Origin of the sequence: Microcoleus sp. S36a_B3 (genome assembly GCF_036700745.1) — a bacterium.
GTDB lineage: Bacteria > Cyanobacteriota > Cyanobacteriia > Cyanobacteriales > Microcoleaceae > Microcoleus.
The window spans coordinates 403,701-454,811 of sequence record NZ_JAUBPN010000002.1 but is presented as its reverse complement, the minus strand read 5'-3'; the positions used below and the strand labels follow the sequence as shown (position 1 = coordinate 454,811).

Sequence of the window (51,111 nt, the reverse complement as noted above, 5' to 3'; positions counted from 1 at the left end):
AATGACTAATGACTAATGACTAATGACTAATGACTAATGACTAATGACTAATGACTAATGACTAATGACTAATGACTTCTTAAGCAATAGCATCCGCACCGACAAGTGTCTCGAATTGCGCTAATAGCGTTCCATCAGCATTGTTTGCAACTCCAAAAATTTTAGGTAACTGACCTGTTTCAACGAGAACTTGTCTCACTTCTCCGTTAGATATATCAGCTAGATTTTTGTTATTTAGAATAGCATTAATGGCAGCGATACCGACACCTTGACCAACTACGGCGTTGAATTCAACAATTCTGCCGACAGAACAGGCAAACCCTTCAAATCCAGAGCACGGACTGACAACTGCCAGGTTAGGAATGTTTTTCATTAATGCGTGGCGGATGCCAATATTGAAGGTAGGCTGTTTAAAACTCAGACTTTTTAACCACCCTAAACTGTTGGCTTTTTCCCCCATACCGGGGATGCCTCCGCGTACATCAAAATGATAGCTAAATGTTGCCAGTGCTTGATTAGCCGGTACGCCACCTAACAGCATTTGTGCGCCCGTTAAAGGTTCTACAACTCCTGTCACATTGCCTGCGTGTCTGATATACAGTTCTGAGGCAGAAGTAACAGAAGTAGCCCCCAAACTCCTCAGCCAAGTTGCTACGAATAACATCTCTTTTTGCATATTAGCCGTCGGTTTGCTACCGCTTTTAGCTAAGGCTTCTGCTTCGCTGCTGGTGACTGCAAATAATAGCGCGTTCCACGAAAGTCTGCTATTGGGAAGTATTGCGATATTTCCCTCGTCTAAAATTACGCCGGTTTCAGGAAAAGATAGCTTTGTTCCTCTAAAGGAGTGGTAAGCTACAGACAGCGCGGGCGATCGCACGTCGATGTAATCGTTGCCCGCCCACAGAGTTTTGAGATTTCCTCTACTGTCGAGCATTTCCTGTCGGAGTTCTTCTGCTAGTTTGACATCCTTGCCTGCAGCGTACAGCAAAAATTTTTGACTCTCAGAATCGGCGAGGTTTGTGAAGCGTTTTAGATAAATGTAATCGAGTTCTTTGAGTCTTCTTGTACTGAGTCCTTGGGTTTCAAAAACGAGGGTGACTGGAAGTTCGGAGTTTGGCAGACCAAAGGTTTCAAATCCCTTTAGCTTTTTCGCGCCGGCAGCTTGAGCTAATTCGCCATTGACAGTGGCATCAATAAATTGCTTTCCTGCATAAACTATGCCTTTAGATGTGGTTATGCTGGCAATTCTTTGGCGTTGTTTATTGACTGATTGAATTTCTACTTTGCTGAGGAGATCGACGCCTGCTTGTGACAGCATTTCTTGCAGTGCTGCGCTGGCTTTGCGGGGATCAAGCGCGATCGCACTGACACCGGATTTTTGCAGAAACTCTTGATAGATTGTCGCCGGTGAACCAAAGGTATCTAACTTTAAAGATTGTCGCAGTTCTTGAGCTAGCTGACATCTATCTAAATAAGCAAGGCCGCCTCTGACTAAATGCCCGCCAATTCCTTCTTGCAAGTTTGCTTTAGACATCAGCAAAACCCGCGGATAACGCTTTGTCCGGCGGCGGTATTCTCGGGCTGCTGAGATAACGGCTAGAACTCCCGGAACTTCATCCCCAAAGCCGATGACATCGTAAAAACGCAGATCCATGACCATTATTTAATAACCTCTCCTGATTTTCATTGTTTTGAGCTGTTTTTCAAGGTTTGCTATCAAACTATCTGTCTGTTCCAAATAAGTCCGCATCTTTCCTAATTTTTTTGATAAATATTCATACATTCCCGGACGCGGAAACCGGGTTTTTCGAGAAAATTATCGGTTGAGGGCGATCGGGCGTGGAAAAATCAGATTGGCGATCGCCCGCAGAGTACCTCTGTGTCGCACTCTTGACTGCAATCAGCTTATATTATCAGGATCTATCCCCAACTCTCGCAATCGTTCAGCTAGTCGATCGGCGCGCTGCGATTCCTGTTGTGCGCGCTGCGATTCCTGTTGTGCGCGTTGCGCCGATTCTTTCACCTGTTCTTCTGGAGTAAAATAACGTTTTCCATCAGCATCGTACCAATACAACCACTCCCTTGTCACCCCAGAATAATTGCCCCTTTCACAGCCAATTCCCAAACCTATCTCTGGCATCCAAACAGGATTTCCTGACTGTAACTCGTACTTGCCATTGACTAGCTTGTGTACTTCCAAATGAGGTTTGCGACGGCGGCGAGAAGAGTAAATAACATAGTAAAGTATGCCTAAACTTTGATATTCTTCCAATTTGGCGGTATATTCCTTGCGATAAGTTGGGGAAACAACTTCGAGGACAAAAGTTGGCATCACTTTTTCCTCCCACACCGCGTAACTGGGACGCAATTCTTCGTCATAAAACCGTTGCACCCCTAAACTCAAGAAAGCATCTGGCACAATCGGAGGTTTTTCCGGGTGATGGTAAAGACCCATATCTATACCAAAAAACCAGTCCATGCGTTCTGCCCAAAGTATGAGCAATATTGCTTTTAGCAATCCTGGGATTAATTCTTGCAGTTCGTTATCCACTGGTGTTTCATCTGAGTCTGGTAGTTCGTCGGCTGAGGGCCAGTGCGTCGGAAAGTTGTAATTTAACATGGCGGGTTTCCTCAAAACTCATTAATATTATAGCGTTTAGTTGTTTGGCTATAATTTTGTATTTCCTAAAGATTTTAACGAACCGCGAAGACGCAAAGGACGCGAAGGAAGATAGATTAAATTGTGTTTGCTGGCAGTTTTATTGTTTGTCATTGCGAGGAACGAAGCAATCCTAAGTGTTGGCGATTGCTTCGTTCTTTGCAATGACAGTTGAAGCTGTCGGACACAATCTAAGCTAGTTAATTTGAAATATTTTGGTAAAGTATTCGGCTGAGAGTTGCGCGATCGACTATACTAAGCTAATCATTCGGTTCTAATGGGGAGCAGCCATTAGAGGAAACGGGGAAAGTTCGGTGTAAGTCCGGCGCTGTCCCGCAACTGTAATGAAAGCTATGTCGCTTTCTGAGTCAGGATGCCCGCCGATGTGTTTGTTTACATAGTCTCATCTGCGAGGTTCAGCGTGAAGGCCAGAAATCGGAAATTAGTCAGCCTGGGATTGATGGCTGGCTTGAGTTGTTATATTGTCCTCGGTTCGGCAACGCCCGCCGCAGCTATGCACATTTCGGAAGGTTTTTTGCCGGTGCAATGGGCGGCGTTTTGGTGGATTGTGGCGTTACCTTTTTTTCTAGTTGGTTTGCGATCGATCGCCCGCATTACCAAAGAACACCCGGAACTTAAATTACTGTTAGCTTTGGCGGGCGCGTTTACTTTTGTGCTTTCTGCTTTAAAAATTCCCTCGGTAACGGGGAGTTGTTCTCACCCGACGGGTACTGGTTTGGGGGCGATTTTATTCGGCCCTTCGGTGATGGCTGTACTCGGCGCTTTAGTGCTGCTTTTTCAAGCGATTTTGTTGGCCCACGGCGGCTTGACTACCCTGGGAGCAAATATGTTTTCGATGGCAATTGTTGGCCCTTTTGCTGCGTATTTTATCTATCATTTGCTGATGCGAACTGGTAGTCAGCGGGCGGCAATTTTTTGTGCTGCGGCTTTGGCGGATTTGCTGACTTATGTGGTGACTTCGATTCAATTAGCATTGGCTTTTCCCGCAGCAAGCGGCGGTTTTGTAGCTTCGTTTCTCAAGTTTGCTAGCATTTTTGCAATTACTCAAGTTCCTCTGGCTATTAGTGAGGGATTGCTGACTGTATTGGTTTGGAATTGGCTGCATTCCTACGGGAAGCCGGAGTTGGAAACTTTGAAGTTATTGAGACAGGAGTCATAAAGTCGTGAATCAAAAACCTACAAATCAGCAAGCTACTTCGCGGGAAAATTGGCTGTTGGCTGGTGCAGTGATTATTCTGGCTGTGATTCCCCTAGCATTTGTTCGGGGTGAATACGGCGGTTCCGATGACCAAGCTAAGAAAGCAATTACCGAAATTCAACCGGATTATAAACCTTGGTTTAATCACTTAGTTGAGCCTGCTAGCGGAGAAATTGCTAGTCTATTGTTTGCGTCTCAAGCGGCGATGGGGGCTGGCGTAATTGGCTACGTTATTGGGTTATATAAAGGCCGATCGCAATCTCGGCAAAATTCCGATCGCAAAACCTTGGAATGAACCATCAAATTGATAGTCTGGCTTATACAAATCGCTTGCGCGGTTTGCCGCCATCTCACAAACTATCATTTGCGATCGCCCTTTTAATCCTGTCTCTAGTTTCCCATGTAGCGGTGCAGTTGTCGATCGCCCTATGGTTGACAATCTGGATCGTCGTTTATGCGGGAATTCCGGCGAAACTATATCTGCGGTTGCTGTCGCTACCGCTGATGTTTTTGCTGACGAGTTTGCCTGCTTTGGCGATGGGTGCGGTTGGGGGCGATCGACTCCCAGAAATTCAGTGGGATATTTGGCAAGGTTGGGGAATTAGCATCGGCACTTTTTATTTCTATGTGAGCCGCACTGGAATATACCAAGTGAGCTTGCTGTTTGCCCGCGCTTTCGCATCCACAAGCTGTATGTACTTCATCCTGTTGACAGTACCATTTACCGAAATTTTGCAGATTCTGAGACAATTACGCTGTCCAGAGTTAGTCACAGAACTGTTATTACTAATGTACCGCTTTATTTTTAGCTTATTGGCGATCGCCGACGAACTTTGGACAGCCCAAAACTCCCGCTGTGGCTACCGCACTTGGAAGCGGGGAATGCACAGTTTAGGCATTTTAATCGGTCAATTGCTGCTGCGAACTTTAGAAAACTACCGTCAAGTTTCCCTGACTTTAGCCTCGCGCGGCTTCAACGGAGAACTCCGCGTTTGGAACTCCTACCCTTACAAACCCTCCCGCAGATATACATTTGAAGCCGTATTTGGCGGCACGGTTTTAACTTTGTTAAGTGTAGTATTTCAAAGTTGAGAAGAAATTAGGAAATGAGGACACGGCACTGCCGTCTCCTCTATATTATTCCGGTGCAACCGGAATTGATATGAATTCCCTGCCCGACTGAAGATATGACTTTTATGAACATAATTAATGATTTTTATGAATTGACTCCCCAATAAACCTGTTGAATAATTGTACTCAACACTTATCTTGTGGAAATCCTATGATAAATAAACGCATCCTCAAAAGAATAGTTTTTTCATTACTAGCATCATTAACCCTACTGTTAGTCACAGTGACTCATGCCACAGCCCAACAGCTACCGTTTTACTGGGATAACATCAATGTTGCGATCGACGTTCAGACAAACGGAGATATGTTAGTTACTGAAACGCAAAAATATGTATTCACAGCAGCCTACAACAATGAACGGTATCGCTATATTCCTTTAGATAAAGTCGATGAAATTAAAGATGTGACAGTTGCCGAAAACAATCGCATAATTCCTAGTAGCACTGGAACAGAAAACAATCAACTTTGCATTCGTTGGGAACATGAATTAAAACCGCCAGATACACATACTTTTATCATCAAATATCGAGTTGTAGGTGGATTGCAGTTAGATGGTGAGAATACTCTCGTTTATTGGAAAGCCATTGCAGCGGGTCGGAAAGCGCCAGTTAATACTGGAAAAGTTACGGTAAATTTACCAGATGCTTTGTCAGGGAAAGTTCTCTCGTTTACGAATTTCGGTGCAGCAGCGGTTCCCCGTCAAGTAGATCCGAAAACCTTTGAATTTGTGGCAAGTCAGGCTATTCTACCGGAACAAGAATTAGAAGTGCACATTGCATTTCCCCAGGCAATTCTGAATATACCTCAACCTGGTTGGCAACAAACTGGCAACCAATCTCAATCTTCTTCGGGAGGAGGAAACCCTTTCGTAGACTTCTTTCTAATGATTTTCTTATTCATAGCAATGATGACATCGCCGATATGGATAGGTGTGCTTTACTTAATTTTAGTAATGATTTACGTCTATTTTATAACATTCTGTTTTAGATGTAAAAAATTCATGCTAGACACTAATAGACAAGTAATCTCTACAGCTACGCCAAGGAATAAAGGGAAGGATAAAGTTATCCGTCACTGTGAAAATTGCGGTTATCACCATGAAAAAATAGTTGTGACGACTTACGTAGATCCGAGTAGTGGCGGCGGTGGCGGTGGTGGCGGTGGTGGTGGTGGCGGTGGCGGTGGTGGCGGTGGCGGTGGTGGCGGTGGCGGTGGCGGTTAATATCAACGGAACTTACGCATTACAACCAAAGAAACCGGGTTTTTACTGAATCTGTTGACTGTAGCGAAGTATTGTCGCAAAAAACCCGGTTTCTGACTATTTTTATGGACTGCTCATGATTATTTTAGGGTAGGGAAACGGCATTGCCATATCTGAATTTGCTTTGTTTTGAGATACACCGATCGCACTCCCTACAAAATCCTATTCCCAATATGACCTTTATGAACTCAATTTATCGTTACCAGGCTCTGCCTGGGAATGCGTATAGCTGGGCGATCGAGTTTTCTTAACTTCTATTTTTGTGGAAGTTTTGCTAGCAAATTTGTATGAAGATATTAACTTTGATGTTATACCTAATCCGGCTTAAATACCTAGACGAATTAGGCTTGTCTAAGAGCGGTTTTAACCGCCCACTCTTATTAATCGATCGCCCGTGAATTCCTCGCCCTGACTAACAAACCGTGTTTCGGAGCAAAAATCATCGCCAACACAAACAGCAGCGTTTGCAAAACAACAATACATCCACCCGTCGCCCCATCTATGTGATAGCTGATATAAGTTCCCATGACGCTAGAAAATACCCCACTCGCCATCGCAATCAACATCATCCGGTCAAAATTATCGCTCAATAAATAGGCGGTTGCTCCCGGAGTCACCAACATTGCTACTACTAAAACAATCCCAACAGTTTGAAGTCCAGCCACTGCGGTGAGCGATAGCAAAGATAGCAGCACGTAATAGAGAAATGTGATATTTAAACCGATCGATCGCGCGTGAGTCGAATCAAAACAAAACAAAATTAAATCTTTGCGTAAAACTGCCAGCGTCACTAAGGTGATGACACTAATAATTACAGTTTGAACAATATCTGAATCGGAAATGCCTAAGACATTGCCAAATAAGATATGCGTCAAGTCGATCGAACTTCTGACTTTAGAAACTAACACTAAACCAAGGGCAAAAAATCCAGTAAACACTAAACCGATTACCGTATCTTCTTTGATGCGAGTTTTCGCTTTGATAAAGCCGATCGCAATTACCGAGCCCACACCAAACACAAACGCCCCCACCGCCAAAGGAATATTCAGCACATAAGCAATCACAACCCCCGGCATCACCGCATGGGAAACCGCATCACCCATCAATGCCCATCCTTTCAAAGTCATGTAGCACGAAAGCGCCGAACAAACAAGCCCGACCAAAGCACTGATTAAAATTGCTTTTAGCATAAACTCATGCTGCAACGGCGCGGCAAACCACTGAATTAAATCCATTATTTTTTCTCCAAATCGACTTGAGTTAACTGAGATCGGACACCACAATCAATAATCCTATAGGGGCGGATTCGCGATCGGGCATTAAACGTGCAAACCCACCAAAAAATCCTTTGTTGACATTGCTACAATATCTCAGGTTGACCGACTTTTTGCAGACGAAAAATCGCCAACGGAACCTCCAAAAGTTCGCGAAAGATTTTCCTCTGTAAACACATCAGAGGTATTACCATAGGCGAGAATACTGCGATTAATTAACACTACTTGGTCGCAAAACGTGGTAATAGACTCTAGATCGTGAGTTGAAACGAGAATTGTATGTCCTGTTTGACGCAGTTCCATCAACAAATCAATCATCAATTTCTCAGTTTTGATATCGACTCCAGCAAAGGGTTCATCCAGTAGCAAAACCGTTGCCTGTTGCGCCAGAGCCCGCGCAAAAAAGGTGCGTTTCTTTTGTCCGCCGGATAACTCTCCGATTTGCCGATCGCGCATCGGCCACATTTCCACCCTTTCCAAGCTTTCTCGCACCACTTGTTTGTCCATCGATCCAGGAATCCGCAACAGATTCATGTACCCGTAGCGCCCCATCATCACCACATCGCGAACATTCACCGGAAAATTCCAATCTACCTCTTCCGACTGAGGCACATAGGCAACCAAATTGCGTTTTTGCACTTGACGAATCGGCAACCCATTAATTAAAATGCGTCCGGTGTTTGGCTTCACAAATCCCATAATCGCCTTGAACATCGTCGATTTTCCCGCGCCATTCATCCCAACCAAACCGCAAATCGTCCCCGCCTTGAGTTGCAGCGAGGCGCTGTGCAAGGCTACTTTGCCGTGATAGGCAACTGTCACATTTTCAAGATTGATGCCGATTTCATTCATCTTTTTTATTTTCCTTAAGTAACTTTACTTAATTAAACGTAAGATACAGATGGCTAAAAAGCTTGCTGTATGAGAATTCTTCCTTCTTCCGACGGACATCTGACTGATGACGTTGGACGGAAAGTTCGGGGGGACAGCATTAATAACTAATGACTAATGACTAATGACTAATGACTTCTTCCTTCTTCCTTACTTTCCCTGTAACCCTTTTATCAAAGTATTGACATTGTATTCAAGTAACTTAAGATAGGTTGATGCTGGGCCTTCCGCTGGAGAGAGGGAATCGACATAAAACACCCCGGCAAATTTTGCGCCTGTTTCCTTGGCTACCTGAAGCTGTCCTTGGTTGCTGACGGTACTCTCACAGAATACAGCAGGTATTTGATTTGCTTTGACTGTATTAATCACCCGTTCGACTTGTTTCGGTGTGGATTGCTGTTCGGCGTTGACAGGCCAAATATAAACTTCTTTCAAACCGTAATCGTTGGCAATGTAAGAAAAAGCGCCTTCACAACTTACTATGTAGCGTTTGTCCGGGGGAATTGCTGAAATAGCTTGTTTGAGTTTTTCGTCGATCGCCCGAATTTGTTCACTGTATTTTGCCGCATTTGCGTCATAGGTTGCAGCATTAGCCGGATCGATATTTCCTAAAGCCTTGCGAATATTATCAACATAAATCAAAGCATTTTTGGGGGACATCCAAGCATGGGGATTTGGTTTACCTTGATAGGCATCTTCCGAAATATTAACTGGTTGGACTCCCTCGCTCAAAGTAATGTGAGGAACCTTGGGAAAACTGTTATAAAATCGAGTAGCCCAGCGTTCTAAGCTCAAGCCATTGTCTAAAATCACATCGGCTTTTTGCCCTCGTGTTAAGTCGCTGGGCGTGACTTCGTAGCCGTGAATTTCCGCCCCTGGCTTGGTAATGGATTCAACAGTTGCCTTGTCACCGGCGACGTTCTGAGCCATGTCTGCCAGCACTGTGAAGGTGGTGAGAATGACTTTTTTATCTTTGTTTCTCAAATCGGTGGCGGTTGGGCCTGAAGCTGGATTTTGGTTGGTTTGAGGCTGGGTCGTCTGAGTGTTGCACCCGCTGAGACAAACTGCTAGCAACAGCCCGAATCCTAGGAGATGATGTTTTTTACTAGGGGGAGAGTCCGGGAGGGGGAGAGGGAAATTTAGGGTAATTTGACGGTTTTTCCGCATATATTCAAAAATTCCAAGTGAACTTCGCTACAGTTTGCTGCTGACGGTACGATCGCCCGCCGCTATTTTTCATAATCGTTTCATTTTTGACTTTACCACAAAATCACAAAGAATGAAAGGATTATGAAAAAGGAATGAATGCGGGCCCGTGCAGCATCAGTCTTGTGTCAAAGAACTCAAATAGTGCTAGTATCTCGCCTGGTCGATCGGCTGTGATGGCGAAGGGCGATCGAACGTTTGGGGGAAAGTTGGGTGAAAATCCGGCGCTGTCCGCCGACTGTAATGGGACGATCGTATGGTTAGTTAGATTGAGATTTTTTTGACCGCAGATATCAGCAGATAAACACAAATGAACGCTGATGGATTTTTGTGATTTTGATGTCAATTTGTTGCAAAAGTTTGCTTTTTTGGCAGTTCAGTGTTATGAACAGGTATGCAAGGGCTGGGAAGAATTTTAACCCTCCCGGAAATCCTTAAATTAATCTAACTTTCTCAATGTCGAAGCAAAAATCAATCTCTATTTCTAAAGTGACTCGCTACCAAAATGCGGCGCTGAATTACTATTTGGGGTTGACGGATTCGCCGTATCTTCATTACGGTTATTGGAAATCTCTACCTGTGCCCGCTGAGGATCTCACTATCGGGCGGCTGCGTTTTGCTCAGCAAGCTTACACAGATAAACTTTTGGATTTTATTCCTAAACAAATTAAGACTGTGTTGGATGTTGGGTGCGGGATTGGCGGAAATGCGGCTTATTTGCTCGATCGCGCTTTTGCAGTGGAAGGGCTAGCACCAGATCCGTTTCAACAACAGCGCTTTCTTAAGTGTACGGGCGATCGGGCAGTTTTTCACCTCACTAAATTTGAAGATTTTCAAGCCACCCATTCCTACGATTTGGTTCTCTTAAGCGAAAGTAGCCAATATATGTCTGCTGTCGATATAGCCAAAGGTGCGGCGGCTGTACTCAATCCTGGAGGCTATCTGCTGCTGGCGGATATGATGCGCTCTAATCCTAATTATACAGAAGGAATGTTTTCTAATTGTCATGTTGTCAAAGAACTTAATGCTGCTTTGTTGCAAGCTGGGTTCACGTTAGTAAAAACTGAGGATATTTCGACTCATATTTTACCGACTATTGATTTGTATGTCGATAGTTTTCGCAGGTATGGACTCAACACAATGATCTATGTTGCGGATTTGATTTCGATTGCGGTTCCGCCCATCCACAAATTCCTGCGCTGGATATTTCGCCGCTGGTTTAAGAAATTGGTGGTTGAAGGATTGGAAGCGAGTAAACTTTTTGAAGAGCATCTTTGTTATGAAATTCAACTTTGGCAGTTGACAGTTGACAGTTGACAGTTGTTATCAGTTATTGGTTATTTGTTATTTGTTAGTGGCAAGCAATAACTAATGACTGATGACTGATGACTATAGCAATCCTAAATGATTCACAAAATTTGTAGGTAGTGTCAAAAATGCCTACCCTCGATCGGGGAAATCGAGCGGGGTATTGTCCCTACAATAAATTATACAAATGATGTGAGGATTGCTACTATAACAAATAATATCCAATCCGGTAGCATCGGAATGATTCAGATATATATTCTCTCCCTCTGTGTACTCTGTGTACTAATAAGGTTAAATCATTCCGATGCAAGCAGAAACGATATAACAAATAACTGATAACTGATAACCAATAACTGATCACAAATAACTGATCACAAATAACTGATAACAAATAACAAATAACAAATAACAAATAACAAATAACAAATAACCAATAATAAATAACCAATAACAAATAACCAATGACTAATTCCTCACTCCCAATTCTCGAATTCGAGCGCACTTTCTACTCCTATCCCTGCGGTTCGCGAGTAGTAATTCAGGACTTAAGCCTCAAAGTCCCCGCCGGGAAGCGCTGCGGGCTGATCGGTCAAAATGGCTGCGGCAAAACCACCTTTTTCCTGCTAGCAAATGGTTTGTACCAACCGCAACAGGGAATAATTCGCTGGGAAGGTGAACCCTTTCGCTACGATCGCAAATCTCTCACGCAACTGCGCCAACAAATCGGACTCGTCTTTCAAAATCCCGAACACCAATTAGTAGCTTCCACGGTAGAAGAAGATATATCTTACGGATTGTACAATTTGGGTTTGTCAGAACCGGATATTGCGAGAATGGTGCAAGAGGCGATCGAGCAATTCGATCTAAGCGAACTCGCCCGCGAACCAATTCACAATCTCAGTTTAGGACAAAAAAAGCGCGTTTCCATCGCCGATATCATGGTACTCAAACCGAAACTGCTGCTGTTAGATGAACCTACGGCTTATCTCGATCCGCGCCACACTAACCAACTCATCGGTTTGCTGCAACAAATTCATGCAGCCGGAACCACTATCCTTTTAGCAAGTCACGACCTCGATTTTATCTACCGCTGGGCTGATTGGGTGTTTGTGATGGATCGCGGTAAATTGATTCTAGAAGGAACACCGGAAGCTGTTTTTGCTCAGCGGGATGTCTTGGAACAGTTGCAGCTTGGCGTACCACTGGCGATCGAGCTGATGGAGCAAATAAGGGCGATATTTGAGAAAGACGGTAGCTCACAAATCCCCGCTTTCGAGGAATTGCAACAACAAATTTTAGACACGCGCCGACGGCTTTAAAAATTAAGCAGTTGTGTCATCAGTATGGACTGATCATCCCGTGCATATCGGAATTGATCTTATGCCCCTTTTGATGACGTTACAGACTGTACAATTGGCTGGGAGGGGGAATGTTGAATCAGTCGCATCAATAGGCGCAACCCTTCATTAACTGCGCCAGAATCTGGAAAAATTGTTGCAACATCAGGATCTAGTTGGACTGTTAGGGTGGATTGTTTGCGTCCTTGACCGCGGGCTACAACAGAGAGTTGAGTAAAGTCATATTCGGGGCGCAAATCATCATCCATTTCAGAGGTCTGACTCATAAGCTTTACGTTCTTTGCGGGTAACGGGACGAGCGCTGATTAGGCGCGTGATGCCTGCACGGTCAGTGTAAGCGACAACTAACAATCGTCCTTTGGCTGATTCTCCCATGATAATGAAACGTTGCTCTTGAAAGGAGTGTTCTGGATCACCAAAGGTTAAAAATAACGGATCGTCAAACACAGAAGTGGCTTCATCGAAAGAAACACTATGCTTGGCAAGGTTGCTTCTGGCTTTTTCCTCGTCCCAATCAAACAACATGGGTTCAATTTACAACGTCTGCTTTTTCAGATTATACCAGCATATGTGTCGTCCGACTGCATAAACTACGCCATGCTTCAGCCTTACTGACCAAACGGGGAGAGCGCACTATGCCCGAAAGGCGATTAACTGCGTCTTCCAAAACTCAAAGAATAACAAAATCCCGATCGCCCTGCCGGTGAGAAAAAGTGACAGACTTTTGTAAAGGTTTGTAAGTTGGGAAGTCGATCGAGAGGAAAGGGCGATCGCACTTGCAACCTTCATTTCCTGTTATTTGGTGAGGAGATGAAGAAGTGACGAGGTGCGATCGCTACTCTAATAACTAGCAGTTTGGCTTACCACTAACTTCTCGGCGGTCGGTGTGCATGGGCATTGTTAGGCCGCGATGACTAATGCTGCAAGAACTCATAAACACGGCGCATTCTTAGGAATCGAACAATAGATTAGGACGATTTGTATTCGGGAATGCCCCCAATAGCAATGGCGACCACTGTTGCCAGAGCTAGCTAAGAAAAGCCATCTATAGGCGATTTCATTAATCGCTTAATAGTTTTAGAATTTTCCCAATCCGTACCTAGCGAACCATCAACATCAAGTGGATCTCCCGGATTATGCTTATTCCAGAGGCTTTGGAAGGCTTTAATTCCTAAACTGCGAAGATCGGTCCCTCCCGCAACAAAATCATAATGAGGAGGATCGACAGGTCCAAAATGTCTCCATCCTTGATCTTCGAGGAAAGGTTTCCAAGTCAAGGGTTCATTTATGTCTAACGCTAGGCCACTTTCATGGTTGCTGGTTCCGGGTCGAGCAACAGGATTAGGATTGCACCCACCGAGATGCTTCAGGCGGAACAGTAGGAACTGTTGGGCAAAAGTTCGATACCCAGAATTAATGCTAAGTGTTATGCCGCGCTTATCGATCGCTGCTTTCAATTTTGCTTTAGCGGTAGGTCCCCCTACAAAAGGAACTGCCGCCGCCGCCCTACTGAGAGACACATTGAGATCGTCAATTCTTATGAGTTTACCGGGAGCAACTACATCGAACTCCGCCAGAATCTGATCATTGAGACCCTTAATGATTGGGGTAGAGGGACAAAGACGAAGATTAATTTCTTTGAACAATACCATGATATTTACTCACAAAAAATAATGATTTTGGTTTTTTAGAACTTACTCAGGATCTCGTTCAATCTTTAGCAAGCCCAAAGATTCTAAGACGAAAACACCTGCTACACCATCAGGTGCAAATCCCTGACTGTCTTCAAAATCGATCACTGCTTGTTCGACTTCTTGACCAAAAAGACCATCAATTTGTCCACTATAAAAGTCAAGTTCTTGTAACTTCTGTTGTAGCTTTTCTACATCTGTACCCGTACAGCCTACGTATAAGTTAGGCATCAATTCATTCATTGAATTTGACATGGTTTTGTTCCTCAATTTGATATACCTATACAGTATTAATTCCACCCGGCAAACTTCTGAAACCAACCTGCTCGATCTAATACGTCTTTACCGTAATCACCTCCTGCCGTGACCGAATCAACATCAATTGCTCGATCGAGAGCACGTAAAACGGCTCCAAGTCCGGCATTATAGCTGGCGAGAGTTGCCTTCAGTAGCTGCCTTCCAGTCAACCCTTCACGTTTTTGAACAGCCCTATTATCAGCGAGAAGATCGCAACCATAACGAATATTGGCTCTCGGGTCTTTCCAGTTACCAGTTCTAGCGAAATCATGAGCACCATCATCAATTTGCATCAGCCCACGACCATGCCCAGCATCCCCTGTACCTGCTGCTCCTGGTGGGCTAAGAATTATCCCCCAAAGGGATTCACGCGATCCCACACCGCCAATTACCGAAGGTTGAATGTCAAAGTCTTCAGCCGCTTCCATGATTAAGGTTTCATAACCACGGCTTCTAATCTCATCAAGTTGAGAGATAATTTCACCTTTGGCATAAGATGTTGTGAAAACAAGTCCATCAGGCATCGTAAGTACGTCATAGTAGACATTTGCAGTTTCCTTGCCAATCACACCTCTTAAACTACCGTGATTACCCCCTGGTAGATGAATGTCCTTAAAGCGGATTACACCTTCATTAGATAGATCCAGTCGCTTTTTTTCAGCAAGGTCAAGAAATTTGAAGAGTGTATCTGCATCAAGCAAGTCTGAGGAGCCACTAATTTTCAAAAAGTCTTTCTTGAGCTTGCTAAAGCGTTCTATAGGCAAGTTAGTCATGATTGCAAGCGCATTTCTTTGTTCTTCACTTAGCCCATCACCGATTCCTTCAATTCGTATTGACATACATTTTCCTCAATTTTGAGACTACTGATTCATATTCACTAGAAGCATTTATTTTACATAGCCTTACAGCCGTGCTTTAACGGCTTGTCGAAGGTCTTTTAGCCGAGCTTCTCCCATGCCTGGACAAATTGTATCGACTCGATCGCGGTGTCCAATAATACGGGGAAGACTCTTAGGGGAAGGTTCTCTATCCTTATCAATTGGTGTAGAGACTAAAGTCGTTGGATCAGTAATCCCAATTTTTTTACATAGCTGGGTACACAATGCAACGGTAGAGTCAAATTGCTCATCTGTGATATTGCTTCCCGACAGATGGAAAGACCCTTCCATTGCAATTCCAAAACCATCATTAAATACATCATGTGCACCTTTTTTGCTGTTGGGACGGCCTTCATAGATACGACCACTAGGCATGATCACATAATGATAGCCAATGTCACTAAAGTTTTGGGGAGACTTCATTTCTGATGCTTGAATATCTCTCATTCTTTGTTCTTCAGTGGCTTGACTCGCTGTAACAAACAAAGTTGGAAAGACAGTATGATGTATGGTGATACGTTTCGGACTAGGAAGATCAGCTAAGGAATTGTTCGGTGGTTTTGCTCCCCAAACCCTTCGAGAAATGATTTTTATCTCGCCGCTTTCCAGACGAAGCGTAATTTCTGCGCGATCCTGATCCGACGCAATGACCTCAATCTTGCGATCGCCTGTTTGATTAAAAATCAAGGTAATTTCCCATTTACCTCCTTGGACGCGAGGACGTGCCACTTCAAAGTTGTCATCAACTAAGATTAACAACTCATCTCCGTCGTCTACGTTAGTGGTAGTTCCCTTTAAAACAAAGGGTTCGGATGTGTTGGCTTTTGGGGGAAACTCAGTAATTCTTACAGACATAATAAACTCCTGTGAACTTATAGCAGGTCGAACAGTTGATGTTTAAAATCAGCCCTACTCTCAACTCATAAAGATGTTTGAAGGTAAAGAAAGTATGCTTTCTTAGAAATTAGAGCTTGAGTAACCGATTTCAATCTAAGTTAATCATGATTTCAGAACTATGGGTCACAAGTTACGCCCAAACAGATGCTCAAGCGGTCTAACTTATAATTGCGTCGCAGATGCAGTAAAAGACTCTTCCTAGTCGGTTTATTCCGCACACCAGCGGTTTATTGAACAGTCTTAACAACTTGTTCTCTGACGTAACTTAAAGAATAAACTACCCCGATCGCCCTGCCGGTGAGAAAAAGTGACAAGCTTTTGTACGGCTGAAATCATCAGTTTTGAATAGCCGGAACACCTTCTGATCTGCCTTAACTCAAAGAATAAACCACCCCGATCGCCCTGCCGGTGAGAAAAAGTGACATAGTTGTGTAAACTTACGTAAATTCACTCAATCGATTTGAGATTTGACATCTGAGATTGTGCAATTAACCTCATCCCAAATCCGGCTTAAATATCCCTCTTACTTCTTAGTCCGCATTGGTGGACTTTGTTTGTGTAAACCTGGTTTCAACCGCCGAATATAAAAGGGACTACGTTGCGGTTAATTAAGTAAATTTGTTTTATATCCTGAAAAGCAACCCCCACTCAGAATAATCGGTAAATCTACTGAATTAATTAATCAAAATAACAACTATGACAGCAGAAGAAGCGATCGCCCTAATCGACCATCTGTTACAATCTCTTAAGAAAAAGCAAAAACTCAATGACATTCAATCCCTCGTATTTCTGGAAACTTGGGAAGGACACTCTTATCAAGAGATAGCCGATCGCTTACTTTACGAACCTGACTATATAAAACACGTCGGTTCGCATTTGTGGCGAAATCTCTCTCAAATCATCGGCGAAAAAGTCTCAAAGCAAAATCTGCAAGCAGTCTTGCGCCGCTACCAGCATGGCCGCGCATCAGATAACTGCATCCAAGACTGGGGAGAAGCGATCGATGTTTCCGAATTTTACAACCGACAACAGGAACTCGAAACATTAGAAACTTGGATTAGCGGCAATTCTACTCGTCTGATCGGTATTTTTGGACTTGGCGGTATCGGCAAAACTTCTCTGTCTGTCAAATTCGCTCAGCAAATTCAATCTCAGTTTGAATTCGCGATTTGGCGGAGTTTGCAGCAAGCACCAACCTTAGATGTTATCCTCAGCAATATTTTGCCGATATTAACTAATTCAGAACACACAAACAATCACTCTATTGATGCTCTCATGGAACAGTTGCGGCAAAAACGCTGTTTGTTAATTTTCGACAATCTGGAGTCGATTTTGCAAGGTGGAAATCGCAGCGGACAATATCAACAAGGCTATGAAGATTACCGACAGTTGTTGGCGCGCATTGCTGACGAACCGCACCGAAGTTGTCTGATTTTAACCGGAAGAGAACAACCGGGCGGGTTTGCTGTGCGATCGGGCGAAAATTTACCCGTGCGATCGCTCAAACTATTCGGAGTTTCACCGCCAGTATGCCAGCAACTCCTCGCGGCCAAAGGATTAAAGGCAACGCTATTGCAGTGTCAAGATATTGTCAACTACTTTGGCGGCAATCCCCTCGCCCTCAAACTTGCTGCAACGACGATTAAAACACTTTTTGGCGGTGATATTCACGCATTTTTAGTGCAAGGAAATACTGTTTTTAGCGATTTGTGGGATTTGCTCGATCGCCAGTTCGATCGCTTGTCTCCCCTGCAACAAAAAATTATGTACTGGATCGCCATTAATCAAGAAGGAGCGACCCCTGCGAAGTTAAAAACGGAAATTTTGCCCAAAGTTTCGGGAAGGCACCTGATGGAAGCATTGGAGGCGCTGGCTGAACGATCGCTCATCGAAGATCGGCGATCGCTCAATGATACCGCATCAACAAGTTTAATGCTACAGCCTGCGATCGTCGAGTATGTCAGAGAACGCTCGATCCAAACTGCTGAGCAATAAACGATCGCAAACAAACTTAACTCATGAAAACTCATGTTTTAATTGAATCCCAAACCCAAGACTAGATCGGCGACTCATAAATTCAACTGATTTTGTATCCTTTAATAGAACGTCTATTAACCCATTTTGAAACTGCAATTTCAACTCAAACAGCATCTCGGCAATATTTTAGCTTGGTTGCGCGATCGAAAAGCAAACCCGACAGATTATACTGCGGTTAATCTGCTGAATTTATCCAGTCAGAAACCGGGCTTTTTACGAAAATACTGCGTTGTGGCCCGCAGATTCGGTATAAAAACCCGGTTTCTTTGTCGGAGTGCGATCGCGAACTGATTAAGTGCGATCGTACCAACTTTGCAGCGCCAACCGGTGAACTTCGCGCCAGCTAATGTTTTTCACTCGCGCAATTTCCGCACAATCTTCGTATTCCGGCTGCACGTTAACAATCGTTTGTCCAGACTTAGCAACTTTTATTTGCACTTCGCCGTACTCTGTTGTAACTTTCTGGATTTCTCGATCCAAAATCGTTCTTTGTTGAGTCGAGATTCTAATTCCCAAAGTAGTAGTTTCGCGAAAGATCGCAGCTTCGCAAGCATCCTGAAATTCGGGATGACAAATCGCAGTTAACAAAACCCCCAGCCGCGACTTTTTCATCACAATTGGCGCAGTAAAAACATCCAGAGCTCCGCAGGCAAACAAAGCATCAAAAACATAGCCGATCGCCTGCGGACTCAAATCATCAATTTGCGTTTCCAAAACACAAATTGTTTCCTGCGAATTGGTAATTGGTAATTGGGAATCGGGAATAGGGAATAGGGAATTAGTAGCCGTCTTTCTCCCACTCTCCCACTCTCCCCCTCTCCCCCTCTCCGCCTCTTCCTTCTCCCCAATCCAGAGGCGCAAAATATTAGGAATTGCCAGATTTCGAGAACCCGCACCCAATCCGATCGCCTGAAGCTGCATCGGCGGCGGCGGGCCAAAAGCAGCAGCGAAAGTACAGGCGATCGCAGTTCCCGTAGGAGTGCACAATTCGCGATCGATCCCGTTGCTATAAACCGGCACTCGGTGCGTTTCCCACAACCGCATCACAGCAGGCGTGGGTACAGCCAACCTACCGTGGGCGGCCTTCACCGTACCCCCACCAGTCGGCATCGGCGAAAAGTAAAACTCGTCAATATCCAACCAATCCAAACCCAAACAAGTACCGACAATATCAATAATTGCATCCGTAGCCCCCACCTCGTGAAAGTGAACCTCGCTTGGGGGGATACCATGTACTGCAGCCTCTGCATCTGCTAATTTGCCAAATACGGCCAAACTCCAAGCTTCCACGCGCGGAGGCAATTTTGCAGAGATAATAATCTGCTCAATTTCTGGCAAATGGCGCTGATGACTGTGGCTAATTTCGGCATCTGCTTCGCCGTGACTGTGAGAATGTTCTTCCCCGTGATGGTGGTGGTGGCGGTTGTCGAAAGTCGGCGATTCAGTTTCCGAGGGATCGAGGGCGGAGTCAGCAGCCGGATTGTTTGATTTTAAGGGCAAATCGGCAGCTATATCGACATAAAATTTAGTTGCTTGTTGAGTGTTCCGCTGGACTAATTCCGCCCGCAATTGGTACTCTGTCGAAATGCCGAGTAAGTTGAGTTTTTCGATTAGGTAGTCTAAGGGAACGCCCGCGTGGAGTAGGGCTCCGATACACATATCGCCAGCAATGCCGGTGGGACAGTCAAAATAAGCTATTTTATTCACTATTAGCAATTAATTTTCAACATTGATTGTTTTAGCACATTTGTCGATAGCCCACTTAGCCTACAAAATCTTAACATGGCAATTATTTACGGACTGCATCCAGTTGCACCCCAAAAAGACAGGATCGAGAAGATTGCAAAAGCTCTTAAAGATGGAGCAGTGATGCTTTATCCCACAGATACAGTTTACGCGATCGGCTGCGATCTCAACTCCAAATCAGCCGTAGAACGAGTCAGGCGGATCAAGCAACTATCCAATGATAAGCCTTTAACGTTCCTGTGTTCTTCACTGTCAAATATCACCGAGTATGCGAGTGTCACGGATGAAGCATATCGAATTATCAAGCGGTTAATCCCCGGCCCTTACACATTTGTGCTACCAGCTACCAAGTTAGTGCCCAAATTGGTAATGAGTCCAAAACGCAAAACCACAGGTATTCGTGTTCCCGACCACCCGCTTTGTTTTGCACTTGTGGAAGCCTTGGGAAATCCAATTATTTCCACATCCGCTCACATTACCACTGATGAAGAAGGTACAGCAGCAGTGCCGTCTGGAAAAGAAGAAAGCTTTGGCAAAGCTGAACTTTTTGATTGTTTTTTAAAGTTAGTAGATATCATTGTCGATGATGATTCCGATCCCGGTCATCACATTTCTACCATTCTCGATTTAACAGCAAGTGAACCAATTGTTGTTCGTCGCGGCTTGGGATGGGAAGCAGCCGCTGGTTGGGTAAAAGATTAAAATTTGAGGGGGCGGCTTAAGTGCAAAAATCGCACAAAACCCGCCCCAAATTTTTAACTCATCCACTCGTGTGATATCGTTTCCGATTGCATCGGTATTGTTCAAATATTCAAATATTCAAATATTCAAATGTCCAAACAGTCAACAGCCAACAGTTATTTCTGATTGCATTGATCTTGTCCAAATGTCCAAATATTTAAACAGTCAACAGTCAACAGTCAACAATTATTTCTGAATTCAACCGGAATTGATATCAAGCCTCAACCTTAACTCCTTTCCAAAAAGCAACATATCCTGCAATATTCTTAGCAGCATCTTTTGGAGTAGGATAGTACCAAGCAGCATCTTTATTCACTTCCCCGCCGACTTCCACACTGTAGTAACTAGCAACACCTTTCCAACCGCAAGTAGTGTGAGTGCTGCTATCTTTGAAATACTCGCGGTTGATTGCATCCGCCGGGAAATAATAGTTGTTGTCCACAACTTCGCACTTATCGCTTTCTGCCAAAACGGCACCATTCCAAATTGCTTTCGGCATCGGTTTCTCTGGTTAAATTTAGATTCTCAAATATTGTAACTGTAATTGTGCTCAAAAGACCTAGAATAGGGTAGAAGTCAACAACCAATTACTACAAATAAATGTCAGGGTCGAATCCGCCAACATCTCTCGCGCCCTCATCCCTCGAACAATCCCTCAAACATTTTTTTGGGTATGACTCTTTCCGCACCGGGCAGCGGGAAATTGTCGAAGCTGCTTTACAAAAACGCGATATGATGATTGTCATGCCGACTGGCGGTGGCAAGTCTTTGTGTTTTCAATTACCGGCTTTGTTGAAACCGGGATTGACTGTGGTTGTTTCGCCGCTGATTGCTCTGATGCAAGACCAGGTGGAAGCTTTGCAGGATAATGGCATTGGGGCGACTTTTCTCAACAGCACTTTGAGCGCGATAGAAACTCGATCGCGCCAAACAGCAATTCTCGAAGGTAAAATTAAATTGCTGTACGTTGCGCCCGAAAGATTGTTGGGTGAAAGATTTTTGCCGTTTTTGGATATAGTAGCAGAAAAGTTAGGAATTTCGGCATTTGCGATCGACGAAGCCCACTGCGTTTCAGAATGGGGACACGACTTTCGACCAGAATACAGGCAAATGCAGCGAGTGCGCGATCGCTACCCAAACATCCCCATTATGGGACTCACCGCCACCGCCACCGAGCGCGTCCGTGAAGACATCATCCAGCAGCTAAATCTGCGAAATCCCTACATCCACGTCGCCAGCTTCAACCGCCCCAATTTATACTACGAAGTTCGCCAAAAAACCAAACACAGTTTTGCCCAAGTTTTGCAAATCATCCAAAAAAAAGGCGGTTCAGGAATCATCTACTGTCTCAGCCGCAAAAAAGTTGACGAAGTTGCCTACAAATTGCAACAAAGCGGCATCCAAGCTTTACCCTATCACGCCGGCATGAGCGATAGCGATCGCACAACCAACCAAACCCGCTTCATTCGCGACGACGTACAAGTAATGGTAGCAACAGTCGCCTTCGGTATGGGAATCAACAAACCCGACGTAAGGTTTGTAATTCACCACGACTTACCCAAAAATCTCGAAGGATACTATCAAGAATCAGGCCGCGCAGGCCGAGACAACGAACCATCCCATTGCACCTTATTTTTTGGATTCGGCGATGTCAAAACCATCGAATACATCATTGAGCAAAAACCAGACGAACAAGAACAAAGAATAGCCCGCCAACAGTTACGGCGAGTAATTAACTATGCAGAATCCAGCGAGTGCCGCCGCACAGTCCAATTAAATTATTTTGGCGATTCATTTCCAGGCAATTGTGGCAATTGCGACAACTGTTGCAACAAAAAACCAGTTGAAGATTGGACAATAGAAGCAATGAAATTTCTTTCCTGCATCGCGAGATGCCAAGAGAAATTCGGCATGAATCATATTATCGACGTACTGCGCGGCTCAAAAAATCAAAAAATATTGCAATACCAGCACCAGCAACTTTCTACTTACGGCATTGGCAAAGACAGAAGTGCAGAGGATTGGAAAAGATTGAGCCGTTCGCTGATCAATCAAGGTTTGTTAGACGAAAAAACCGACGGTTTTCCCATCTTGAAACTCAACGAAAAAAGTTGGGAAATCATGAAACGCCAGCGAACTGTTGAAATTGCCATAGAAGCACAGCGGGAAGTACAGGGAAGAGTGCGGTCTTTGGCTGTAGAAGTCGAAGGTTTATTTGCCATACTTCGCACGCTGCGAAAACAAATTGCTGATGAACAATTTGTGCCGCCTTACGTAGTTTTTGCCGATAGAAGCTTGCGAGACATGGCTGAAAAACGCCCGCAAAATCTCACCGAATTTGAGGATGTTTACGGCGTTGGTAGCAACAAACGAAATAAGTACGGTAAGGTTTTTTTAGAGGCAATTCACACTTTTTGTAAAGAACAAGGATTGTCCACAGGTGCTGCACCTTCTGATGTGGTTAATCCTCCCAATCTTGCTAATGTTCCGTCTTATTCGCAGATGCAAACCTGGGAATTGCACAAGCAAGGTGTGACTGTAGAAGTTATTGCAGAAATGCGGGGGATGAGCCAGAATACTATTGCGGGACATTTGGTAGAATTGATGGATACGGGCCGGGAAGTTGATATAAATTTGTTGGTGGAATCGGAACGCCAGCAGGCTATTGTACACGCTATTGAAGTTATTGGAGATGAACGGTTGAGAGCGATTTATGATTTTTTACAAGAATGTTATACGTTTGAGGAGATTAAGTTTGTGCGGGCTTGGTGGCGGCAAAATTATGTTAGTTTTTAACCGCAGATGTTGGCTGATAGACGCTGATGATTAATGGATTGGAGGGGGAAATGAGCATCAATAAAGTAGATTTTTTAGATTTTCCTAGAGTGGCTTTTTGAACTAATCTATTTTTCTGATTTGGCCTTACTGGTTGGGGTATCTGGTGTTGACAAAATTAAAATATTTAAAGGAATTTTGAGGTTGACAAAAATAGCGAATGGTGTTTCGTTAAATGGCTGAGGGCGGGATATTAGATTTTCGACAATTGATGAGGATGTGGAGTACAAATGGCAAGGGAAGTTTGAAACAAAAAGTGACGCGAGGGGAATTGTCGGATCTAAAATCCGGCTGAGGGTTATAAGGTTGTGTTTTCTAGTAAGGGTTATGATGAGGCACAGTATTGGCTTTTAGAGGATGAGTATGAAGCCGTGGAAGGGCGGCGCAGAGTGTCGGAGTTGGTTTGAATGATACAGTTCCCAGAGGTTGCGCTTTTTGACAATTTGGGATGTAAGGGCGATCGCGTATCAGAGAAACCGGGTTATTGACAGTTATAAATTCGCGATAAACTCATCAGGTGTGACCTTTGCTTGCTTTAGAACACCGCTGAGTGTACCAATTTTTAACTCGCGGTGGAGTGGCACAACGCAAACAATTTCTCCGTCTGGAAGAGGTTTTTTGAGGACAATATGGCTACCCGTTTGCCTAGCTTGATAGAATCCTAAACGTTCTAATACACTAATTACTTCTAGGCTTGATATTCTGGGCAATCTAGGCATAGCTAACTTCTATGCTAGTTACAAACCTGGGACTTATTTTTGGTAAGGGACATTCTTCGAGATAGAGTTTTGTAGCTTGTTTGAGATTGGCGATCGCTTCTTCTATGGTTTCGCCTTGGTCAACTGTGCCGACTTCGGGACATTCGGCAATATACATATCTTCTTCTTTGTAAATGATGGCTGTGAAGCTTTGAGTGCTCATAGGTTTTTTGCTTCAATCATCAGAGGTTGCTTAGTTTCTATTTCCAGTTTATCTCGGATGGATTTTTTTTGCAAGTATAGGGGCAAAAGTGCGATCGCACTTTTTGACAATTTGGGATGTAAGGGCGATCGCCTTTACGTAATTATTCTGCACTGTTTGCTACAATTATTTAAGTTAGCTCTCAGAACTGCCATGACTCAAGCTACCTCAATCACAACTGAATATCAAATAACTGTAAGTTCTCCAGTCTGGCAAAGAGTTGAGGAAATTGCCGGAGAATTTAACTTGTCAGTTTCTGAACTATTGGAACAGATAGGCGAAGGTCAACTGAAAGTTGTTGCGGTTCCAGCTAATTCGGACAAATTGAGCGATCGAGATATTGCAAATGCTTTCATCTGGTTAGCCACGCAAACTGATGTAGCAATCAACGTCTACAAGCTACAAAAACTCATGTACTACGCTCAAGCTTGGTATTTAGGAGTTTACGGTAAGCCGCTATTTGATGCAGATTTTCAAGCATGGATTCACGGGCCGGTGATTCCTGATTTATTAGACAAGTATCAACACCAATTTAGTTGGGAACCAATTACAGAGAAAATCGAACAACCGAAACTTCCCCAAAAAATTGGGCAATTTATCGAAGAAGTTGCCGAGGCATATTTTGAGTATGATGATGAAACTTTGGAACGAATGATTTGCAGTGAAATGCCTTGGCTGGAAGCGAGAGGGGATTTGCCGAGAGACGAATCTTGTGATGCGATTATTTCTCAAGAGTCGATGAAAAAATATTATTCGGCCCGTGTCAAAGAAGAAACCTCAGTCTAAAATTGTCCCTTGTCAACGGAAACCGCCGGAAAGTCTGGGATTTTCGTTCAAGTACCTGCAAACTCAGAATGAAAAATTCTCAATTCGCGATCGGGATTTGATTAGATAATCATCAGGTTAGCTTTAACAGTGAGAAATTTATCTATATAGCTATGATAGGAAATTTTGATTTTTTTTAGCTCCAATATTTTAATGCTTTATCGTATGCTTTCATTACTATTTCAGAATTGCTATGTAGCGAAAGATGCCGGGTCCGGGTATAGCACTCACATGAAAAAATATAATTGATTGAGTAGCCTTCTCGTAGGTCTTTCGCAATCCCTAATTTCCCACATTCAGGGCAGGTAGCCCAATAATGGTTCTCTGAGTGATATATAAAATCTCCTTCAACATGACCCGTGATCTCGTAAAAAAGAACTGAGTATACCTCGGCACCCCCTGCAACAAAGGCATTTGAGTATGCCCAGTCTTCAGAAATAGGCCAAGCGAATCCACCCTGGTCTAAGTATACTCGGTCGCCAGTTTTATAAGCTAATTGTTCACATTTCCACTTTGCATCCTCTTCGTGTGCAATTTTTGCATTAGGCTTAATCTCGACCCATAAAGCTAAATCAACTATCCACAAATCAGGTATATATTGCTTTCCATCTGGAAGCTCAAACATCTGTGGTTCGTACTCCCATTTCACTCCTAGCTCATCCCAGAAGACAGCCCATTGAGCCTCTAACTTAGATCTGAATGTCACCCCATTGTATCTAGTTCGTCTTGCTTCTATATCTCTAGCCATCTTGTATTCCCCTTAGTATTCTACAGGACTGCCATTTTCTATTCTGTCTCCATTCAACTAATTTCCCTAAAGAGAGGGTAGCTTTCCATACTACAATTAGTTTATAATTCCCCAAATTAGTTCAGTTAGCTTTACGCTATTGAGATGATAACATCTAAAATGAAAATAATCGCAATCAGGTTTACCAGTACCTTATCGATCGCAAATTATACTATCACCACCTTTTGCATAGCACTCTTGTATCATTTTTTGCCTTTGGTTCTCAAATTGTTCACCCCTTCGCATTTCATCTTCAAATGTCCAATCTTGTGAATTTTCCAAGGAAATAATCCCCGAATCAATAGCCCCCCATCCAATAATTCCCATCAATATTATTCCAAATATAAAAACAAAACCAGCTCCTGAATCTTTCGGATCGTTTGAAATCATCCATAACATTAAGACTAAATGACCTAAAATACCTGATGATAAACCTCCATAAGGGACAAAAAGTAGGAAAAAGTTTAGAGCTATATAAGCTATGCAAACCTTTACTAGAAACTTATATTTTTTAGGCTGTTGAGATAAGGGATCTGAATATTTTAAGGGATTTTTATTACTCACTAGGCACTTGAGCAAGTAAAAAAATACAAAAAATCCCAGTATTCCTACTATCATTCCGACTAAAATATACCCAGCCATTACATATTCTAAACCAGGGAAACCTGAAAATATCCACTTACCAAGCGCTCTTTCCATAAGTATTTTTAATTTATGATTAGCATGAATTATTATTTCCTAAATGCTAAAGTTTGTCAAGGCCTATAAAGTCATATTTAGTAGGAACTTTCTCTTAATGGTCAGGCCATAAAAAGTCACATTTAGGTGGTCAAGTTTGAAAAAGTTATGCCTACTTAGGTTATAATTAGCTCAACCCCTTGCATATACGTGACCGATGGACGTTGAAGAAGCTTTAGAATTTGTTGACCATCTAGCTTTGACTACTACGGGAAAACACTTAGATAGTCTGCAAAAAGCTATATTACGTGGTGCTTGGAACAATCAGAAATATAAAGAAATTGCACAGCATCACAACCGTTCAGAGAAATACGTTAAAGAGGTTGGCTTTAAATTATGGAAACTTTTATCAGTTGCATTAGGCAAGGAACAAGTATCTAAAGCAAATTTTAGAGCCAAACTGGAAAATTTACAAGCTTCTAATATTGTCTCACTCGTCGGGAATGGCTGTATCCATATTGGCAACCTCTCTTCTGAAAGTTTGCCCTCCCCAGAAGTCTCACAATCTGAACCGCAAGACAAGAATAAATTTAACGAAAAAACAAGCAATTCCGAACGGAAAATACATTTAGATTTAGCTGATGCACCAGAACCCAACCTATTCTATAACCGCACATCCGAACTTTCCACCCTCGAAAACTGGATTTTAGGCCGCACCCGCCTCATCACCATCTTAGGCTTATCCGGTATTGGCAAAACCGCCCTTACTCTCCAACTAATCTCACAAATTCAACACGAATTCGATCGCATCATCTGGCGAAGTCTCCGCAACTCTCCACCCCTGGCATCACTCCAAACCGACTTAATTAAATTCTGTAGGGGCGATGCCCCCGTGCCCGTTCCCTATCCCGAAGAAACGGCAACCACGGGGGGATTGCCCCTACTAGAATATTTACGATCGCACCGGTGTCTCATCATCCTCGATGATATCCAAACCATCTTCAGCAGCGGACAACTCGCAGGAAATTACCAACCTGGATATGAAAATTACGGCGCATTCTTCAAACAAATAACAGAATCATCCCACAACAGTTGCTTAATCCTCCTGAGTTGGGAAAAACCCAGAGAAATCGCCGCCTTAGAAGGCGAAAACCGCCCCTGCAAATCCCTGCAACTCAACGGTTTAGGCGCGGAAGCACAAGAAATATTCAAAGAAAAAGGTTTAGCTGAACCGGAGAAATGGTCAGAACTAATCGACCTTTACCGAGGCAATCCCTTATGGTTAAATATAATTGCCACATTAATTCAAGACTTGTTCGGCGGCAGCGTTTCCGAATTCCTCTCCTATGATACCCTGTTTTTAGGTGACTTAGAATCACTATTGCAGCAGCAGTGCGATCGCCTAACCGCATCCGAACAACAAGTTATCTCTTGGCTAGCAAGTGCGATCGAACCAGCAGACATCTCAAAAAAGCCAGACAACCTGCAACTATCACCGCCAGAACTCTTGAAAGTCATGCAATCTTTAGGACGACGGTCATTAGTTGAAACAGTCAAGCAAAACGGGCGATCGCACTTCACGATCGAACCAGCAATCAGAGAGTACATAACAAACAAGAAATGAAAATCGCTACCTGGAACGTCAACTCAATCCGCACCCGCATAGAACACGTTACTAGCTGGTTGCAAACAAACTCCCCAGACGTTCTCTGCCTCCAAGAAACCAAAGTTCCAGATAAAGACTTTCCCCTAGAACCCTTCACCAACCTTGGCTACAACTGCTACATTTCCGGTCAAAAATCCTACAACGGCGTCGCTATTTTGAGCCGATCGCCCCTAACGCAAATCAGCAGCGGATTTGCCCCCCTTCTCGGCGACGAAACCACAGGTATTTTTGACGAACAAAAACGCCTCATCGCCGGGATTATCGACGATATTTGCATTATTTGCGTATACGTTCCCAACGGTTCCGAAGTTGGCAGCGAGAAATATGAGTACAAGCTAAAGTGGCTCAAACTGCTGCAAGAATACCTCAAAATAGCACTAGATAAATTCCCCAACTTGTGCATTTGCGGCGACTTCAACATCGTCCCGGACGATCGAGATATCCACAATCCCAAAGCCAATGCTAACTCCGTCGGCTTGTCTGTTGCCGAGCGCCTCGCACTCACAGAAATCATAGAATTAGGATTAAACGACCCCTTTCGGAAATTCACCACAGAAGGCGGTCATTATAGCTGGTGGGACTACCGCGCTGCCGCATTTCCCCGCAACAATGGTTGGAGAATCGACCACCATTATCTCAGCCCTCCCCTGTACGAACAAGCAAAAAACTGTACAATAGACATTGCTCCCAGAAAATTAATCAAACCCAGCGACCACGCCCCCGTAATTGTCGAAATTTGATTTATAAGTTATAAGGTTAATAACAACCAACAACTAAAAATCATGTTCTTAGTAACCGGAGCAACAGGCGCACTAGGCCGCCGAATTGTACGAGAAATCAGACAGCAAGAGAAGCCTGTCCGCGCATTCGTTCGCCTCGCATCTCGCTACTCAGAACTAGAAAACCGAGGCGCCGAGATTTTTATTGGCGACTTAAAACAAGACAAAGATATTAAAAAAGCCTGCCAAGGAGTGCAGTACATCATCAGCAGCCACGGCACCGGCGGCGATGTTCAAGCAGTACACTACCGCGCTAACATAGAATTGATCGACTGCGCCAAAGAAGCGGGAGTGCAGCACTTTGTCTTTATTTCGGTACTGGGAGTCGATCGAGGATACGAAGATTCCGCAGTATTCAAAGCCAAACGAGAAGTTGAAAAATACCTGCAAAACAGCGGATTGAATTATACAATCTTGCGGCCTGCCGGTTTTGCTTCCAGCTTATTACCGTTAGCAGAAAGATTTCGAGAAACCGGACTTTACCTGCTGATTGGCGACGGCAAAAACCGCACCTCTGTTGTCAGTACCGACGACTTAGCAAAGATTGCCGCAGACTCGCCAACAGTCGAAGGCGCGCGCAACCAAATTTTAGCAGTCGGCGGCCCCGATGTTCTGAGCAGAGACGACATTGCCCGGATTTTCGGACGCTTGTTCAATCGCGAACCTGTGGTAATTAACCCGCCCTTGGTTGTGTTTGACGGCTTGCGAAATGTCTTGGGTTTGTTGAATCCTCAAGCTCAAAAAAGCTTAGGAACTTTGCGGGTATTGTTGGGTAACGAGTTTTTCTGCACTCCCGAAGAAGTGCAAAATTTGGAGTCTATCTACAACATGAGAATGGAATCCCTAGAAAGCTTTTTGCGGCGCAATTTAAGCGTTTAATATTTTCTGATTTTCTGATTTCTCGTTACCAGGCTCTGCCTGGTAATGAATATCTAGAGGCTCTGGCTCGAACTTGTCTTATTTTATTGGAGGCAGAACCTGGAAACGAGCAAATTTGAGCGTTTAGCCAGACAAAGAAACAGCTTCTACGCCACCCATATATTTGGTAACTGCGATGGGTGGAGAACAAGGCTTAGCAATCAAAAAACCTTGAACAAAATCCGCTCCCCGCTGTCGCACCCACTCCAACTCCTCCACAGTTTCCACGCCTTCAGCAACAGTTTTAATCTGTAATTGAGCGGCCACTTCTAACATTTTTTCAGTAATTAATGCCTTATAATAATCTTGATGAACGTTGCGAATCAATTGCATATCCAACTTTAGAAAATCCGGCCGCAACTGGTGCATCAAATTTAAATTAGAAGAACCGCTGCCAAAATCGTCCAAGGCAATTAAAAATCCCGCTTCTCGGTAAAAAGTCAGAATCTTAATCAAGTGATCCATATCGGGAGGATGCTGAGATTCTGCTACTTCAAAAACAATATTGCTGTGAGGAATTCCCGATTCATCAATAGCCTGCACCGTCATTCGCAGGCACGTAGCGGGATCGTAAACAGCAGTCGGAGAGAAATTAATAAAAAGCAGTTCTTTGATCTCGTGTACCTTGGCTTCGCGAATAGCGCGAGTCCGGGCTAAAGCATCTAGTTGAAAAATTATACCTGCTGATTCAGCTTGACCAAAAATCCGACCCGGAGGAATTAAGTTTCCTTGCTCGTCAATACCTCGGAGTAGCGCTTCATGGGCAAAAATCTTAGAAGTATCTGAGGTATAAACAATGGGCTGAAAATGTGTAGTAATGCGTTCTTGGGACAATAAATCTAACAGCCAATCAGAATTGCTGAAGTTAATAAAAGAGTCTAAGGAAGTGCTGCGATAAAAATCGCTAAATTGTGGCTGTTCAACTTCCCGCATCCACAAAACTTTTGTTTCTTTCAATTCTTGATTTGTCAACACCGAGGCTGATAGGGCGCTAAAGTTTTCTTTTGCTATTCCCTCCAGGGTAATGTACAAACACTTGCTCTCCTCTAAAAGCTGGAATTCAAGTTTTGTCTCCCTCAGTGCAGAAATAACCTTGTTCAGCGTGTGCGACACTGGAAACCACAGGTATAAGCCTCCGCGACCCTCTATTTTTTGGGGTACTGTTTCGCAGCGAGAGCAGGAGCCGAAGGCTTTGCCACTTCTTTGCACTAGAATATCCTCCGATTTTTGGATAAATTTCACAATTAATATAATATTGGTTACAATTGTAAGCCTATTCAGCTATTAATACATCTATCTCAAGGTGTAAATATTGATTAAGAAATCGTTAAGAATTACTATGGCAGTGTTTTTACTTGCCTCTAGTTTCAAACCTTGGTAAAATTTCTCATGATCGAGTACATACAATCAAACACAGTCTCGAATCTCAACAAAGAGAGAATATTCAGACTTGCTCTCTACTGTCTACTGCTGCTCTGATTCTTGACACATTATTCTCTACATTGCTTTGCAAAAATAACCGTTACAGTTGATTTTTAGAGTCAAGGGGGATGAACAGCCCGATCGACAATTTCAGCTCAGTACAAGTATAGACAGCCGGACGATCGCCCGAAACAAACTTACTGGCTGCAGAATATCAAATTTAATTTTAAAATCGGGATGACAGGATTTGAACCTGCGACCCCCTCGTCCCGAACGAGGTGCGCTACCAAGCTGCGCTACATCCCGAATTTAGTCATCACATTTTACGATATCACATTCAAGTCAAAATTGAGCAAGCTCGTATATAATAATTAGTAAAACACTACTCAGGCGGAGACAGACGTGACAGTTAAGCCCCAGTGGTTGCGAGTTAAAGCCCCCCAGTGGGAGCGCGTCGGCAACGTCAAAGAAATTTTGCGGGATTTATCCCTGAATACGGTTTGCGAAGAGGCTTCGTGCCCCAACATTGGGGAATGCTTCAACGCGGGTACTGCGACATTTTTGATTATGGGCCCGGCTTGTACCCGCGCCTGTCCTTACTGCGATATCGATTTTGAGAAAAAGCCCCAAGCTTTAGATCCGACGGAACCCGAAAGATTGGCGCAAGCTGTGCAGCGGCTAAAACTGAATCACGTTGTGATTACCTCTGTCAACCGGGACGATTTGCCGGATGGGGGCGCGTCTGTGTTTGTCGAGTGCATTCAAGCGGTGCGATCGACCATGCCCGATACAACTATAGAAGTTTTGATTCCCGACTTGTGCGGCAATTGGCAAGCTTTAGAAATTATTCTCGCAGCCCGCCCCGATGTACTCAACCACAATACCGAAACCGTAAAGCGACTTTACCGGAAAGTGCGGCCGCAAGGAAAGTACGATCGCACCCTCGAACTGTTACAGCGCAGCCGCCAAATCGCACCGGGGGTTTACACCAAATCCGGGATCATGGTGGGACTGGGAGAAACAGACAGCGAAATTCGGGAGGCGATGCACGACTTGCGGGCTGTCGGCTGCGATATTTTGACAGTTGGACAGTACCTACAACCGACTCCAAAGCACTTGAATGTAGAAAGTTTTGTGCCGCCCGAACAGTTTGATGCTTGGAGAGAGTTTGGCGAATCTTTGGGATTCTTGCAAGTTGTTGCTTCTCCCTTAACTCGCAGTTCGTATCACGCCGAACAGGTGAAGGAGTTGATGAAACTTTACCCGCGCTAGCAATTTAAACTCGCGGTGCACTGGCGATCGATCGGACACTAGCTCATATCATGTCCGATCGATTACCATCAAAAAAGGGTTTGTAGTGCGGACTAAATTCCGCAGTCTGAGAACAAACTGAAGTCCGCACGCGCGATCCAATAGTGCGTGCGGTTAATCTAGCGCACGCCGTATCAAACCCGATCGACCTCCGGTAACAGCAGGAACAACCAGCTTTTTCCGTCCTCCAAGCGCGAGTGCAAAAAACTCGGTTTCCGATGCCGTTTCTCTTGGGTGAGGTTGAACCAGAAGCCACAGCCAACAGCAAAATAATTATCGGCTGCTGTTTCCTCAAAAAAAGCGATTCCGGCAAAAAACCTCGATCGAGCGAGTTTTTTCCTCAAATTATCAGTTTAAATCCTAAATTTTTGTCGGGAAACCCGGTTTTTTCGTCAACCGCAACTCGGTATTGAAAATAAGATCAACTCTGAACCTCATATTCTGCAAGGGATTAAACTTCCATCCACAGCAGGTATTTAGTTGATCCCGCCGAGTTATATAAAGTTTTATTAAAAAAATCCTTAATTTTCCGAAGTGATCGGGAACCAGGTTATTGGTGATGAAGATTAACTTAACTTCTGACGAACGTCACTTGTTTTTAGCCTGTCACTATCTATACTAGCTATACAAACAAAGAAGTACAACGCACTTTTCTGGCCTTCAACCTGTTACATCAGAAAGTTCTTAGGGTTTTCCTGAATCTTTGTAAAAGAAGTGGGGCTGCCAAAGTTCGATCGAACAACAGCAAAAAAAGTCACGAAAGTTAGTAAAGAAACAAACAGCGGTGATGGTTCGTCCTAATAAAGCGGGCATCATAATTATAAATAACCGCTAAGCGTAGCATCTTTTCACCCGGAGCAACTGAGAAAATCACTATGCCAGCCACCTCTTTTTACGCTGAAGCTGAATTCGACGAACAACTGCAAGTCAATCCATTGCAAGATGTAGATGTGTTGGATGAAGATGCTGAAGAAGCTGGGGACGAACTCATCGACCAACGCGCAGCAGAGATTGAGGATGCAGAGACAGCATCCAAATTGCAAAAAAATGCCAGCCGCCGCACTACGGATTTAGTGCGCCTTTACTTACAAGAAATCGGTCGCGTTCGTCTCTTAGGTAGAGACGAAGAAGTCTCTGAAGCTCAAAAAGTTCAGCGCTATATCAAACTACTGGAATTACGCAGTACCGTCGCCTCTCAGGAAGAAGGGCTAATTGGGCGCTTCGTTCATGTAATAGAGGTGCGCGATCGCCTGTCCGCACAGTTGGGACACAAGCCTTCCCTGGAACGCTGGGCATTAACAGCAGGTGTAGGCGACGTGCCAGAACTAAAACGAATTATGTCCGAAGGCAAGCGCCATTGGGCAGAATTGGCAGAGATGACTGTCGAGGAGATAGAAAGAATTCAAGCTGAAGGCATCGAAGCAAAAGACCACATGATTAAGGCGAACCTGCGCCTGGTTGTTTCGGTAGCGAAAAAATATCAAAATCGCGGTTTAGAGTTGCTAGATTTAATACAAGAAGGTACTCTCGGATTGGAGCGAGCCGTCGAAAAATTCGACCCGACGCGGGGCTATCGGTTTAGCACCTATGCCTACTGGTGGATTCGGCAGGGAATTACGCGGGCGATAGCTACTCAAAGCCGCACCATCCGCCTCCCCGTTCACATCACCGAAAAACTTAACAAAATCAAAAAAGCCCAGCGCAAAATTTCTCAAGAAAAAGGTCGGACAGCTACCATCGATGATATCGCGATCGAGCTGGAAATGACACCATCCCAAGTCCGAGAAGTTTTGTTGCGAGTCCCGCGCTCTGTTTCTCTGGAAACTAAAGTGGGCAACGAAAAAGATACAGAATTGGGCGACTTGCTCGAAACCGACAGCATCTCCCCAGAAGAAATGCTGATGCGGGAAGCTCTGCACCGCGACTTGCAGCAACTTTTGGCTGATTTGACCAGCCGCGAACGAGATGTAATTCTGATGCGCTTTGGTTTGGGCGACGGACACCCCTACTCTCTGGCAGAAATCGGTCGTGCTCTCGACTTGTCCCGCGAGCGAGTCCGCCAAATAGAAGCTAAAGCGTTGCAAAAACTCCGTCAACCAAAGCGCCGCAACCGCGTCCGTGATTATCTGGAGTCTCTCAATTAAATTAATGGGCGTGCATCTACTGTCGGTTTCTGAATCTAGATAGAAGACGGAAAGCAGAAGTATTGATTTCTACTTCTCAAGGATTTCTATGTCTTCTGTCTGGGGCTTTCGGGCATATTTGCCATCGAAAAATATCAAAAAATAAATTTTTTCCTCAACCTTTTTTCAATAAGCTCGGATATTTGCACAATATCTCGATCGTTGTGTATGATTGTCAATAGGCAGACTTTCTTGAGAGGGTCATAATGGCACTTTACACCGCGTCTTCATTCAAATCCGAACTCAATGACAAAGGCTGGCGGATGACTCCCCAACGGGAAACCATCTTGCACGTTTTTCAAAACCTCCCCAAAGGCAATCACCTGAGTGCCGAGGATTTGTACACTTTGTTAAAAAATCGCGGAGAAAACATTAGCTTGTCCACCATTTACCGAACTTTAAAGTTAATGGCAAGGATGAGCCTGCTCCGGGAACTCGAACTAGCAGAAGGTCACAAACATTATGAAATAAATCAGCCTTATCCGCACCACCACCACCACTTAGTCTGCGTTCAGTGCAACAGAACGATCGAATTTAACAACGATTCGATTTTGAAAACAGGTATGAAGCAAGCTGAAAAGTCTGGATTGCACCTGCTAGACTGCCAGCTAACTATTCATACGGTGTGTCACGAGGCTTTGCGGATGGGATGGCCGTCTTTGGTTTCGAGCAATTGGTCTTGTCCGAAGTCGATCGCCGAAAACGGCCACAACATTCTGGAGTCAATCGAGTGAAGGTACACTATTTTCGCGTTTCAAGTACAGATTGTTACAATAATTAACAAAAAACCGGCGCAAGTGCGATCGCAGTTACGCCGAAACCGGTTTTTTAAGGCAAATACATCATTTGACGAATGACTCGGAAGTTAGAAACCCGATTTGTTTGATGTAGCGTCCGCAAGTCCCTAAAAAGTTTGACTCAACAAATCGTCACTGCTAACGCCGTAACTGCTCTGAGCTCGATCGAGGGCATATCTCGTCTGAGCATCCAAAACTCCGGTGACTGAACCCCTGTAAAAGCCGAGGTCTTGCAGCCACCTTTGTCAGTATTAAATGCTCGATCGACGAGAATTGACAGTGCTGCTAATCGGAACAGCAGGAACAGGCAACCTCCGAGCCAATCCGTTTTGAATTTCGGCCAAAGTTGCCGGAGTGGCAATACCCGTCGCCGGAGACAAATTGCGTTCCTGCTGAAACGACAGCACCGCCCATTCAGTCTCGGCTCCAAATACTCCGTTCATCGGGCCGGGATTTTTGCCCAGACTTCTGAGCGCTGATTGAAGCTGTAGCACCGCAGGCCCTTTATCACCCCGCCGGATACCCCTTGCGACTGGCTGCTGCGCCTTTGCTGCCTGCCTGTGGCCTAGTCGCAAAGCCGATCGAGTGCTGCGATCCACCCGACCAGTCCCGAACATCCCGCTATCTTTCTGAAACCGGATCAAAGCTATCTGAGTTGGTCGATCGAACCAACCGTGAATCTGGCTCCTGTAATAACCCAATTGTTGCAGCCGCCGCTGCACAAATTCAACTTCTCGGCCTGTGTCGCCCAACTCCAGAAAATCTCCAGCATTACTCTGCTCGTCATTTTCTCCAGGATATAAGGTAATTTGATTAGACCTCATCTCGGCATCGATAGCAGTCAAAGTGGCAGTGTCAGCGCAGCCGTCAGAAACCAAATTATAATCTTGCTGAAAACGAGTCACAGCGTAAAGAGTGCGCTCGCGAAACTTGCCGTCAACGTCGCCTTCAAAATAACCCAAAGCTTTTAACTGTCGCTGGATCAAGTCTACCGTCGCCCCTCTGTCCCCGAAGCGCAGCCCCTTGCAACCGCCATTTCCCGAAATATTCCCCGGAGGCGTAGCGGGCGGAATCTGCCCGATGGAGCCAAACAGCAAAGCTAAAGTTTGCCGGTCAGCAACTCCAGTCACCTGCAGCCCATTAATTCGCTGGAAATATCTCACCGCACGGACAGTAACTTCGCGAAAATTTCCTGTGGGATGAGTGTTGAAGTAGCCTAGCTGCTGCAACCTGCGCTGGAGGGCGGAAACCTCTGCACCGGTGTCTCCAAAACTGAGTTCGGTATAGCTATAGTTTGTATAAGTAGTTTTAAAAGGTCGATCGTCCTGGGCTAAACTGTTGAGAGCGATCGCCGTAGCTCGATCGGGCCGGCCAGTCAGCGACAATTGATAGTCTCGTTGAAAGTTAGTCAGAGCTTGTCTAGTTACCGGGCCTAGCTGACCGGTGGAAGAGCGGGGAAAATAGCCGAGTTCCCGCAACCGGTCTTGAACAGAGCGCACATCTGGACTAACAGGATCTATTTGAGCAAAAGCCGAACCGGCCGCGCTCAAAACCGACAGCATCAAGGTCAGAGACAACAAACGGACATAAGTCTGAGTCGATCGATTTTGCCACTTTGGCCCATCAACAATTTTCGACTCTGCGGGTGCTTCGCAAACAAGAGCAAGTTCGAGGTAGGCTAGGGATTCCATAAATTTTTACTGTTAAATTGTGGCTGTGGTGTACGAGCAAACTCAAACTGAGCTTTGGATTGCTCCGATTCTATCAAGACTGAGTTTTACCTGTTCGCACGAAGCAACCCTGTTTGTCAAAAAAAAATTGCCTTCAAAAATAATTACAGGTAACAACCAAGATAGCATCGCTGTTTGTACTGACGCGAGTGTCAGGCAAAAAGTTTGCAGCCACATCGTAACCTCGATCGCCAAAAATGATAAATTTTTGAGTTAGTCCTGATATACTGCCCAAAATGCGGTTTATGGCTCTATCACCGATTGGATTGACCGCACAGGCGCGGTTAAGGTTCGTAGTGAAGACTTGCATACGCTCACAACAGACTAAAGTCCGCACTACGAAAAGTTTTTGTTGCGGTAATCGACCGGAGATGATGTTATGAGTATTTTTGACTAAATTTTTATTTTTGATTGATAAAAATATTATTTATTGAAGCATCAATACAAATTCCCACCCTGGCTGGTTGCAAATAGGGGTGGGATCTTGGATCGAGTTTAATCTATTACAATCACAAAAACCAAATCAACCCGACACGATATTATTGGTTAAATGTTCGTCTTAAAAATGGGACATTAACTTAAATTAAGCCGAACCGATCGCAAATCAAAGCTACTCCCGCCGCAAAAACAGTAATTGCCAAAGCTACCAGCGGGTTTTGGCCTCTGCTGACTGCAAAAGAAGTGACCACCCCAGCTCCTAATGCCGCAGTTACAGCAGCAGTCGCCAAATCTCGATCGGGACGTTTGTCGTACATATCTTTTATTTTTGGTAGCTATTAAGCTGAAAAGTTACCTCTTGGGATCAAAGCTATCACTGTTGCTTCTGCCTAGGTCACAAATCCCTCAGTTTCGCAACTAAGCTTAAAATTTTGCTAAGTTTCTTAACATACTCTAATCAATTAGATAGCTTTTACTTATACAAAGCCTGGTCTGGGGGTGGGATTTTTGGTTAAAAAACCTTTGCGCTGCTTGGCTTTAATGTCAAATTGCTGATTTTGCTCGGACTCGCACCCACAGTCTCAGAGTCTCTGATTGCCATCCCAAATATTGCAAATAAACTTTACTTGACTTTTATAAATAAATGTGATATTGAATTTTTGAATCGGAGATTAAGATTAGACTTGTTGCGTAGATTTTCGCTCTCGGAAACCCCAGGTATCAGGCAGATCGACGCTTTCTTAAGGCAGATAATTTCCCGATCGCGGATAAGGGTTGTCGTGCAAAACTTGAGATCGGCTATTGTCCTATTCACCTTCGACTTTTGCAGTATTGCCGCCCTTTACCCAACCTTCGCGATTGCCATCCTCAACCCGAATTCGCTGCCACTCTTTGTCCGGGGAATCTTCTAAAACTACGACTTTTTCGTTGTAACCGACACCGCCAATCCGGTTTGAGTCTCTGCTCCCACTGTCTCGGAGAATTAAGCCGATCGGCTGAGTCACTAAAGCTCGGTAAGCTCCCGGTTCTAAGGGTTTCGGAGACTGCTCATCGCTAGATGTAGAAACAGGGCTAGCTTGCGCTGTTGACTTGGGTTTTGCGCCGGCAACCTGAACTGCTGTTTTGTCGTTGGAAAACATCGGTTTTTCGGGCACAGTAGTTAGCTTAGCGGCAAAGTAAAGTGCAGCCGCCACGCTAGCGCCTGCCATGAGGACGATCGCTAGCAGAAAACCCACTAAAAACTTGAAAACGCTATATATACTGTTCATTGCTGACTGTTGACTGTTGACTGTTGACTGTTGACTGCTGACTGTTGACTGTTGACTGCTGACTGTTGACTGTTGACTGTCTTCGATCGACTATCCCTGAATCCGGCGGCTCAGACTGCCGTATCTAGAAGCAAGGCGAGCTTTCCCAGCAGCGGCCCAATCTTGTAAAAATTGGATTTGCTCGCTCGCCGTTCTGGCTAAGGGTACCATCTGACTGGCTGATTCTAAAATATCATCTGTGGTAAAGTCTCGATTTTGGCTAAACCCGATGTGCATGGCTTCAATCAAAGTTTGCTCGATTTCGGCACCCGAAAAATCTGGAGTTTCGTAAGCCAAGCGATCTAAATCGTAATTTTTGATACTGTGCGATCGCAACCGCAACAAATGTACCTCAAAAATTGCCCGCCGTTCCTCCTGACTGGGCAAACCTACAAAAAATATTTCGTCAAACCTGCCTTTTCTGAGCATTTCCGGCGGCAAAGACTGGATGTTGTTCGCCGTAGCAACTACAAAAACTGGTGAAGTTTTTTCTGCCAGCCAAGTAATAAAAGTCCCGAACACGCGGCTGGTTGTCCCGGAATCGCCTTTACCGTCCAATCCCGAAAAAGCTTTATCAATCTCGTCAATCCACAGCACGCAAGGGGCCAAGGCTTCGGCTAGCTGAATCATTTGTCTGGTGCGCGATTCCGATTCGCCGACTAATCCGGCAAATAAGCGCCCGACATCCAATCGCAGCAAGGGTAAATGCCAGTGGTGGGCGATCGCCTTTGCAGTTAAGGATTTACCTGTTCCTTGAATTCCGACTAACAACAGGCCTCTGGGATGCGGCAAACCGTATTGGCGGGCTCGTTCGGAAAAAGCACCGCCGCGCCGCAGCAGCCATTCTTTGAGATTATCCAAACCGCCGATATCGGAGATGTTTTCGCGGGCTGGGTAAAAATCGAGAATTTGAGTTTGGCGGATTGTTTGGCGCTTTTCTTCTAAAATCAGTTCCGCGTCGTCTGGGTGCAGTTCGCCTCTGGTGGCGATCGCCTTTGCCAAAACTCGCCGGATTCGTTCGATCGACAGACCTTGACAGGAGCGCACTGTTTCGTCCAGCAAACGCCCTTCTATGGCTTGTCCGGTAGACCCTAACAGTCTTTCCACCTCAATTTTTATTTCCGCCGCCGCAGGCAGGGGAAACTCCAAAACTGTGATTACTTCGCTGAGGTCTTCGGGGATCGAAGTTATTGGAGAGACGATGACAATATTTTTGGGCATCGATTTGAGGAGTCTCGCCAAATTCCGCAGCTTGCGGGAAATTGAAACATCTTCTAAAAACCGCTGAAAGTCTCGCAAAATAAAGATCGCCGGCGCGGATGCGGGCAATTTTTCGAGAAATTCTAAAGCTTGCAGCGGGTTGCGCTTGCCAAAACCGGCATCGTTGGGATTTCCTTGGTAGCCGTCAACAAAATCCCAGATGTAGACTGCGCGAGAACCCTGTTTTTTGGCGCATTGGGCGATCGCTGCTTCGACGCGCTCTTCTTCCCGTGTGGGAATGTAAATTAGGGGGTAGCGCGATCGTAGCAGCAGTTCAAACTCGTCGCTAAAAATAGTCATTAGTTATTAGTTATTAGTTATTAGTTATTAGTTATTTGTTGTTTGTTATTTGTTATTTGTTGTCCGGTAGATTGACCGAGCTAAAATTGGAGTTGTGTGGACTTTAGAATGGAAAATAATGCGGACTAAAGTCCACACTACGAACCGTTTTTGTTATTGTAATCGACCGGGTACGATCATTAGTCATTGGTGGCTAGCTGGTGTTATTTTTTTGAACTCGTTATTCCACAGTTTTTAGTGGTTAGCTACGGAAGCATTTGTTTCGGAGAGTAAAAATATTTTTTGTTTGAGTGCGATCTAGGACGATCGCACTCGCGTGTAAAAGCAAAACTCAAATACTTCATTAATTATTGACTATTGCCAACTGCCAACTGCCAACTACCAACTACCAACTGCCAACTGCCAACTGCCAACTGACTAAGGCAATTTCCGTTTAAGTGCTGCCAAAGAAGCCCAGCGACTGTCCGATAATGTTTCTGAGCTTTCTGTCTCAGCAGCAGCATCATCATCATCATTTATATCTATTCCCGGACATTCAGTATCGCATAGATGTTTGTGCGGTAGTTCCAAACACATTTGCTGGTACACCCAATCACTCGGAGAAAAAGAGCCTGTAGGTGGCAAATTTTCCACCAAATCTTCTAAATCAACTTCATATTCTCCTGAACTTGCATCGGGCTGAAGGTTTTTTTCTTCCAACCAAATTATTTCAGAAGATCGCAGTTTTAAACGATGATTGTATTGTTTCAAGCATCTGTGGCAAGTTAGAGTAACAATTGTTTCTGCTTTTGCTTTCACTTCAAGATAATTACCTTGGTGAGCAACTTGCAATCGTCCCCGCACCGGAGTGAGAGTTTCTAAATCGGGAATAAATTCTTCAAAATCAATAACCTCTTTCCGCTCTAATTTTGTGAGTAGATGAGGAATATAAATTGTCTCCATAATCATCTTTCGCCGTTTTATGCTTTTCGTCTCAAGGCACAAGTCAGTCGATTTTAGATTTTAGATTTTAGATTTTAGATTTACTTCACAGATGAATCTGGGATCTGAAACTTTGGTCTAAAATTTTGGAATATCCACTTCTGACATCGGGGGCTTGTACCTGTTTTTGGGCTGATTCAAAAGTCAAAAGTCAAAAGGAATAGCTAATTTTGGGCTTTTTCCTTTTTCCTTTTTCCTTTTTTCCTTTTTTACCGTCAGCGCCGACGCACTACCAAACGCCGATCGGGTTCATGTCCTTGACTGTAAGTTTCTAGATCTTCATATTCGCTCAAAAAACCGTGGACTTGACGGCGTTCTGCTGAAGACAACGATTTTAGTTCAATTTCAGTTCCTGTCGATCGCGCTTGATCTGCTGCATACTCAGCCATCGAGCGCAATTCCTCTTGGCGGCGGATGCGATAGCCATTGAGTTCCACCGTATAAGGAATGGACTCTTCTGATTCGTTACCTATGTTCGCAATCGCGTTGCAGAGGTACTGAATCGCATCTAGTGCATCACCGTCAGGCCCGACTAAGATTGCAACTTGTTCGGGAGTCAGATTGCTGTGATCTATGGTCATCCAATAGCAATCTTTTTGTTGTTCGCATACCACTGTTGAAGGAATTGCGGACAGTTTTAGCAATTCTTCTAACCATTCCTGTCCGCGCTGCATTTGAGAGTCTTTCATTTTTGTTAAAATCAAGCCTTTTTCTTAGAACGCTTTGGTTCAAAGGGAAGTGCATCTAATCCCTGTTCTTTTTGAGTTTTCGCCTCTGCTTCGTCCACGATTTTTTGGAGATTTTCAGGCAGCGGTTCTCTGGACAAAATAAACGCTTGAACTGTTTGGAAGATGTTAGCAATCAGCATATACATCAACACGCCAGCGGGCAGCGGGAAGAACAAAAACATCCCCGAAAATATGACTGGCGTTAGTTTGTTGACTGTCGCCTGTTGGGGGTTGTCGTTTGGCCCTTGTGCTTGTCCCGAAAGGGTTTGGTTGATGTACAAACTAATGCCGAAGCCGAGGATCATCACCAAAATATCCCAGTGGATCTTACCATCTGGGTCGATCGCGCCAACGCGGCCTAGAGCTTCAATAAACAGGAATCCTTTGTTGGCGGCCAATCCGGGGATTATGCCTTCAACAGTGATTTCACCGGGCGCTAAGGCTGTGATGTTGCCCTGTTCGTCTACGTTGACGAGTTCTTCGCCTTTGATAATTTTCCAGCGGGGTTCAAGGTCTATTTCGGTGTTATTTTCTGCCGCTATGCTTTGAAGAGCCTTGCCCTCTGAGGTTTGAAAATTTATTTTGGTTGTGTCGCCGACTGCGAGTTTGTTGCCACCTGGAATCACGCCCACAATTGGAGCGTGAAAAGTACCTGTGAAGTAAATATTTTGGGGCGGTGTAGCAAAAGCTTGCGGTTGAACAGTTTCGATTTGTTCTTTCGGGACAATTTCAAGGTTGACGTTGTAATTTATGTCAGAAAATGGCGAGCCCCTGAGCGTTGCGAAAAGTGCAAACAGCACTGGCATTTGCAGCACCAACGGGAAGCATCCTGCTAGAGGGTTGCCAAATTCTTTGTAGACTTGGCTCATTTCCTCCTGCTGTTTAGTAGGATTGTCTTTATAGAGTTTTTGAATTTGATCTACTCGCTCTTTCATCAACGGCTGGGCTACTTTCATACGTCGCATATTGCGAAGAGAGCCTGCGTTGAGAGGATAAAGAGCAAAGCGAATCACGAGCGTCAGAGCTACGATAGCTAAACCGTAGCTTGGCACGATCCCGTAGAAAAAATCTAGGATCGGCAGCATTAGGTTGTTGGAGAGAAACGAGATACCAAAATCCATTCGCTTGTTCGTTAATTTAGCTGCTCTTTGTTTGCTGTTGAGAACTATTTTTACCCGCTGAAGGCGGGCCGTCTCACTTTTTAGGCTTTTGTCTATATCTTAGGACATTGCCTGTCGATCGACCGCCCGGCCCGCAGGTTTTTGTAATCAATTGGCTAATACTCGCCCTTACTATCACCCAACAAACGGACACAAGCGCCCGAATTCTGTCGTTAGCAGCCTCTAATTTTAGACCTTTGTTCAACATTCCAGATTCATCGGCAGCAAATAAATCTCAAATTTCAAACTTGTTCACTTGCGTTGTCGAAGAATCTGCAAATGCAAAAATAGACTAATTTGGGCTTCAAACTAGGGTGAAAACGCTGCGGTTATTTAGTTTTAGCCGCGTTGGCTTTTTGAGCGGCTGCGGGCAGTTTTTCGTTAATGTAATCATACATGGCTCGGAATTTCGGAATCGATCGCAATTCTAAGCGGCCGCCATTTTTCATTGTCAGCACCATGTCTCCGTAACTCCCGAAACCGCGAGGTACTGTGACCATTTTGACTATATCGGAGTAGATAACATCTGTGCGATCGCGCCCCATCCAACCGCTAGTTATGGAGACACGGCGGCTGGTGATCCGGTAGCGCAGCCACAGAGCCCGTACAATTGCTCCTACTGCGAGGGGGATTCCCACGACAGTAAGCCCCAGGAGCAAGTTCACGATCAAGTCTCCAAGCGCGGGGCCGCCTTCATAATATACTTCCTCTCGAATTCCCATCTAGTACCTCGGCTTCTACCAACAACTGCTCTAATTCTTGCAGAATTTCTGCATAATTGCACTCTTGTGCGATCGGACGCACGACAATTACTAAATCCCACCCAAATTTTAATCTGGGCAATAGCTCTCGCAAAGCTGCCCGAATCTGGCGCTTAATCCGGTTGCGGACTACAGCGCGCTTGCTCACCTTGAGGCTGATAGAAATACCCGTGCGAGTGGGCGGCACCGATTTCTCGGCTGTCGTTGGTTTGTTTAATTCGAGGCTTTTGGGTTTGCGAAGAGCTCTTAAGCTGAAATGAGCCGAGTTGCGGCGCATTCCCTTGCGGTAAACGGCGCTGAAGTCTTTTCGGTGCTTGAGTCGGTTTGTAGGAGGCAACATGGTAGCTGCGATCGTTGAGGCTTCTCCACCAAGGCTGCAGTGCTAGACTGCGAGGCGGTGGCGACCTTTGCTGCGGCGGGCTTTGATTACCAATCTACCGTTTACGGTACGCATTCTGGCCCGAAAACCGGATGTTCTTTTTCTTTTGCGGCTGGTTCCGTGCAGGGTTTGCTGTGTCATTTAGATTTCTCCCGGCTTGTTACTTTACTTTTGATTAATATTCACAATCTGGTAGTGTACCATAAAGTTGTTTTATTCGCAATAAAACTTAGATTCGTGATAGAATGAGGTTTTAATATTGTTTTTAGGGCACTAAAAATAATCTTCCAGAAACTTATCCCGTGCATAAATTTCCAGAAACCGGGTTGATTCCGATATTTTTCGCTGCGCTACAAAGATAATCGCAGAAACCCGGTTTCTTAGCCCGTGCATAATTTTCCAGAAACCGGGTTGATTCCGATATTTTTCGCTGCGCTACAAAGATAATCGCAGAAACCCGGTTTCTTAGCCACTGCATAATTTCCAGAAACCGGGTTTTTGCGACCAAACAAGGCTTCTTGGCCTGTGTAATGACTGCTTAATTTATTTCAGTTCAACATTCACTGTAGCAGACATCCCCGGTGCGATCCGAGTTTCGTAGCCTTTAATGCTTTCGGCATCAAACACAACTTTCACCGGAATCCGCTGCACTACTTTGGTGAAGTTTCCCGTCGCATTGTCGGGAGGCAATAGGGAGAATTGAGCGCCAGAAGCAGGGGAGAAACTATCGAGATGACCTTCAAATTTGCGACCACCAAAAGCATCTAATTTGATTTCTACTTTTTGGCCTGGTTTCATGTTTGCCAGTTGCGTTTCTTTGAAATTGGCAATTACCCACAAATCGTTGCTGACGATCGCCATTAATGGACTTCCCGGCTGCACCCGCTGCCCGACTTCAACCGATTTGCGGCCGATTTGTCCGGCGGCTGGTGCGGTGATACTCGTGTAGGAAAGTTGCAGTTGAGCGTCTTTAACCGCAGCTTCCGATTGGGCGATCGCAGCCTTAGCAGCATCATACTGCGATCGGCTGACTTTAGTTTGTTCGCCCGTAGCTTGAGCTTGTTGCAATCCGCCCTGGGATGCAGCGAGTTTCGCTTCGGCGGTACTGATACCTTCTTGGGCTACGGCGACTTTAGCTTCGGCGCTGGCGATGCCGACTTTGGCTTGCGCTACTTGGGCTTCGGCTTGTTTTACCCCTTCTCTAGCTTGGGCTACTCCTGCTTGGGCTTCGATTACGCCTTCTTTGGCTTGGGCTAAGCGCGCTCTAGCTTGGGCAATTCCTTGTTGGGCTGCGGTGGTTTGGCCTCGGGCTACTTCGTAGGCGGCTTTGGCTGCGTCTAGTTGCTGGCGGGCGATCGCACCTTCTTCTTGCAAGCTTTCGTAACGTTTATAATCGGCTTGCGTTTTAACCAGACTAGCTCGCGCTTGTACTAGCTGAGCTTGCGCGGCTGCAATACCGGCTTGGGCTTCCGTCACTTTGGCTTGTGCTTGGGGAATTCCGGCTTCGGCTTGGGCGACTTTGGCGATTGCTGCGGGCACGCCGGCTTCGGCTTGGGCGACTGCGGCTTCGGCTGCGGGTACGCCTTGTTGGGCTTCTTTAATGGCTGCTTGGGCGGTGGAAATGCCAGCATTGGCGGTGCTGATATCTCCTTGGGCTTGGGCTGTTTTGCCTTGGCTGGTTTGAGAGGCGAGGGCAATATTGGCTTGGGCTGCTTCGGCTTGGCGGCGGGCGTTTTCTAAGGCTGCTTGGGATTGTTGCAGTTTAACTTGGTAGTCGCGGGGGTCGAGTTTAATCAGCGGTTGTCCGGGTTTGACTTGTTGGTTGTCTTGCACTAAGACTTCGCTGACTGTACCGTTGATGCGGCTGCTGACTTGGTGGATGTGTCCGGCAACTGTGGCGTTGTCGGTTTCTTCGTGGATGGAGGCGTATTGCCAGTAGTGGTAGCCGAGGCTGCCCGCTGCGATCGCCCCGATGCCCAATACAGCGAAAATTAGTGGTTTCTTGGACTTTTTCTTGGGTGTTTCCGACGGCGGCAGGGGTGGTTGGATTTCTGTTTCTGGGCCGGTTTTGACCTCGGCGCTGACTTCTGTTTCTGGGGCGGGGATTACTGGTAGGCTTTTGGCTATGGTGTCATCGATCGGCTTTTCTAATACAGCTACTGCTTTGCCGTTGCCGTTGCCGTTGCCGTTGAATTCTGCTGGGTTGATTTCGTTTGTGTCTTTCATGGTATTTGACTCCTGATTCTTTAGTAAGATGTCGTTTGTTTAGGGTACGTAGTTTTTATTTAGTAAGACGGCTTTTTTTAAGGGTGCGTAGTATTTTGCTGTTATTTGTAATGTAGTGGAGGTAGATGCTGCTGCGCTTCACTCGAAAGAGCGATTTGTTGGTTTAGGAGAGATTGACGATCGCCCGATCGACCAGTAGGGAAAAGAGTTGTCGCTCGGCTTCTGGAATGCCTTCCATAGCTCGCTCGCGGGTTTCAGCTACCAGCGGGGGCAGTACGTCTTGCAGTTGGGCACCCGAGTCTGTCAGCCAAATGCGCCATATACGACGATCGCGCGTGTCTCTCTCCCGGCGGACTAGGCCTCTTTCTTCCATGCGATCGATCACGCCCGTTAGCGTCCCGCCTACCTGTTGCAGTTTGTCGCCAATGCTGGAAGTAGGCAAACCGTCTTCTTGCCACAAGCAGCACAGTACCAGCCAGTGAAAAGGTGTCAGCCCGAAGGGTTCGAGTATTTCTTGCAGCCTGCGAGTCCCTAATTGCCCCAGCAGTTTGAGCCGGTAGCCTAAGCTTTGGGGAGCAAGAACGTCGTGCCACTGAGCTAGATATTTGCGATCGATAGTGGATGTAGTAACCATCGGTTTATTACTTAGCGTTCGTACTATTAGTGTAAAATGTATTTTGGAAGTTGTCAAGGGCGATCGCGGATTTTCGGTCATCGGATTTGAGATTTGAGATTGAGCCTGCAGCAAGCAAGTCAGTTTTTATTACAGTGATTTTACGTAGGTAGTACGCAAAATGCCAATTCTTCACCCAGGTCAGCTCCCGGACTTCTTTCAAAAGTCGGATATCTGTTATTTTGGGCTTACTTGGTCAAAACTATCTGTAGCTTTATTTTTCAGGATTGGTATAATGAGGGCGATCGCCCACGCTCGATCGCAAAAACCAGCTAAATTTTCGTCAAACTTGTTTGCATTTCTTAATTATTCCTAAAATAGGAAGGGTAAAGTTGCGATCGCACGTAATGCTATTCCCAGGAAATCAGCACACCAAGTTGATGATACCGACGATAATTTGTTTTATTCCTATATAAGTTAGTCTCTCAAGGAGTGATGAATGTGATGTCCGAAGAGCAAAGAAAAAAATTGCATCAAATCCTTCAGCAATTAAACAACGCCCAATCCGAGGTGCAAGAAGCCTACGAAACAACAATGATGAGTGATGCCAAATGGGCACTGTCTAGCCTGTGTGATGATTTAAAAAAAGATGAGTCGATCGATCCGTCTATAAAGAGCCAGCTCATGCCTTATTTTGAAACCGCTCGTTCAGCTATTCTCAGTCCTGCATCAACGCATAAACGAGCCGGAAGCTGTGGTGACAAGCTGAATGAAGCAGAGTCTTGCATAAGAGAAATACTCAATAGACTCTGAAGGGGATGATTTAAGATTGGAGCGGGCGAGTGCCGGAAATCCATCCTGCGGAATCTATTTACATTTCTTAATTATTAGTAAAATAAGAAGAGTAAAGTTACGATCGCACATCGCACGTTATGCCACTCCAAGGAAATCAGCGTACCAAGTTAGACGACACCGACGATACAGTGTTCTATTCCTCTCCTCGGTTTGTGACTCATGTAGATGACGGGTTTATTCAGCAACTAACCGATTTGTATCGGGAACGGCTCAAACCCAATACTCGGATTTTTGATATGATGAGCAGTTGGGTGTCTCACTTGCCGGAAGAAATGGAATTTGCCCATGTCGAAGGCCACGGCATGAATGAAGAGGAGTTAGCAAAAAATCCCAGGCTGAATCATTATTTCTTGCAAAATTTGAACGCAAATCCCAAATTGCCGCTGCCAGATGCAGAATTTGACGCAGTTGTCAACTGCGTATCGGTGCAGTATTTGCAACAGCCGGATGCGATTTTTGCCGAAATTCGCCGCATTTTGAAGCCCGGGGGCGTAGCAATTATCAGCTTTTCCAACCGGATGTTTTCTCAAAAGGCAATTGCGGCTTGGCGGGAAGGTTCGGAGGGCGATCGGGTACAATTGGTCAAGAGTTACTTTGATTCGGTCAAAGGAGCGAACATACCCGGATTTAGCAAACCGGAAGTAGTTAGTAAACAGTCTAACTTACCGAGTTTTATGCAAATGCTGGGGATGGGAGGCGGCGATCCATTTTATGCGGTAGTTGCTTACCGCCAAAGTTAGAATTTTTTTTAGGTTTGTAGTGAAGACTTTAGTCCGAGGATTTTTATGAAGACTAAAGTCCTTACTACAAACTTGTCCGGAGTTGAGTAATTATAAAAACAGTTACTCTTCTAGCCATTCTGCGTAACCGCAAGCCAGCAGCAAACGCTCCTTCAGCTTAGCAATAGCTTCAGCATCCGGTTCACCGGTTGAACCGACCCCATATACATCATTCAGAACAAGATAATAATCTTTACCTGTACAGTGTGCCATGACTTCTGCTAAATTGCGATCGGACATTTCACCGTAAAGCAGTGCCAAAAGCGGAAAATAATCCTCATCTTTAACTCCGTCAGGAAAAGCACGGTGAATCAACTTATAGGTACTCAACAAATAATGTTCAATAGCAACTTTCATTGTTAGTTTCCCGTTAAACGACACGGAGGGTGGACGTACACGCTGAAATCAATACCTTGACCGCTTATTGCCCTAACAGCTTTAGCATCTGCTGTCATGGTTGTGATGCCCAACTCATCTCCTGTTCCCAAAATTATTATATCATTTGCGCCTAAGTTTCTAGTTATCTGCAAATTTAACGATCTAACAGAAGGATTGTCGCGAATGACAGCCACTCTCTGATCGACTTGCTCGCGCTTGCTCCAAGGAACCTGCTATGCTTTGAACAATATTAGTCAACTCATTAAAAGCCGTCTAAGTCATTACCATTTGCTGTCCTTGCACGTATTGTCGCAACTGAGCGCGGACTGGCGAATTTTCGGAAATAAATGCAATTCCCGTGCTAGTATCTAAATTGAGCATTTAAATAAAAAATACAAATTCATCACAATTATACTGTGAAACCATATCAGCAAATAGGGATCGATGAATGTGGCGAACCCTTAGTGCCAATTCCCACCGAACATTTTGCCTTGGAAACGCCGCACCCCTATCAAAAACTGGGTGCTCCTTATCACAACAGCAAAGCAGATTCGCCTTACTATTTGCGGCAGGGAGTTGTCAATAGTTTAATAACAGCTAAAACGCAACTACAGCAACATTATCCTCATTGGCAAATTCTGATATTTGATGCTTATCGTCCGGTAGAAGTTCAGCAATTTATGATAGATTATACTTTCAATCAAATTGCTGTAGCTCAAGGCTGCGAATTTCCGGTTTCCGAAGACAAACGTGAAGTAATTATCAATCACGTATATCAATTTTGGGCCGTACCGAGTATGGATCTGGCTACGCCTCCGCCTCACAGTACAGGCGCTGCTTTAGATATAACTTTAGTGGATGAAAATAATCAACAAATTGATATGGGTTCTCCGATTGATGAAACATCAGAACGCTCTTATCCCGATTATTTTGCCAATAGCAAGCAGCCGGAAAAACAGCAATATCACCTGCACAGGCAAATATTAAAAGATGCAATGATAGCGGCTGGTTTTCAGCAGCATCCTAACGAGTGGTGGCATTTTTGTCTGGGCGATCAAATGTGGGCCTGGTTGACAAATAACAATAATAGTGGTAATAAAGTTATCGCTAGATACGGTCGCTATTAAACTATTTGAGATTTTCCATTTTTCAATTTGAGATGACTGAATGCTCGATCGACTATAAATCAATTGGACAGCAACCGCCAAGAGACTGAGAAAGTTCTCGCATTGCTCAAACCCTTGCTTTGATTGCTGCTTCCTTCTTCCTTCGTGCTTCTTTTTACCTCGATTGAAGCCTTTGAAGCCTTCTTTCTGCTATCGAGGCTATTGCCAGCGGGGTAGCGGTGCTTTAAAATTAACCAGAGCGAACAAGTGCAGGCAAATCGAGCCAGCACCGCAAACCCTAAAGGATAACTTAGATTTCACCCCATGAAAGCACTCATCCTCTCTGGCGGCAAAG

Annotated in this window: 55 protein-coding genes, 1 tRNA gene, 1 pseudogene and 1 riboswitch (1 of these 58 cut by a window edge); of the genes and pseudogenes, 20 read left to right on the top strand and 37 right to left on the bottom strand. The window is 44.8% G+C overall.

Features of this window, described 5'->3' with window-relative positions:
* Positions 1 to 79: 79 nt before the first annotated feature.
* Together QUA01_RS03930 and QUA01_RS03925 are read right to left on the bottom strand one after the other, a co-directional pair.
* Positions 80 to 1,654 carry an FAD-dependent oxidoreductase gene (locus QUA01_RS03930; protein WP_228050336.1) on the bottom strand — a complete coding sequence of 525 codons (1,575 nt, stop codon included), beginning with the start codon at positions 1,652 to 1,654 and terminating at the stop codon, positions 80 to 82.
* A gap of 246 nt (positions 1,655 to 1,900) precedes the next feature.
* Positions 1,901 to 2,620 (bottom strand): Uma2 family endonuclease, encoded by a 720-nt coding sequence (locus QUA01_RS03925; RefSeq protein WP_333092750.1) that lies wholly within the window; start codon positions 2,618 to 2,620, stop codon positions 1,901 to 1,903.
* A 291-nt stretch (positions 2,621 to 2,911) separates the two neighbouring features.
* Positions 2,912 to 3,058: riboswitch (cobalamin riboswitch) on the top strand.
* A 61-nt stretch (positions 3,059 to 3,119) separates the two neighbouring features.
* Here QUA01_RS03925 and QUA01_RS03920 point away from each other — a divergent pair.
* The 4 genes from QUA01_RS03920 to QUA01_RS03905 all read left to right on the top strand — a co-directional run bounded on the left by QUA01_RS03920 (position 3,120) and on the right by QUA01_RS03905 (position 6,231).
* On the top strand, positions 3,120 to 3,839 hold the full coding sequence (locus tag QUA01_RS03920) for an energy-coupling factor ABC transporter permease (protein ID WP_333092797.1): 720 nt from the start codon (positions 3,120 to 3,122) through the stop codon (positions 3,837 to 3,839).
* A gap of 4 nt (positions 3,840 to 3,843) precedes the next feature.
* Positions 3,844 to 4,173 carry an energy-coupling factor ABC transporter substrate-binding protein gene (locus QUA01_RS03915; protein WP_333092751.1) on the top strand — a complete coding sequence of 110 codons (330 nt, stop codon included), beginning with the start codon at positions 3,844 to 3,846 and terminating at the stop codon, positions 4,171 to 4,173.
* Positions 4,170 to 4,970, top strand: a complete 801-nt coding sequence (gene cbiQ, locus QUA01_RS03910; RefSeq protein ID WP_333092752.1) for a cobalt ECF transporter T component CbiQ — start codon at positions 4,170 to 4,172, stop codon at positions 4,968 to 4,970. The genes QUA01_RS03915 and cbiQ overlap by 4 nt, the downstream gene beginning before the upstream one ends.
* Before the next feature lie 190 nt (positions 4,971 to 5,160).
* Complete coding sequence (locus QUA01_RS03905) at positions 5,161 to 6,231, top strand: DUF2207 domain-containing protein (protein WP_333092753.1); 1,071 nt, start codon at positions 5,161 to 5,163, stop codon at positions 6,229 to 6,231.
* Positions 6,232 to 6,650: 419 nt separating this feature from the next.
* Here QUA01_RS03905 and QUA01_RS03900 read toward each other — a convergent pair whose 3' ends face one another.
* The 4 genes from QUA01_RS03900 to QUA01_RS03885 form a co-directional block, all read right to left on the bottom strand.
* Positions 6,651 to 7,505, bottom strand: a complete 855-nt coding sequence (locus tag QUA01_RS03900; protein ID WP_333092754.1) for a metal ABC transporter permease — start codon at positions 7,503 to 7,505, stop codon at positions 6,651 to 6,653.
* 135 nt (positions 7,506 to 7,640) lie between these two features.
* Entirely contained in the window at positions 7,641 to 8,396 is a 756-nt protein-coding gene (locus QUA01_RS03895; protein WP_333092755.1) for a metal ABC transporter ATP-binding protein, read from the bottom strand.
* Positions 8,397 to 8,585: 189 nt separating this feature from the next.
* The gene (locus QUA01_RS03890) at positions 8,586 to 9,602 is read right to left on the bottom strand and encodes a metal ABC transporter substrate-binding protein (RefSeq protein ID WP_333092756.1); all 1,017 of its coding nucleotides are present in this window, start codon (positions 9,600 to 9,602) and stop codon (positions 8,586 to 8,588) included.
* A 121-nt stretch (positions 9,603 to 9,723) separates the two neighbouring features.
* On the bottom strand, positions 9,724 to 9,987 hold the full coding sequence (locus QUA01_RS03885) for a hypothetical protein (RefSeq protein WP_194067452.1): 264 nt from the start codon (positions 9,985 to 9,987) through the stop codon (positions 9,724 to 9,726).
* 110 nt (positions 9,988 to 10,097) lie between these two features.
* Between QUA01_RS03885 and QUA01_RS03880 the strand changes: the two genes are divergently transcribed.
* Both QUA01_RS03880 and QUA01_RS03875 read left to right on the top strand, forming a co-directional pair.
* Positions 10,098 to 10,958: a class I SAM-dependent methyltransferase gene (locus tag QUA01_RS03880; RefSeq protein ID WP_194067453.1), complete on the top strand. Its 861-nt coding sequence runs from the start codon at positions 10,098 to 10,100 to the stop codon at positions 10,956 to 10,958.
* A 452-nt stretch (positions 10,959 to 11,410) separates the two neighbouring features.
* Positions 11,411 to 12,268, top strand: a complete 858-nt coding sequence (locus tag QUA01_RS03875; RefSeq protein WP_333092757.1) for an energy-coupling factor ABC transporter ATP-binding protein — start codon at positions 11,411 to 11,413, stop codon at positions 12,266 to 12,268.
* A gap of 59 nt (positions 12,269 to 12,327) precedes the next feature.
* Here QUA01_RS03875 and QUA01_RS03870 read toward each other — a convergent pair whose 3' ends face one another.
* The 7 genes from QUA01_RS03870 to QUA01_RS03840 form a co-directional block, all read right to left on the bottom strand.
* A complete protein-coding gene (locus QUA01_RS03870) occupies positions 12,328 to 12,573 on the bottom strand; it encodes a hypothetical protein (protein WP_194067455.1) in 246 nt (81 codons plus the stop codon).
* Positions 12,557 to 12,832: a BrnT family toxin gene (locus QUA01_RS03865; protein WP_194067456.1), complete on the bottom strand. Its 276-nt coding sequence runs from the start codon at positions 12,830 to 12,832 to the stop codon at positions 12,557 to 12,559. The genes QUA01_RS03870 and QUA01_RS03865 overlap by 17 nt, the downstream gene beginning before the upstream one ends.
* Before the next feature lie 108 nt (positions 12,833 to 12,940).
* Positions 12,941 to 13,096 (bottom strand): hypothetical protein, encoded by a 156-nt coding sequence (locus QUA01_RS03860; RefSeq protein WP_333092758.1) that lies wholly within the window; start codon positions 13,094 to 13,096, stop codon positions 12,941 to 12,943.
* Positions 13,097 to 13,338: 242 nt separating this feature from the next.
* Positions 13,339 to 13,959 carry a M15 family metallopeptidase gene (locus tag QUA01_RS03855; RefSeq protein WP_194067458.1) on the bottom strand — a complete coding sequence of 207 codons (621 nt, stop codon included), beginning with the start codon at positions 13,957 to 13,959 and terminating at the stop codon, positions 13,339 to 13,341.
* A gap of 42 nt (positions 13,960 to 14,001) precedes the next feature.
* Entirely contained in the window at positions 14,002 to 14,253 is a 252-nt protein-coding gene (locus tag QUA01_RS03850; protein ID WP_194067459.1) for a peptidoglycan-binding domain-containing protein, read from the bottom strand.
* Positions 14,254 to 14,288: 35 nt separating this feature from the next.
* Positions 14,289 to 15,134 carry a transglycosylase SLT domain-containing protein gene (locus QUA01_RS03845; protein ID WP_333092759.1) on the bottom strand — a complete coding sequence of 282 codons (846 nt, stop codon included), beginning with the start codon at positions 15,132 to 15,134 and terminating at the stop codon, positions 14,289 to 14,291.
* Between the two features lie 63 nt (positions 15,135 to 15,197).
* Positions 15,198 to 16,028 carry a peptidoglycan recognition protein family protein gene (locus tag QUA01_RS03840; protein ID WP_333092760.1) on the bottom strand — a complete coding sequence of 277 codons (831 nt, stop codon included), beginning with the start codon at positions 16,026 to 16,028 and terminating at the stop codon, positions 15,198 to 15,200.
* 738 nt (positions 16,029 to 16,766) lie between these two features.
* Between QUA01_RS03840 and QUA01_RS03835 the strand changes: the two genes are divergently transcribed.
* Positions 16,767 to 18,065 carry an NB-ARC domain-containing protein gene (locus QUA01_RS03835; RefSeq protein ID WP_333092761.1) on the top strand — a complete coding sequence of 433 codons (1,299 nt, stop codon included), beginning with the start codon at positions 16,767 to 16,769 and terminating at the stop codon, positions 18,063 to 18,065.
* Positions 18,066 to 18,398: 333 nt separating this feature from the next.
* Here the strand turns inward: QUA01_RS03835 and larC are convergent, their stop codons facing one another.
* The gene (larC, locus tag QUA01_RS03830) at positions 18,399 to 19,814 is read right to left on the bottom strand and encodes a nickel pincer cofactor biosynthesis protein LarC (protein WP_333092762.1); all 1,416 of its coding nucleotides are present in this window, start codon (positions 19,812 to 19,814) and stop codon (positions 18,399 to 18,401) included.
* 75 nt (positions 19,815 to 19,889) lie between these two features.
* Here larC and QUA01_RS03825 point away from each other — a divergent pair, with 75 nt between their 5' ends.
* Positions 19,890 to 20,555 carry an L-threonylcarbamoyladenylate synthase gene (locus tag QUA01_RS03825; protein WP_194067464.1) on the top strand — a complete coding sequence of 222 codons (666 nt, stop codon included), beginning with the start codon at positions 19,890 to 19,892 and terminating at the stop codon, positions 20,553 to 20,555.
* 253 nt (positions 20,556 to 20,808) lie between these two features.
* Here the strand turns inward: QUA01_RS03825 and QUA01_RS03820 are convergent, their stop codons facing one another.
* Positions 20,809 to 21,093, bottom strand: a complete 285-nt coding sequence (locus QUA01_RS03820) for a DUF427 domain-containing protein (RefSeq protein ID WP_194012269.1) — start codon at positions 21,091 to 21,093, stop codon at positions 20,809 to 20,811.
* A 101-nt stretch (positions 21,094 to 21,194) separates the two neighbouring features.
* On the opposite strand from QUA01_RS03820, the gene recQ reads away from it, so the two are divergent.
* The gene (recQ, locus tag QUA01_RS03815) at positions 21,195 to 23,390 is read left to right on the top strand and encodes a DNA helicase RecQ (protein ID WP_333092763.1); all 2,196 of its coding nucleotides are present in this window, start codon (positions 21,195 to 21,197) and stop codon (positions 23,388 to 23,390) included.
* Positions 23,391 to 23,920: 530 nt separating this feature from the next.
* Here the strand turns inward: recQ and QUA01_RS03810 are convergent.
* Positions 23,921 to 24,148, bottom strand: coding sequence for a type II toxin-antitoxin system HicA family toxin (locus QUA01_RS03810; RefSeq protein ID WP_333092764.1), 228 nt, complete (start codon positions 24,146 to 24,148; stop codon positions 23,921 to 23,923).
* Positions 24,141 to 24,350, bottom strand: coding sequence for a type II toxin-antitoxin system HicB family antitoxin (locus tag QUA01_RS03805; protein ID WP_333092765.1), 210 nt, complete (start codon positions 24,348 to 24,350; stop codon positions 24,141 to 24,143). Before QUA01_RS03805 ends, QUA01_RS03810 begins: the two co-directional genes overlap by 8 nt.
* 57 nt (positions 24,351 to 24,407) lie before the next feature.
* Here QUA01_RS03805 and QUA01_RS03800 point away from each other — a divergent pair, with 57 nt between their 5' ends.
* Positions 24,408 to 25,175, top strand: a complete 768-nt coding sequence (locus QUA01_RS03800) for a Panacea domain-containing protein (protein ID WP_333092766.1) — start codon at positions 24,408 to 24,410, stop codon at positions 25,173 to 25,175.
* Positions 25,176 to 25,350: 175 nt separating this feature from the next.
* Here QUA01_RS03800 and QUA01_RS03795 read toward each other — a convergent pair whose 3' ends face one another.
* Together QUA01_RS03795 and QUA01_RS03790 are read right to left on the bottom strand one after the other, a co-directional pair.
* On the bottom strand, positions 25,351 to 25,962 hold the full coding sequence (locus QUA01_RS03795) for a hypothetical protein (protein WP_333092767.1): 612 nt from the start codon (positions 25,960 to 25,962) through the stop codon (positions 25,351 to 25,353).
* Positions 25,963 to 26,154: 192 nt separating this feature from the next.
* The gene (locus QUA01_RS03790) at positions 26,155 to 26,700 is read right to left on the bottom strand and encodes a hypothetical protein (RefSeq protein ID WP_333092768.1); all 546 of its coding nucleotides are present in this window, start codon (positions 26,698 to 26,700) and stop codon (positions 26,155 to 26,157) included.
* Between the two features lie 196 nt (positions 26,701 to 26,896).
* Here QUA01_RS03790 and QUA01_RS03785 point away from each other — a divergent pair, with 196 nt between their 5' ends.
* Genes QUA01_RS03785 through QUA01_RS03775 form a run of 3 tightly spaced genes read left to right on the top strand, consistent with a single transcriptional unit; the run spans position 26,897 to position 30,003 of the window.
* On the top strand, positions 26,897 to 28,303 hold the full coding sequence (locus QUA01_RS03785; RefSeq protein WP_333092769.1) for an NB-ARC domain-containing protein: 1,407 nt from the start codon (positions 26,897 to 26,899) through the stop codon (positions 28,301 to 28,303).
* Positions 28,300 to 29,085, top strand: a complete 786-nt coding sequence (gene xth / locus QUA01_RS03780) for an exodeoxyribonuclease III (protein WP_333092770.1) — start codon at positions 28,300 to 28,302, stop codon at positions 29,083 to 29,085. The genes QUA01_RS03785 and xth overlap by 4 nt, the downstream gene beginning before the upstream one ends.
* A 42-nt stretch (positions 29,086 to 29,127) precedes the next feature.
* On the top strand, positions 29,128 to 30,003 hold the full coding sequence (locus QUA01_RS03775) for an SDR family oxidoreductase (protein ID WP_333092771.1): 876 nt from the start codon (positions 29,128 to 29,130) through the stop codon (positions 30,001 to 30,003).
* 123 nt (positions 30,004 to 30,126) lie between these two features.
* Here the strand turns inward: QUA01_RS03775 and QUA01_RS03770 are convergent, their stop codons facing one another.
* Positions 30,127 to 31,284 carry an EAL domain-containing protein gene (locus QUA01_RS03770; RefSeq protein WP_333092772.1) on the bottom strand — a complete coding sequence of 386 codons (1,158 nt, stop codon included), beginning with the start codon at positions 31,282 to 31,284 and terminating at the stop codon, positions 30,127 to 30,129.
* Positions 31,285 to 31,696: 412 nt separating this feature from the next.
* Positions 31,697 to 31,770: transfer RNA gene (locus tag QUA01_RS03765), tRNA-Pro, on the bottom strand.
* A gap of 90 nt (positions 31,771 to 31,860) precedes the next feature.
* On the opposite strand from QUA01_RS03765, the pseudogene lipA reads away from it, so the two are divergent.
* Positions 31,861 to 32,736, top strand: a pseudogene (gene lipA, locus QUA01_RS03760) (lipoyl synthase); the annotation flags it as partial.
* Between the two features lie 173 nt (positions 32,737 to 32,909).
* On the opposite strand, the gene QUA01_RS03755 reads toward lipA, so the two are convergent.
* The gene (locus tag QUA01_RS03755) at positions 32,910 to 33,119 is read right to left on the bottom strand and encodes a hypothetical protein (protein WP_333092773.1); all 210 of its coding nucleotides are present in this window, start codon (positions 33,117 to 33,119) and stop codon (positions 32,910 to 32,912) included.
* Between the two features lie 531 nt (positions 33,120 to 33,650).
* Here QUA01_RS03755 and sigC point away from each other — a divergent pair.
* Both sigC and QUA01_RS03745 read left to right on the top strand, forming a co-directional pair.
* Positions 33,651 to 34,919, top strand: a complete 1,269-nt coding sequence (sigC, locus tag QUA01_RS03750; protein WP_194010915.1) for an RNA polymerase sigma factor SigC — start codon at positions 33,651 to 33,653, stop codon at positions 34,917 to 34,919.
* Between the two features lie 245 nt (positions 34,920 to 35,164).
* Positions 35,165 to 35,692 (top strand): transcriptional repressor, encoded by a 528-nt coding sequence (locus tag QUA01_RS03745; RefSeq protein WP_333092774.1) that lies wholly within the window; start codon positions 35,165 to 35,167, stop codon positions 35,690 to 35,692.
* Positions 35,693 to 35,862: 170 nt separating this feature from the next.
* On the opposite strand, the gene QUA01_RS27315 is transcribed toward QUA01_RS03745, so the two are convergent.
* From QUA01_RS27315 to QUA01_RS03685, 13 genes are all read right to left on the bottom strand, one after another.
* Positions 35,863 to 35,991: a hypothetical protein gene (locus QUA01_RS27315; protein WP_442921515.1), complete on the bottom strand. Its 129-nt coding sequence runs from the start codon at positions 35,989 to 35,991 to the stop codon at positions 35,863 to 35,865.
* Positions 35,992 to 36,006: 15 nt separating this feature from the next.
* Positions 36,007 to 37,446: a peptidoglycan-binding domain-containing protein gene (locus tag QUA01_RS03740; RefSeq protein ID WP_333092776.1), complete on the bottom strand. Its 1,440-nt coding sequence runs from the start codon at positions 37,444 to 37,446 to the stop codon at positions 36,007 to 36,009.
* 617 nt (positions 37,447 to 38,063) lie between these two features.
* A complete protein-coding gene (locus tag QUA01_RS03735) occupies positions 38,064 to 38,240 on the bottom strand; it encodes a hypothetical protein (RefSeq protein ID WP_194010918.1) in 177 nt (58 codons plus the stop codon).
* A 489-nt stretch (positions 38,241 to 38,729) separates the two neighbouring features.
* Positions 38,730 to 39,191, bottom strand: a complete 462-nt coding sequence (locus QUA01_RS03730) for an SH3 domain-containing protein (protein WP_194067479.1) — start codon at positions 39,189 to 39,191, stop codon at positions 38,730 to 38,732.
* Between the two features lie 90 nt (positions 39,192 to 39,281).
* Positions 39,282 to 40,790: an AAA family ATPase gene (locus QUA01_RS03725; RefSeq protein WP_333092777.1), complete on the bottom strand. Its 1,509-nt coding sequence runs from the start codon at positions 40,788 to 40,790 to the stop codon at positions 39,282 to 39,284.
* Positions 40,791 to 41,207: 417 nt separating this feature from the next.
* Positions 41,208 to 41,732, bottom strand: a complete 525-nt coding sequence (locus QUA01_RS03720) for a YceD family protein (RefSeq protein WP_333092778.1) — start codon at positions 41,730 to 41,732, stop codon at positions 41,208 to 41,210.
* 254 nt (positions 41,733 to 41,986) lie between these two features.
* Complete coding sequence (locus QUA01_RS03715) at positions 41,987 to 42,460, bottom strand: Jag family protein (RefSeq protein ID WP_194010922.1); 474 nt, start codon at positions 42,458 to 42,460, stop codon at positions 41,987 to 41,989.
* Between the two features lie 11 nt (positions 42,461 to 42,471).
* Positions 42,472 to 43,620 (bottom strand): membrane protein insertase YidC, encoded by a 1,149-nt coding sequence (gene yidC, locus QUA01_RS03710; RefSeq protein WP_194067482.1) that lies wholly within the window; start codon positions 43,618 to 43,620, stop codon positions 42,472 to 42,474.
* A gap of 368 nt (positions 43,621 to 43,988) precedes the next feature.
* The gene (locus tag QUA01_RS03705) at positions 43,989 to 44,381 is read right to left on the bottom strand and encodes a PH domain-containing protein (protein ID WP_194010924.1); all 393 of its coding nucleotides are present in this window, start codon (positions 44,379 to 44,381) and stop codon (positions 43,989 to 43,991) included.
* Positions 44,353 to 44,760, bottom strand: a complete 408-nt coding sequence (gene rnpA, locus QUA01_RS03700; RefSeq protein ID WP_194067483.1) for a ribonuclease P protein component — start codon at positions 44,758 to 44,760, stop codon at positions 44,353 to 44,355. The genes QUA01_RS03705 and rnpA overlap by 29 nt, the downstream gene beginning before the upstream one ends.
* 42 nt (positions 44,761 to 44,802) lie before the next feature.
* Positions 44,803 to 44,940, bottom strand: a complete 138-nt coding sequence (rpmH, locus tag QUA01_RS03695) for a 50S ribosomal protein L34 (protein ID WP_193974120.1) — start codon at positions 44,938 to 44,940, stop codon at positions 44,803 to 44,805.
* Positions 44,941 to 45,342: 402 nt separating this feature from the next.
* Entirely contained in the window at positions 45,343 to 47,025 is a 1,683-nt protein-coding gene (locus tag QUA01_RS03690; RefSeq protein ID WP_333092780.1) for an HlyD family secretion protein, read from the bottom strand.
* Positions 47,026 to 47,188: 163 nt separating this feature from the next.
* A complete protein-coding gene (locus tag QUA01_RS03685; RefSeq protein WP_333092781.1) occupies positions 47,189 to 47,659 on the bottom strand; it encodes a MarR family winged helix-turn-helix transcriptional regulator in 471 nt (156 codons plus the stop codon).
* Positions 47,660 to 48,142: 483 nt separating this feature from the next.
* On the opposite strand from QUA01_RS03685, the gene QUA01_RS03680 reads away from it, so the two are divergent.
* Entirely contained in the window at positions 48,143 to 48,451 is a 309-nt protein-coding gene (locus QUA01_RS03680; protein WP_333092782.1) for a hypothetical protein, read from the top strand.
* A 119-nt stretch (positions 48,452 to 48,570) separates the two neighbouring features.
* A complete protein-coding gene (locus tag QUA01_RS03675; RefSeq protein ID WP_333092783.1) occupies positions 48,571 to 49,233 on the top strand; it encodes a class I SAM-dependent methyltransferase in 663 nt (220 codons plus the stop codon).
* Between the two features lie 102 nt (positions 49,234 to 49,335).
* Here the strand turns inward: QUA01_RS03675 and QUA01_RS03670 are convergent, their stop codons facing one another.
* Both QUA01_RS03670 and QUA01_RS03665 read right to left on the bottom strand, forming a co-directional pair.
* A complete protein-coding gene (locus QUA01_RS03670; RefSeq protein ID WP_333092784.1) occupies positions 49,336 to 49,629 on the bottom strand; it encodes a DUF3349 domain-containing protein in 294 nt (97 codons plus the stop codon).
* A 2-nt stretch (positions 49,630 to 49,631) separates the two neighbouring features.
* The gene (locus QUA01_RS03665) at positions 49,632 to 49,844 is read right to left on the bottom strand and encodes a DUF1308 domain-containing protein (RefSeq protein ID WP_333092785.1); all 213 of its coding nucleotides are present in this window, start codon (positions 49,842 to 49,844) and stop codon (positions 49,632 to 49,634) included.
* A 222-nt stretch (positions 49,845 to 50,066) separates the two neighbouring features.
* Between QUA01_RS03665 and QUA01_RS03660 the strand changes: the two genes are divergently transcribed.
* Both QUA01_RS03660 and QUA01_RS03655 read left to right on the top strand, forming a co-directional pair.
* Positions 50,067 to 50,777: a M15 family metallopeptidase gene (locus tag QUA01_RS03660; protein WP_333092786.1), complete on the top strand. Its 711-nt coding sequence runs from the start codon at positions 50,067 to 50,069 to the stop codon at positions 50,775 to 50,777.
* A gap of 303 nt (positions 50,778 to 51,080) precedes the next feature.
* On the top strand, positions 51,081 to 51,111 hold the 5' end (the start) of the coding sequence (locus tag QUA01_RS03655) for a glucose-1-phosphate thymidylyltransferase (protein WP_194010932.1). It continues 1,043 nt past the right edge of the window; 31 of the gene's 1,074 nt are visible here — the first part of the coding sequence; its start codon is at positions 51,081 to 51,083; its stop codon lies beyond the right edge, outside the window.

Bases quoted from the DNA above. Each gene is read 5' to 3' on its own strand.
- QUA01_RS03880 (WP_194067453.1), top strand. From the start codon at position 10,098: ATGTCGAAGCAAAAATCAATCTCTATTTCTAAAGTGACTCGCTACCAA.
- QUA01_RS03705 (WP_194010924.1), bottom strand. From the start codon at position 44,381: ATGGGAATTCGAGAGGAAGTATATTATGAAGGCGGCCCCGCGCTTGGA.
- QUA01_RS03810 (WP_333092764.1), bottom strand. From the start codon at position 24,148: ATGCCTAGATTGCCCAGAATATCAAGCCTAGAAGTAATTAGTGTATTA.
- QUA01_RS03900 (WP_333092754.1), bottom strand. From the start codon at position 7,505: ATGGATTTAATTCAGTGGTTTGCCGCGCCGTTGCAGCATGAGTTTATG.
- QUA01_RS03740 (WP_333092776.1), bottom strand. From the start codon at position 37,446: ATGGAATCCCTAGCCTACCTCGAACTTGCTCTTGTTTGCGAAGCACCC.
- yidC (WP_194067482.1), bottom strand. From the start codon at position 43,620: ATGGATTTTGGTATCTCGTTTCTCTCCAACAACCTAATGCTGCCGATC.
- QUA01_RS03715 (WP_194010922.1), bottom strand. From the start codon at position 42,460: ATGAAAGACTCTCAAATGCAGCGCGGACAGGAATGGTTAGAAGAATTG.
- rnpA (WP_194067483.1), bottom strand. From the start codon at position 44,760: ATGTTGCCTCCTACAAACCGACTCAAGCACCGAAAAGACTTCAGCGCC.
- QUA01_RS03870 (WP_194067455.1), bottom strand. From the start codon at position 12,573: ATGAGTCAGACCTCTGAAATGGATGATGATTTGCGCCCCGAATATGAC.
- QUA01_RS03855 (WP_194067458.1), bottom strand. From the start codon at position 13,959: ATGGTATTGTTCAAAGAAATTAATCTTCGTCTTTGTCCCTCTACCCCA.
- QUA01_RS03730 (WP_194067479.1), bottom strand. From the start codon at position 39,191: ATGAACAGTATATATAGCGTTTTCAAGTTTTTAGTGGGTTTTCTGCTA.
- QUA01_RS03925 (WP_333092750.1), bottom strand. From the start codon at position 2,620: ATGTTAAATTACAACTTTCCGACGCACTGGCCCTCAGCCGACGAACTA.
- QUA01_RS03680 (WP_333092782.1), top strand. From the start codon at position 48,143: ATGTCCGAAGAGCAAAGAAAAAAATTGCATCAAATCCTTCAGCAATTA.
- QUA01_RS03840 (WP_333092760.1), bottom strand. From the start codon at position 16,028: ATGTCTGTAAGAATTACTGAGTTTCCCCCAAAAGCCAACACATCCGAA.
- QUA01_RS03805 (WP_333092765.1), bottom strand. From the start codon at position 24,350: ATGAGCACTCAAAGCTTCACAGCCATCATTTACAAAGAAGAAGATATG.
- QUA01_RS03820 (WP_194012269.1), bottom strand. From the start codon at position 21,093: ATGCCGAAAGCAATTTGGAATGGTGCCGTTTTGGCAGAAAGCGATAAG.
- QUA01_RS03720 (WP_333092778.1), bottom strand. From the start codon at position 41,732: ATGGAGACAATTTATATTCCTCATCTACTCACAAAATTAGAGCGGAAA.
- QUA01_RS03895 (WP_333092755.1), bottom strand. From the start codon at position 8,396: ATGAATGAAATCGGCATCAATCTTGAAAATGTGACAGTTGCCTATCAC.
- QUA01_RS03845 (WP_333092759.1), bottom strand. From the start codon at position 15,134: ATGTCAATACGAATTGAAGGAATCGGTGATGGGCTAAGTGAAGAACAA.
- QUA01_RS03675 (WP_333092783.1), top strand. From the start codon at position 48,571: ATGCCACTCCAAGGAAATCAGCGTACCAAGTTAGACGACACCGACGAT.
- QUA01_RS03920 (WP_333092797.1), top strand. From the start codon at position 3,120: ATGGCTGGCTTGAGTTGTTATATTGTCCTCGGTTCGGCAACGCCCGCC.
- QUA01_RS03930 (WP_228050336.1), bottom strand. From the start codon at position 1,654: ATGGATCTGCGTTTTTACGATGTCATCGGCTTTGGGGATGAAGTTCCG.
- sigC (WP_194010915.1), top strand. From the start codon at position 33,651: ATGCCAGCCACCTCTTTTTACGCTGAAGCTGAATTCGACGAACAACTG.
- QUA01_RS03835 (WP_333092761.1), top strand. From the start codon at position 16,767: ATGACAGCAGAAGAAGCGATCGCCCTAATCGACCATCTGTTACAATCT.
- QUA01_RS03795 (WP_333092767.1), bottom strand. From the start codon at position 25,962: ATGGCTAGAGATATAGAAGCAAGACGAACTAGATACAATGGGGTGACA.
- QUA01_RS03890 (WP_333092756.1), bottom strand. From the start codon at position 9,602: ATGCGGAAAAACCGTCAAATTACCCTAAATTTCCCTCTCCCCCTCCCG.
- rpmH (WP_193974120.1), bottom strand. From the start codon at position 44,940: ATGACACAGCAAACCCTGCACGGAACCAGCCGCAAAAGAAAAAGAACA.
- recQ (WP_333092763.1), top strand. From the start codon at position 21,195: ATGTCAGGGTCGAATCCGCCAACATCTCTCGCGCCCTCATCCCTCGAA.
- QUA01_RS03865 (WP_194067456.1), bottom strand. From the start codon at position 12,832: ATGTTGTTTGATTGGGACGAGGAAAAAGCCAGAAGCAACCTTGCCAAG.
- xth (WP_333092770.1), top strand. From the start codon at position 28,300: ATGAAAATCGCTACCTGGAACGTCAACTCAATCCGCACCCGCATAGAA.
- QUA01_RS03775 (WP_333092771.1), top strand. From the start codon at position 29,128: ATGTTCTTAGTAACCGGAGCAACAGGCGCACTAGGCCGCCGAATTGTA.
- QUA01_RS03800 (WP_333092766.1), top strand. From the start codon at position 24,408: ATGGATTTTTTTTGCAAGTATAGGGGCAAAAGTGCGATCGCACTTTTT.
- QUA01_RS03790 (WP_333092768.1), bottom strand. From the start codon at position 26,700: ATGGAAAGAGCGCTTGGTAAGTGGATATTTTCAGGTTTCCCTGGTTTA.
- QUA01_RS03685 (WP_333092781.1), bottom strand. From the start codon at position 47,659: ATGGTTACTACATCCACTATCGATCGCAAATATCTAGCTCAGTGGCAC.
- QUA01_RS03735 (WP_194010918.1), bottom strand. From the start codon at position 38,240: ATGTACGACAAACGTCCCGATCGAGATTTGGCGACTGCTGCTGTAACT.
- QUA01_RS03690 (WP_333092780.1), bottom strand. From the start codon at position 47,025: ATGAAAGACACAAACGAAATCAACCCAGCAGAATTCAACGGCAACGGC.
- QUA01_RS03905 (WP_333092753.1), top strand. From the start codon at position 5,161: ATGATAAATAAACGCATCCTCAAAAGAATAGTTTTTTCATTACTAGCA.
- QUA01_RS03825 (WP_194067464.1), top strand. From the start codon at position 19,890: ATGGCAATTATTTACGGACTGCATCCAGTTGCACCCCAAAAAGACAGG.
- QUA01_RS03850 (WP_194067459.1), bottom strand. From the start codon at position 14,253: ATGTCAAATTCAATGAATGAATTGATGCCTAACTTATACGTAGGCTGT.
- QUA01_RS03670 (WP_333092784.1), bottom strand. From the start codon at position 49,629: ATGAAAGTTGCTATTGAACATTATTTGTTGAGTACCTATAAGTTGATT.
- cbiQ (WP_333092752.1), top strand. From the start codon at position 4,170: ATGAACCATCAAATTGATAGTCTGGCTTATACAAATCGCTTGCGCGGT.
- QUA01_RS03725 (WP_333092777.1), bottom strand. From the start codon at position 40,790: ATGACTATTTTTAGCGACGAGTTTGAACTGCTGCTACGATCGCGCTAC.
- QUA01_RS03785 (WP_333092769.1), top strand. From the start codon at position 26,897: ATGGACGTTGAAGAAGCTTTAGAATTTGTTGACCATCTAGCTTTGACT.
- QUA01_RS03860 (WP_333092758.1), bottom strand. From the start codon at position 13,096: ATGAAGGTTGCAAGTGCGATCGCCCTTTCCTCTCGATCGACTTCCCAA.
- QUA01_RS03875 (WP_333092757.1), top strand. From the start codon at position 11,411: ATGACTAATTCCTCACTCCCAATTCTCGAATTCGAGCGCACTTTCTAC.
- QUA01_RS03745 (WP_333092774.1), top strand. From the start codon at position 35,165: ATGGCACTTTACACCGCGTCTTCATTCAAATCCGAACTCAATGACAAA.